The sequence below is a fragment of the Sphingobacterium sp. UBA5639 genome (assembly GCF_002421245.1).
Lineage (GTDB): Bacteria > Bacteroidota > Bacteroidia > Sphingobacteriales > Sphingobacteriaceae > Sphingobacterium > Sphingobacterium multivorum.
This window is the reverse complement of sequence record NZ_DIJR01000022.1, coordinates 1-57,671: the sequence shown is the minus strand read 5'-3', so window position 1 is coordinate 57,671 and position 57,671 is coordinate 1. Positions and strand designations below refer to the sequence as shown.

The window sequence follows — 57,671 nt, the reverse complement described above, 5'->3', positions numbered from 1 at the left end:
TGAAACACTGGCAACTGCAAATGCGAGAGCTTCGCTTTCGATAATTGGCCGCAACATCATCCTTTTTTTCTCACTAAGTTGTTTGGAGTCGTTAAGGAGATCGTGGTAATAGTCTGTTGGGAAAATCACTGCTGCAGCGAAAACGGGCCCTGCCAGACAGCCCCTTCCAGCTTCGTCACAACCGGCTTCAATCCACTGTTCCTGATAATATGATAATAGCATATGCGATTCTTAAAATAGCCGAAATTACAAATAAATTTGGAGTTATTTATTGTAACTTCTGTGTGAATATTGGCCATTTACATTAATTAACACTAATAATGTCTTCTTTTGTAAAGATTTAGAGCACTAGACTATTTAATATGATGGAATAATTTTCATTAGCAAAATAAGAAGTTGTTCCGGTCTGGGCCATATTGTTTCAATATTAAACTTGGGCAATAGTTTCGGTGTCAAAGATTTAACAATTATAGAAATATAAAAATACATATTATGAGAGGCTTTATGCTTTTGTTGTTTAGTATGCTGATGGGATGGACTGTTTATGGCCAGACGAATAGCGTACAGGGAATCTTGAAAGATGACAAGAATCGAATTGTTGCCGGGGCGACGGTTAAGCTGACGTCAAAGTTGGATTCTATGACTACAGGATCCAATATGGCGGGGATTTTTATCTTTGATAAGATCAAATCCGATACCTTTAAAATTACCGTTTCAAACTTAGGCTTCGAGCGCTTTGAAAAGGAATTTAGTATTCCTAAAGGCGAGTCAAAATATATAATTCCAAGTTTAACTTTACAACAGAATTCACAGATGCTGCAGGAAGTTGTGGTTGATGGAGTCCCTACTGTCGTTGTTAAAAGTGATACCCTGGAATATACCATGAAAGATCTAAAGCTCCGCGATGGCGCCGTTGCGGAAGACGCGTTGAAAAAGTTACAGGGAGTCGAAGTGGATAAAGATGGTAACGTTACAGCACAAGGTGAATCCGTAAAGCGGGTTCGTATTAATGGTAAGGACTTTTTCGGTGGAGATGTAAAGACAGCTACCCAAAATTTACCTGCAAATATTATCCAAAAGATGCAGGTCATCGATGATTATGGTGATATGGCCAATGTCACTGGCAATAAAAACGGTGATTCGGAAAAGGTGTTGAATATTCAGATAGATCCCAAATACAATACTGGGCATATGACTACCCTACGGGCTGGCGTGGGAACAGAAGATCGCTATCAGGCTACCGGTATGTGGATGGGGATGCGTGAAGGTGAACAAATTTCGGTGCTGGGGAATTTGAACAATACCAATGCCCCCTTATTCGATTTTAGTACTGTAGGTGGTGGCGCCCGCCGTGGCCAGGGTGGTGGCGGCCGCCGAGGTGGTGGTATGTTTGGTGGCTCGGACGGTTTGACAAAAATTGGTTCCATAGGACTGAATTACCGCAAAGACTTTAATGATAAACTGACTGTTTACGGTAGCTATAGTTTTAGCCATAGCAACAATACAACACTATCCCAACGTTTTCAGGAAAATACACTGCCTAATATAATGCAGACGGACAGTGTGACATCCAATTCGAACACGGTTGGTGATAGCCATCGTTTCGAAGCAAATGTCGAATGGAAGCCTACAACGAAAGATTATATCAAAATATCGCCTCAGTTTGGCTACGACAAGAGCGATGCAACGACAGTTACGAATTCGCTCACGTATCGTAGTAGTGTATTTAATAATTCTCAGGCGCAAGATATTGTTGCCAATTCCACTGCACCGAGATTTGGGATTAGCGGTTTATACAATCATAAATTTAATGATAAAGGAAGGAATGTTTTTGTAAACATGAACTTCAATAATGCAAAAACAACGAAAGATCAGAATGCCATTCTGGATAGGTTGTTGGCCGATCCCAACAATGCAAATGCTCCCTTAGATTCGATCTATGAGAAGACGATTCTGGAAGCTAATAATAAAAGTTGGAATGGAGGAGCCTCGGTGAATTATACTGAACCTGTTTCCAAGAAAGGAAAAGTAGAGTTTACCTATGATTTCAACAAAAATAAGTATGATAATTCGAACAAACAGCAAGGATTTGACCGCGATGGAAACCTTATAGCAGAAGACCCGAAGTTGAATTTTGATTATAATTACGATTATTCCTTCACAACACATAAAATAGGGGCAAACTATTTGTATAGTGGCGATAAAATAACCTATTCCATTGGAGCAGCAGCTCAACCTTCCCAATTAAGAGGAGATGCGATCAGTTCAGGCTTAGTCGTTCCAATTCATCGCAACAATATGAACTGGATGCCTATTGCACGTTTTGAGTATAAATTTTCGAGACAGTCCAATATCTCTGTCAATTATTCGGGAACACCGAATGAGCCTTCAGTAACGCAGATCTTGCCCTTTGATATGAGTACAAATCGGACCAGTATCGTAATCGGTAACGCCAATCTGAATCCGGAATTTAGCCATCAATTGAATGTACGGTTCCGTAAAAATGATTTTCAAAAAGGAAATAACTTCTTTGCGTTCGTTAATGCCGGTTTGACTAACAACAAGATTGTGAGCTTGAGCAAAAGCTATTTTGATGATTTAATGGACTATCAAACTGGACAAACAAATTCTACGTTAGTATCCGAAACTCGCTACTTGAATGAAACAAGCGATAAACCATTTAATGTGAGTTCTTTTTATCATTACGGAAAGTCATTGAAAGAAAAAACATATAATATTATGTTAATGGGCGGGGTGTCCTACAACAAAAATATTGGATATGTTTCCACGGAGAAAGATGATAACATCGGTCAAAAGAACGTTGCCCGGAATATTGTATTAAATCAAGGTTTGATGTTTAGATACAACCCTTCGGAGAATTTGGAAATCAATCCGGGAGTACGCTACCAATTTAATCATACGGAGAATTCATTGACAAATCGTACGACGAATGTTTCTTCTTGGACACCCACATTGATTGGCTCTGTTAACATCACAAAAACTACAATTTTCGGAGCGGATCTATCGAAGCAATTCAATAGTGGTTATGGAGCCGGTATCAATGCAAACCCGTTTGTCATCAATACGTACCTTGAGCAGAAGTTCTTGAGTCAACAACGTGGTACAGTACGTTTACAAGCATTTGACTTATTGAATCAGCAAACGAATGTTTCCCGGACAGTGAGCGAATCTATGATTACAGATAGCCGTACCAACCGTTTGGGACGATATTTTATGATTTTGTTTACCTACAAGTTCCAAAAATTCGCTATGGGGAACCCTGAAGGCGAGAACAGATTCCCAGGCGGAATGAGACCACCGCGTATGTAATTTGAATAATCTTATTGCTATAGGATATAAAAACGGTCATAGTGATTTCGCTATGACCGTTTTGCGTTTAAAAATGCCTAGTTTTGTGATCACTTCATGTGCCCTATGATTTGAAGATTGAGCAAAGTGGCGAAAGAATGTACGATTGTATATTTTTTTGGAGGAGATAGTCAAGGCTAACGGGCACACAAAATAGATAGACTAAAGAAGTTACAGCAAGTTTATACTGCATGGAATACGAAATTATTAGACTTTCAAACGGAATACGCGTAGTATTTCAATATCAGAATTTACCGGTTACACATGTCTGCATGGTCATCAATGCGGGGTCTCGGGATGAGTCTGCTGGAAAATATGGTGTAGCCCATTTTATTGAGCATCTTTTATTCAAACGAACAGAAAGACGCTCTACACAACAGATTATAAATCATTTGGAATCCGTTGGCGGAGATTTGAATGCTTATACAACGAAGGAATATACCTGTGTACATGCCTCTATTCTTCAGCCTTATTTAAGTCGTGCCTTAGATCTTTTTGAAGATATCTTTTTTCATTCCACTTTTCCCGATATAGAATTGGATAAAGAAAAATCTGTCATTGTAGATGAAATGGCGTCTTACCTGGATAGCCCAGAAGAGTCTATTGTAGACGATTTTGAGGATCTGGTTTTTCAGGGGTCGGGTTTAGGACACAATATTTTGGGACTGGAAGATCAGCTTCTCGCACTACAAAAGGGCGATATCGTAGACTTTATGCAGGCAAACTATGATACAAATGAAATGGTTATTGGTATCACAGGTAATTATACGCTAAAAGAAGTTGAGCGATTGTTGCACAAGATCTTTGGTGGTGTTCCAGCAAATACAATTATGCGGATGAGAAACGATGTCAATCCAATTATTGAACAGCATCTTGCAGTTGCAAAACCAATTAATCAGGTTCATTACATGCTTGGATCTTTGGCTTACGGTTATCGTGATGAGCGTAAGACAGGGCTGTTGCTTTTGAACAATATGCTTGGCGGCATGGGAATGGGTTCTATTCTGAATCTTTCTATTCGGGAGAAATATGGAATAGCCTATACCATTGAATCTAATTATACTATTTTTTCGGATACAGGGTTATTTAGTATTTACCTCGGTACCGATGAAGAAAAAGTTGAAAAAGCTAAAAAACTCGTCTTTAAAGAACTAGCGAAGCTAACCGAGCAACCGCTATCCGAAACTGCAGTAAAAAAGGCGAAGCAGAAATTTATTGGTCAGATTGCTTTGACCGAAGAGAACCGTATGAGTATGATTATCTCTGCCGCGAAAAACGTGATGGACTATGATCGTGTCATCTTATTGGACGAAGTAATTGAAAAAATTCAGGACTTGACTAATACAGGGCTGCTGGAAATAGCGCAAGATGTATTTGACCCGAAGAAGATGTTGTCGCTAAGTTTTGTTCCCGAAGACTGAATTTAAGGATCGATAGATCCTTCTGAGGAAATGAACAATATGAGATCGAACGGCCGAAGATGGGAATATAGCTGGCTGAAATGAATTTATATTGCATATAAAAAGCAATTTATCTAAGTTTGCGCTTACGGGAATTCGTTCTCATCAACCATTGACTGCAGAAAGCAGATTCAATACCTATTGTAGCAGACAAATAAACGAATAAAAAATATAAGGGATGAAAACAGCATATGTATTTCCTGGTCAAGGGGCCCAATTTGTTGGAATGGGGCAAGACCTGTATAATTTAAATGATGAAACGAAAGCTTTGTTCGAACAGGCTAACGATATTTTAGGATTTCGCATCACGGATGTCATGTTTTCCGGTACAGACGAGGAGTTGAAACAAACCAACGTAACCCAGCCGGCTATTTTCTTGCATTCGGTCATTTTGGCAAAAGCATTGGGAGAGTCTTTTCAACCGGACATGGTTGCAGGTCACTCATTGGGTGAGTTTTCGGCTTTGGTAGCAGCGGGCGCACTGAGCTTTGAAGATGGCTTGAAATTGGTTGCACAACGCGCCAACGCGATGCAAAAAGCATGTGAGCTTCAGCCTTCAACGATGGCTGCGATATTAGGTCTGGAAGATGCTATAGTGGAAGAGATCTGTGCTAAAGTTGATGACGTTGTGGTGGCAGCGAATTATAACTGTCCCGGACAATTGGTGATTTCGGGATCTATTGAAGGTGTGGATAAAGCTTGTGCTTTGCTGACCGAGGCCGGTGCTAAGCGCGCATTAAAGCTAAATGTTGGTGGAGCATTTCACTCACCATTGATGGAATCTGCCAAAGTCGAATTGCAGGCGGCTATCGAAGCTGTAGACATTTTGTCGCCTAGCTGTCCGATTTATCAAAATATAGATGCCAAACCACAGACAGATCCAGCGGTTATCAAGGAAAATCTTATTGCGCAATTAACTGGCGCTGTACGGTGGACGCAGACAGTACAAAATATGTTGGCCGATGGTGCAACAGCTTTTGTAGAAGTCGGTCCAGGAAATGTATTGCAGGGATTGGTCAAGAAGGTTGACCGTCAGGTGCAGACTTCTGCGGCTTCAGTGACCGCGTAACAAAATATTCAGTATAAAAAAAGGAATTATTTTGCTGTGCCCTCAAAAAGTGTCCAACTTTTTGAGGGCATTTTTTATGAACGAAAAATCGGAATCACATCAAGAATTACCTGTCCATCCCTGAAAAATGTTTACAAAAGGTCTAATACGGTTCTTACTTTACCTCAAGAATTAACCTGTAAAAATGGATAAGACATAGCGATCAGTTTCGGAGATTACTCGGTGCTTATTCGGTACTTGTTCGGAGCTCGTTCGGTACTTCTTCGGTTGCAAGCGAAGAAACACCGAACGAGCTCCGATCGATATCCGTTTTTTAACCGAGAGAATGCAGAATCAACTATGAGCGTAAAAACTATTTATCCTTAAACATGCTGTAATGATCTTTCATGACCTGCAGCACGAAGTCGTTGGGAGTCATTTTTTCAGGATGTTTGACTTCCATAACCGCCTCAAGACGCTGGACCAAAGCTGTTAAAATGCCCACATCTCTTCTATCAAAAGCTGTTTGGTAGATCTCTTTGACCGAATTAGCATCCTTGTCGCTCAATTTGATAACCTGTGGAAATAGAATTGGATGATTGTCGAAAGTCTCTTCGTAAATTGTGTCGCTCAATTTTAATGTAGGTTTGAGGCTGATAACGGAAGTTTCTGCGGCAATATCTCCAATGCGTTGCCCATTTTTGGATAAAACGATCGAGGTAATGGCGACACCACCCATCGTCATCCAAATATCTACAATAGATAGACTCCATCTGGACAAGTATTGATAAAAGTTGGCTCGCGAACCGTCAAGTTTAACGACCTTTATTTTCATGATTTTCTTACCTACTGTCTGACCACCAAAGGCGGTTTCGGTAATCAATGTGTAAAAAAACGCGGGTAGAGTCAATGCCATCATAACGCCATAAAAAAGATAGGGATCTCCTGCGTTCATGTTTATGCTGTCCAAGAGAAAGAAGCAAAAAAAATAATAACAGACTATAATAAAATAATCTATTGCAAAAGCGATCATTCTTGAACCAAGACTGGCAAGATTATATTCGATTTTTACATTTTGTGCTGTATTTATCTCAAGCTTATTCATATGTAAATTATTTGAGTTTAATAGCAATATAGAATTTCTAGGTCATTTTAGCTCCAATTTGTGCTTTTCAATCATGGATATTTCCTATATTTGGTTCAGCCAGTTAAAAAAATTAATGAGAGAAGCATCCTTTGTAGAACGAAATAAAGAAAAATGGACGTTAATTGAAAATAATTTATCAATTAATATGCAGGTTGATCCAGATGAACTGGCCTCAAATTACATTGAGCTCACTAATGATCTGGCTTATGCACAAACTTTTTATCCTGAAAGTAAGGTAAAGGCTTACCTGAATGAACTGGCAGTGACCGTGCATCAGAAAATCTATAAAGATCAGAAAGCTTCCAATGATAAGTTTAAATCTTTTATCAATGAAGAGATACCGCAGGCGATCTGGTCAATCCGTAGACCTTTGTTGTACTCCTTCTTAATTTTTGTTTTGGCTTCAGTCATTGGTTTTGTATCGTCTGTATACGATATGGATTTTATTCGGCTTATTTTAGGTGACTACTATGTCGATTCGACGATAGAAAGTATAAAAGCAGGAGATCCTGCTGCAGTATATGGGAAGGGGAGCAACTTTGGATCAGCGATTTGGATTACGATTAATAATGTGCGGGTTGCTTTTATGGCCTTTGCTGCCGGACTATTTTTCAGTGTAGGGACAGGTTATGTGCTGTTTAGCAATGGTATTATGCTTGGTGCATTTCACCATATGTTTTTCCAGTATGGCGTTATGGGGAAAGCCATGTCGGCGATTTGGATTCATGGCACTATTGAGATTTCGGTAATTATTGTGGCAGGAGGATGCGGATTGGCCATCGGTAATAGCATTCTATTTCCCAAATCGTTTACACGTTTGACATCGTTTGTCCGTACAGCAAAGATTGCAATGAAAGTTCTCGTCAGCACGATTCCTTTTTTTATTATAGCCGGAACATTGGAAGGTTTTGTAACACGGTATTATAATATGTCAATTTGGTTATGTTTAATAATTATCGTTTTATCCGTACTGGCTATCCTTTATTTTTATGTTATTAATCCTTATCGACTAGCAAAACGATTTCAATGGAAATAGATTTTGAGTTTCAAAAAGAACGGAAGGTGGGGGACTTTATCCAAAGTTTCATAGATCTTTTTAAATTGATCTATAAGCACTTTGTTTCTACTATTTTTGGTTTATCTGCGGTTCCCCTAGCAGCGATTGCTTTAGTTTACTATTTTCTTTCTACAAAAATCACTTTTTCGGCCAACAGCGATTCTTTTGAGGATATCGATGCTTTTACTTGGGCTGGATTACTCATTTTGGCATTGATCGCTTTGGGATTGTACGTTTATGGTATTTCCATTGAGTATTTTATGCTACTCAAAGAACGTAAAAGCACAGGATTTTCAGGATCGGAAGTATTCAGCAATTTCAGATCTAACCTCGGTAAATACTTTATGTTTTTGATTGCCATGATATTGGCTTTAATCGTTGTCTTTATCCCACTGGCAATCGTAGCTGTGATTTGTGCATTTATCCCTTTTATTGGAAGTTTTGCCATTGGTATATTGGGCTCGATGGTTGGGATATGGTTGTTTTGCTCTTTTCTATTTTATCGGGAAGGTTATTCGGATCTGGGAAGCTGTTTTACAGATGCCTATGTCATGCTGAGCAAAAAATTGATTCAATACGGTATCGCAACCTACATTGTGAACTTTATTTTTCAAATGGCTGTCATGATGATTTCTATTGTACCATTGATTATCATGGGGCTTTTGTCATTTAACTTCCTTGGAATAGATGCCGCTTTCTTTGACTCATCCTGGGGAAAACTCCTGATGACATTTGGGGGCTTATTTATCACACTATTTACGCTCTTTCTTTATATGTCCGGCGTTTTGGCCAATGGTATTATTTATGAAACAGCCAAGGATCTCAAATTTGGAGAACGTATTTATGGCATGATCGAAAAGATAGGAGGAAAAGATGAATAAACTCTTGTCTTTTTTCTGCATTGCCTGTTTGTCGATTATGTACGCCTGTGATCCCAAGCCAAGGGACACGGACTCCAACAGCGATAGGATTGATTCACTTAATGTGCAAATAGATTCAACCTTGGTGAGAGCAGATTCTGTCCGCATTGATTCTGCAGTAAAGGCTCCTAATGGCCAACAGGGAAAAGACGAAATTGACCTGTGGGATCCAACATTATTTGATTCGATTCCAAAATATACCGAAGAACGTTCGTTTAAAATGGATCCTTATCAGGATATCATCAAACGTTACGAGACAGACGATTTTGTTTATTCTGAAAATATTAAAGATCGGGTGGGCGTATTGCAACGCATCCTTGCCCGGCTCGCCGATTGGATCGGGAGTATCATGCCGGATAATCCTTATAAATTTCGAGAAGAGTTTGGCTATGTATTTGCCTTCTTAGCTGTCATCGCATTAGCGTTTATTCTTTATAAAGTGCTCTACAACAGAAAACAATATTTTATTAAGCATAGTGAAGAGGAGAGTGAACTGGACGTTTTAGCGTATGTGGAGCGAAACCTGATGAATAGCAACCTGGAGCCTTATATTCAGGAGGCTATCGCCCAAAGGAATTATGCATTGGGTATCCGGTACTTACAGCTATTGAATATTCAGAAACTAGCGCAATCCGATCATATCAAATGGAAGCTGAGCAAAACGAACGCTGAATTTACACAAGAGATTCAAAACGAGGAGCTCCGTCGTGGATTTGCGGAATGTACAAGAATATTTGATTATGTCTGGTTTGGTCAATTTGAATTAACAGAGGACAATTTTAATCAATATCAGCAATTGTTTCACCAGTATCAAAAACAAATTAAATGAAGGGATCGGTAAAATTTGGATTGATATTATTGACTGTTGTGTTAGTGTTAATAGCCCTTATCGATGCAACAAGTAAGAAACCTATTATCTGGGATCGGACTTTTGATGCAAAAGATAAAAATCCTTTTGGCGCTTATGTGCTACGTCAAGAACTAAAGCATATCACTGATCAAAAGAACACAACGATTGAGCGACCATTGTATGAATATTTGGACAGTACAAAGAAAACCGACGCTAACTTATTTTTTTATACCTCCTATTTTTCGATGGGTGAAGCAGCGGAAGATAAATTACTGGATTATGTAAACCGGGGTGGGAAAGCAATGATTGTAGCCGAGGATATTGATCCTTACCTGTTGGATTCCCTCGGGTTGAAAACAGATAACTTCTATGGTTTTAAAAAAGGTGTGAATATAAAAAGCCAGCTGCGTGTGCGCTTGATGAACGATAACAATAAAATTCATTATAGTAAATCAGATCTTGGCGAAGTATTCAAAAAACTTCCTAAACATGCGACCATTTTGGGCGCGATTACCTATAAGGAATTTATGTTACCGAACTTCATAGCCGTTCAATTTGGTAAAGGGACATTCTATCTGCACCTGACCCCTGATTTATTTGGAAACTATTACTTGCTGAATTCCGCTTCGCAATATGCCTATGTTGCTAAGTCGTTATCTTATCTAAATGATAAGCCGATCGCTTGGTATGATTTTAAAGCGAATCTGGAGCAATATCGGACACCTTTGCGTGTATTGCTTATGAATGATGGTCTTAGGCAAGCTTGGTATGTTTTGTTGGCGGGGCTAGTTCTTTTGCTTGTATTTCGAAGTAGACGAGAGCAGCGAGCCGTGGCGGTCGTGAGCCCAGAACCGAATCTCTCGAAGGACTTTTGTGGAACCATTGCTACTTTATATTATGAAAATGGCGCACCAGGTAATATGGTCGCAAAAAAAATAGATTACTTCCTGCACGATCTTCGGATGCGGTTTCATTTGGACACGCTGATGTTGCGGGAAGAGGAGTTCAGTGAGGAGCTGGCTGAGCGGACTGGAGTTCCGCTCCTAGAGACGCAGTCTTTAATGAGGCTGATTGTTCATATGCAAGATGCTAAACAACATGATGTGGCTGATCTTAAGATGATTAATGATACAATAGAAGAGTTTAAACATAAAGCAAAAATGATATGAGTGACTTCGATAAATATATATCTTTTGAAAACCGAATAGATGTCTCGGTTTTATTCGATAAAATGGCGCAGGTAAAGTCGGAGGTGAAAAAAGTCATCGTTGGGCAGGATCAATTGATTGACATGCTCTTAATCTCGATCTTGGCCTCAGGGCATTCTTTGATCGAGGGCTTACCCGGGGTGGGGAAAACATTATCCGCAAAATTGATTGCCAAAACGATTCACAGTGAATTTAAGCGGATTCAATTTACACCGGATTTAATGCCGTCGGATGTAACCGGTTCGTCGATACTCGATTTGAAAAGTAATGAGTTTGAATTTCGTAGGGGCCCCATTTTTGCAAATATTGTTTTAATCGATGAAATCAATCGTGCTCCCGCAAAGACCCAGGCAGCACTTTTTGAAAGCATGGCGGAGCAACAGGTGTCGGTAGATGGAACAACCTATCAATTGCCAGGGCCGTTTGTTGTTTTTGCGACGCAAAATCCCATCGAACACGAAGGTACTTATCGATTGCCGGAAGCTCAGCTCGACCGTTTCTTGTTTAAGATCAATGTGAACTATCCTGAACTTGAACAGGAATTGGAAATATTGAAGGAGCATCATGCTCAAAAAGCACAGAATAAAGAGGATCAGGTTCAGGCTGTCGTTTCGGCCACAGAAATTTTAGAGTTCCAGAAATTGATCAAGTCTATTTTTGTGCACGAGGAGTTGCTAACTTACATTGCTCAAGTCATTATAAAAACACGAACTAATCCAAGTTTGACACTAGGTGCCTCACCGCGGGCTTCTATTGCTTTGTTGGAATCAGCAAAGGCTTCAGCTGCGTTAACAGGCCGCGACTTTGTTACTCCTGAGGATATTCGGAGGGTAGCATCTGCCGTACTGGGGCACCGTGTCATGTTGACTCCAGAAAGGGAAATGGAAGGATTTACCACCGCTTATGTCATCGATCAAATCATAAATTCTGTAGAAATTCCAAGATAATGAAGAAACTAAAACAGCTTTTTCTAACAAATCAATTCTTCTACTCCCTATTGGGGGTAGCGACACTCTTTACATTTTCTTTTTTCGTTAAAGGATTGTTGATTGTGGCCTGGATTGTCTTTTGGATCTGGTTGGCTGTTTTGGCTTTTGATTTTATTGTCTTATTTTCAGGGAAGGGCAGAATTGAGATCACAAGGATATATCCTGAAAAATTATCCAATGGAGATGAAAACCCGATGAAGCTTATGGTGAGCTCTTTTTATCCATTTGCAACAAAAGTAGATGTTTTAGAGGAGTTTCCGGTGCAGCTCCAAATTCGGGACAAGGATTTTGCAGCCAGTTTACCCGCTTTTCAACGCTCTGAAATTTCATTTTCCTTGCGGCCTACACAAAGGGGAATTTATCAGTTTGGTCGTTGTATGGCTTTGGTTAGACGTTTTGGATTTTTCAAAAGAAGGTTTGTTACCAATCAAGAACAGGAAATCCCCTGTTATCCATCCTATATTCAACTACGAAAATATCAGCTTTTGGCAACAAGTAACCGATTGAATGAACTGGGGATAAAGCGTATTCGACGCATTGGTTCAGCCATGGAATTTGACCATGTCAGAGAGTATGTGCAGGGGGACGATTATAGGCACATGAACTGGAAGGCATCTGCAAAAGTAAAGAAGCTGATGGTCAATCAGTACGAAGAGGAGAAGTCTCAGCCGATCTATTCATTTATTGACTTAGGTCGGGCAATGCGTATGCCATTCAACGGTCTTACCTTATTGGACTACTCGATTAATGCTGCACTTGTTCTTTCCAATGCGACCATCTTAAAGCAGGATCGAGCCGGATTATTAACCTTTTCAAAAGATATCAATGCATTTATAGCTGCAGAGAAGAGGAATAATCAAATGCATAAGATTTCGGAAGCACTATACCAGGTGTCGACCAAATTTGAGGAGTCTGAATTTGGAAGATTATATAGTTATGCTAATGCACATATTAACAAGCGGTCGCTTATTTTTGTCTATACCAATTTTGAGACCTTAGATTCCTTAAGACGTCAGATAAATTATCTGTCTATGTTAAACAGGAGCCACATTATCGTTGTTGTTGTTTTTAAAAACGTAGAAATAGAGGATTTAGCGAAAAGTACGCCTAAAAAGACAATCGACATTTACAATCAGGTCATTGCTGAAAAGTTTATCTACGAGAAACAGCTTATCGTACAAGAACTGATTCGCAACGGCTTTCAGACAATCTATACAGCGCCCGAAAACCTGACCATCAATTCCATCAATAAATATTTGGAAATTAAGGCCCGTGGCCTTATTTAATGATGGAGGTATCTTTGACCATTACTTTTGTCCAGAGATGCTGATATTTTTCGATCGCTTTTAAATGGATTGGATGTGTCTCGTAGATGGTAATATCTTTAAGGTTTTTGAAAGTGACGATCAAGGTATAGTCGAAGCTGTTGTCTACGACAGGTCGCGGGTTTGTTTGAGCCGGAACGCCGTAATTAAGTGTTTTGATGACGTCGATCTTGCGCAGTTCCTCAAAAAATCCAACAAAATTCTTTTTTTCTTTTTCACTGAGCTCTTTTTTTAGCCAAAAATTCACAACGTGGACAATGGTGGTAGGTTGGATGTCTTCATCCGATTGAACGTTATTTGCCCATGTTGGGGCAGTTACGAGCACCATGGGTGCCAGAAGAAAATTGCGTCTTTTCATGATTGAAACGGTTTAGAACGCTTAAGATACAAAACCTGCGCGATTTCACCAATAGCCTGGGTATAAAAGTAGGTTCAAACTGTTTAAGAATAGGATGCTGAGAAGGCGCTGTGAAGGGATGGGGTATAAAGTTGAATAAAAAAGGGCAGTCCAACTTTGTACTGCCCCATTCTATTTTGATGGACATCTGGCTCTTATAAACCAAACGCTTCTTTTACTTTGTCGATATAATCTAGTTTTTCCCAAGTGAACAGTTCAACTTCGACTTGCTTTTTCTCGCCTGTTGAGCTTTCGAACTCCTTGGTTACTTTTCTTGGTGTTCTTCCCATGTGTCCATAGGCTGCAGTTTCTGAATAAATGGGATTTCTCAGCCCCAAACGGGTTTCAATTCCGTATGGCGTCATATCAAATAAATGTGCGATTTTTTCCGCAATCTGGCCATCTGTCAAATTTACCTTGCTCGTTCCATAGGTATTTACATAGATTCCCATCGGATCTTTTACACCTATTGCATAAGAAATCTGTACGAGGATTTCATCTGCAACACCTGCTGCTACCAAGTTTTTAGCAATATGGCGCGTTGCATATGCAGCGGAACGGTCTACCTTAGATGGATCTTTTCCTGAGAAAGCCCCACCACCATGTGCACCGCGGCCACCGTAGGTATCGACAATGATCTTGCGACCGGTAAGCCCTGTATCTCCGTGTGGTCCACCGATAACAAATTTTCCAGTTGGATTGATATGAAACTTAATTTCATCGTTAAATAACAACTGAAGTTCTGGTTTCAATTGCGCTTTAACACGTGGAATTAAGATCGTTTTAATATCGTGTGTAATTTTATCCAACATGACTTGTTCAGTAGCGAAGTCGTCATGTTGTGTAGAGATTACGATTGCTTCAATTCTTTTCGGCTTGTGATCATCACTATACTCAAGTGTCACCTGAGATTTTGCGTCCGGGCGCAAATACTTGATTTCGTTATTTTCGCGACGCAGCTCGGCCAATTCATAAAGCAGGCGATGCGATAAGTCCAATGCCAAAGGCATAAAATTTTCGGTTTCGTTGTTGGCATAACCGAACATGATACCTTGGTCGCCCGCACCCTGTTCTTGTCTTGTCTTGCGGTCTACCCCCTGGTTAATATCAGCAGATTGCTCGTGAATAGCCGAAAGGACGCCACAAGAGTTTGCCTCGAACATATACTCAGATTTGGTATAGCCAATCTTTTGGATCACCGAACGGGCTATTTTTTGGACATCAAGGTATATGTTTGATTTAACCTCGCCGGCAAGAACTACTTGCCCAGTCGTTACTAGCGTTTCAATAGCGACGCGAGAATCCTCGTCCCATGCTAAAAAATTGTCTATTAATGCATCTGAAATTTGATCCGCAATTTTGTCTGGATGCCCTTCAGAAACAGATTCTGACGTAAATAAATAAGCCATGCTTTACGTAATTTTTAATATTGGATTTGCGCTAGAATGAAATAACAGCAAAGTGATAAGAGCCGTGATAGCGAGGGGTTTTTAGCACTTTTTTACTGTGGTTGCAATCTCCTTGTCGTTGCTTGTAACGCAACAGCACGCAAATCAGTCCACATTCTATTTTTTGTGCGACAAAGCTACGATACTTTGTGGATTATTTAAAATCAAATTTATATTTTAACTTTTAAAAGTATGGGGAAGTGCGGTAATTCGTATAAAGATTACATTATTTTAAGAAATTGGTAATTTCCGCTATCTTTGGATATGTCAGAACGTAAACAAATATTGTTTGTTATTAATCCTATTTCGGGAGGGAAAAATAAAACTTCCTTTAAAAAACAGGTGCTGGATGTGCTTGATCTGCAGAAGTTTGATCCTACTTTCCAACAAACAGCGAGACCGAACCATGCTTATGAAATTGGGCTGAAAGCGATCAAAGAAGGCTATGATGCAGTCATCGCTGTCGGTGGTGATGGGACGATCAATGAATTGGGATCCGCTTTGGTCGGATCTGGAATTCCATTGGGGATTATTCCTGAAGGCTCTGGCAACGGCCTGGCGCTCTACTTGGGAGTTCCAATGAATGAGGCTGCAGCTATCCGTCGGATTAATCGTTTTGAATCAATAGAAGTGGATTGTGGAGTAATTAATGATAGACGCTTTTTTAATATCGCTGGCTTGGGTTTTGATGCATCCGTAAGTGAAAATTTTGCTAATGAAAATATTCGTGGACCTTTGGGGTATATGAAGTCCGTTTTTAATGTGCTCAGTAAATACCAACCGGCACATTATAAATTGACAATTGATGGAAAGGTGTACGAAAGGCAGGCCTTTATGATCAGTGTGGCGAACTCTCCCCAATATGGTAATAATGCTTATATAGCACCGCAGGCTTCGGTTAACGATGGCATTTTAGATGTCTGTATCGTGCACAAGTTTCCACTTTATATTTTGCCAAAGATGATTTTCCATCTTTTTAATAAATCGGCGGATCAATCCAGTTATGTCGAGATTATTCCGGGGAAGAATATACAGATTGAGATTGATAAGGTGTCCCCGGTTCATGTGGATGGGGAGCCGATTGAACTTGGCGATAAATTGGATATTTCCATTATGCCAAAAGCGTTAAAGATAATTTGTTAAGATCATGAGTAAAAATAAGAAACAGTCCTATGAGGGCGTTGTATATTCGACAGATGACAGCTTCAGCTATCAGCTGGCCGATTTTTTTCAGGAAGCAGATACGTTACCTGTAAATCAGCAAAACTTAAAGGTGCAGCTTGATCGGAAAATGCGGAAGGGGAAAGTTGTTACGTTGGTCACGGGCTTTGTTGGAAAAGTGGACGACTTGGAGAACTTAGGTAAATTGTTGAAAACGAAGTGCGGAGTTGGTGGAACAGTGAAGGATGGGGAGATCATCATTCAGGGCGAGTTTAAACAAAAGATCTATGATTTGTTACTTAAAGAGGGGTATCGCGTAAAATTAGTTGGTGGTTAAACAAGTATATCCAGCAGAATAGTGGTAAATCTAATGAATTGTCTATTAGGCAAGTATGCTTTAAATGTAGGATGTCTGATTGTTCAAAAACATGAGTAATCACTTACTTTTTGTCGTTTAAAATCCTGGATTTTCTTGCATATCAAAAAAAAAATGGCTTTCATTGTAAAATAATTATTGCGAATAAGCGATTTAGCATAGAGTAGCAATGATTATATAACGGGAACTGCTGAGAAAAATAACACGGATTAATGGTGTATTCAGTTTTAAAAACAAATTTGATTTTTTTTATATATTTAAGAGGAATATTTTAAATTTGACATTAAATATTAAATTTGCTTTGCAAAATTGGTTTCAAAAGCGAATAAAAGTGCATATAATTTAAACAACATTATATATTTAAACAACAGTAAAAAACTAAAAATTAGAAAAATGGCAAACGCACCTAAAACTGCTGCAAAACAAGAGAGCAACAACGGAGGATCTTTCTTTGCTCAAGCTGCAATCATCATCTGTTTCATCGTGGGTTTCTGTGTATGGAAATTTGTGATGGGTAATCCAACTAACTTCGTTGACAACAATCCTGAAAATGCTCCAAATCCAGGTAACTACTTAGGAATGGTTTACCATGCTGGGGCTATCGTACCTGTTTTGCTTGGTTTATTCTTGATGGTATGGGTTTTCTCAGTAGAACGTTTAATCGTTATTAACAAAGCATCTGGTACAGGAAACGTTGGAAACTTTGTGAGAAAAATCCAAACGTTGATTAATGGTGGAAACATCGACACAGCAATCGCTGAGTGTGACAAACAAAAAGGTTCAGTAGCAAACGTAGTTAAAGCTGGTTTATTGAAATACAAAGCAGTATCAGTAGATCCTAACGTTGACACTGAAAAAGCTACTATCGCAATTCAAAAAGAAATCGAAGAAACTACAGCATTAGAAATGCCAATGTTAGAGAAAAACTTGAACGTTATCGCTACATTAGTTTCTATCGGTACATTATGTGGTCTATTGGGTACGGTAACAGGTATGATCAAAGCCTTCTCGGCATTGGCAACAGGTGGTGCTCCAGATTCAGCTAAATTGGCAAACGGTATCTCTGAGGCCTTGATCAATACAGCAACTGGTATCGCGACTTCAACATTCGCTATCGTATTGTATAACATCTTTACTGCAAAAATCGATAAATTAACTTACTCTATCGACGAAGCTGGTTTCTCAATCGTACAAACATACGCTGCAAACCACAAATAAGAACTATGATGAAAATTTTTGATTTTATTTTATGGAAATCAAAAATCAAAAGCATCATAGGATAGAAGATTGAGTTTTAATTTAAAAAGAAGAATTTAAAATGGGTAAAGCAAAAGTAAAAAGAGCCAGTACGTCGATCGACATGACAGCGATGTGTGACGTATCGTTCTTACTGCTTACGTTCTTCGTCTTAACGGCGACTGCGCGCCAACCGGAAGCATTGACGGTGGATACCCCAGCGTCGACTACGAAAGATAAGTTACCTGATTCAAATGTGGGTATGATCACAATAGGCGATCAAGGTAAAGTTTTCTTCGGTACGACTGATCAACAGGTTCGCGTAAAAGCACTAGAAAGAATGTCAGCAAAGTATGGCGTTGGCTTTTCACAAGAAGATTATGATCGTTTCAAATTGATGGAAAACTTTGGTGTACCAATGTCTAAATTGAAAGGATTGTTGGCCCTGGATGGAAGTAAGCGTACAGAAAAAGGTTTGCAAACTGGTATCCCGGTTGATAGTACAGAGAATACTTCAAATGAATTGTATTACTGGGTTCAAAATGCCCGTCTTGCAGCTGAGGAAGTAAATAAGGAAAAAGAGGCATCAGATAAAAACTTCGTGCATCCAGGACCTTTAAAGATGGCTATCAAAGCAGATGCGAATGAAAAATATCCTTCGGTTAATTTAGTTATTGAAACGTTGCGGAATCAAAAGCAAAACAAATTTAGTTTCATAACAGGCATGCGTGCTGAGGAGAAATAATTGACGATTTAATAAGAACAAACAATGGCAGAATTAAATCAGGATAGTGGTAAAAAAGGCAAAGGCGGGAAAGTAAGATCCAAGAAGAATGGCGGTAAGGTCGACCTTACGGCGATGGTGGATTTGGCATTCTTGTTGATTACCTTCTTCATGTTGACCACGTCCTTAAATAAACCGCAAGCGATGGATGTGGCTATGCCAGACAAAAATAAAATTAAGGAACAACAAAGCGATGAATTGCTTACAGCAGATAATCGTTCCCTGACAATTTTATTGGGTTCTGACAATAAAGTCTCTTGGGTATATGGCCAAGTTGCTCGTCCGATCGAAGGTCCTACTGTCGCTGGTTACGGTGCAGATGGGATTCGTAAGGTACTGATGGAGAAAAAGGCATATGTACCTCGCGTTTCAGGCGGTAAAGACATGATCGTAATCATAAGACCTAGTGATAAATGTACACAACGTAATCTGGTTGACATTCTTGACGAGATGAAAATTGTAGACGTAAAACGCTATATGATCGGTAAGATTACTCCAGAGGAAGTGGAAGTGTTAAAACGTGACAATATCTATAATGATTAGTTATTAGATTGACACAAAAAACTAAAATAAGATGATAGGGTCAAAATTAGATATTTTTAAGAAAGAATGGCTTGACGTCGTTTTTCAGGGCCGCAATAAGGAGTACGGAGCTTATGAGCTTCGTAAGCTAGCGCCTAAAGCGACTAACAGGGGACTTCTTGTCGTTATCGGCATTGTAGTCATAGCCAGTTTCCTTAGTGTTTATGGAAGTAAGCTGTTCCCGAAGAAAGCCGTTGAGGCTCCTCCTGCAGTAACTGAAGTTACTTTGGAAGACCTTGAAGAAATCAAACCACCAGAGCCTGAAGAAGAGGAGCCGCTTCCACAAGAACCGGAAGAAAAACCTCAACAAGTGGCTATGGATGTACCGAAAGAAGATTTGGTTCGTTTCCCTGAACCTAAAGTAGCTCCTGCAAACAAAGTTGTGGAAGAAGTTGCTTCTCAGGAAGAGTTGAAAGATCCAAATAAAACTCCAGCGCGTATTACTTTGAAAGGTAGCCCGACTGGTACTTCTGTTGCACGTGGTGAATTTGGTTCGAAGAAACAAGATGGCGCAATCACTGGTGCTGCAAAAGGCGATCCAAATGGTAATGGAGATGAAATTCTTCCATTTAATGCCATCGAGGTTCAGCCAATGCCTGTAGGCGGTATGCAAGCATTTATGTCTTGGGTAGGTTCAAACTACGAGTATCCAGCTGCGGCAACTGAAAATGGTGTAAATGGTGTCGTTGAGGTATCTTTCGTTGTAGAAAAAGATGGTAGCTTAACAGACATCAATATCAAACGCGATTTGAAATATGGTACTGGTGATGCAGCCGTAAGGTTGCTTAAGAAAGCGAAGAAATGGAAACCTGGTATTCAAAATGGTCGTCCAGTTCGTGTAGCGTACACTTTACCAATTCGATTGAACCTTCAAAATTAGAATGACAAATTTTAATTCGAATAATAGTTCAAATTTTAGACAGAAATCGCCTCTGAAGCGGTTTCTGTCTATTTTGGGACTATTTATGTTTGGCTTTTATTTTGTTTTGGGCCTTTTGATTATATTCTGGGACAATTTTCCCATTGAGATTAATCCAACCTACAAAACAATCTTTGGTGTCGTATTGATCCTGTATTCTTTTATGCGATTTGTACGGCTTTGGCAAAATAATTTTTAATTAACTGCCCTCTTCTTTTTGGCTACAACCAATTCTCTCTTCAAAAATTAAACTATTTTTTAATTAAACTGTCTTATTTTATGATGTATCATATGAGAAAATATAAAATGGTTCTTGTGATGCTTGGCATCTGTATGGGCATTTTAGTTTCCTGCAAAAATAAAACAATGCAAGCGAAAGAGGGCGATGATATTTTAACAGGTAAGCTGCCCGTTATTGTGGATCAAACTTTGTTGCCTATTATCCAAGAATCTGCCGATGTGTTTGAGAGCTCTTATCCAAATTCGAGTTTGGAGCTTATTGCTCGTCCTGAAATTAAAGCGGTGAATGCATTGCTTGGCGATTCGGCCTATGTGGTTGTTTTGACGCGAAAGTTGACAAATGAAGAAGATAGCTATTTCAGAAAACGCGGTATTCAGCCAAAGATATTTCAAATTGCTTCGGATGCTGTTGTATTGATCAATAATCGTAACAGTGCTGATACTATAATGCCTCAAAAAGACGTTAAGTCTTTGTTGGAAGGTAACTTAGCAGGACAACGACTGATCTTTGACAATTCCAATTCAAGCACACTGCGCTATTTGAAAGATTATTTTAAATTGAACAAAATCGATCCGAAAGCTGTTTCTGCTTTGAAAGATAGTGAGGATGTCATGAAATATGTGAGCGAGAATGCGAATACGGTGGGCGTTATTGGTTATAATTGGTATTTAAAAGCTGTAGAAAAAAATTCGAATTTATTGGATAAAATTCGTACATTGAGCATCGAAAGTGTTGGTAAGGAGGGCGAAAAGGTCAGTTTTTATAGACCATCCCAATCGACTATCGCCGACGGCTTATATCCTTTTATAAGACCTGTCTACATTATGAACTATCAGCCGAATATGGGCTTAGGTTTAGGCTTCAGTGCCTTTTTGACAGGAGATCGTGGACAACGTATTGTATTGAAAGCTGGATTGGTTCCTGCTACAATGCCTGGACGAGAGATCATTATTAGAGATGAAAGTTATATTAAATAGATAATAAATAGTACAAAAATAGATTATGACAAACAGTAAATTATTATTTAGTCTTTTATTGGCGGGATCTGTGGGCACAGTAAGTGCACAAAGTTTGAAAGATGCTAGAGCAGCCATCGAGGCTGAAAATTATGGTAAAGCGAAAACTATCCTTCAACAGTTAGTGACTAAGCAACCTAAGAATGGAGATAATTATTTCTATTTGGGTCAAATTTATTTGGTAAACGACAGAGCAGATTCTGCCGCTGCGATTTTCAACCAAGGTTTGGCTGCTGATCCAAAGGCTACAATCAATAATGTAGGTTTGGGCTATGTTGACTTAATGAAAAAGGATAAAGCGAGCGCTGAATCTAAATTCGCTTTGGCAACCGCAAAATTAGGTAAAAAAGATTATGAACCATTATTGGAAATCGGTCGTGCATATATAAAAACGCCAGAACCCGATTATGCGAAAGCTCTGGAATACCTAACGCAAGCGAAAGAAAAAAACAAAAAAGATGTTGCAATTCCTATCGCATTAGGTGATGCATACCGTGGTTTAAAAGAAGGTTCATTGGCTTATACAAGCTATGGTGAAGCGACTGATATCGATCCAAATTCAGTACAAGCGAAAGTTGGACAGGCTGTGATCGTACGTGGTGCGCAGGCTTTTGATGAGGCTATCACACAGTTGGAAGCTATTGCGGCGGAAACTCCGGCATATGCACCTACTTACCGTGAGTTGGCTGAAACATATAACCAATGGTCTAGATTGCCGGGTACTTCTGACGAGAAATATGTCGAGTTAAATAAAAAAGGTGTTGAGCAATACAAAAAATACCTGGAAGTTGCGGGTGATAATTCATTGGAAGCTAAAATCCGTTATGCCGATTTCTTGGTTTACGCGCGTCAATACGACGATTTGAAGGTAGTTTCTGAAGAATTGGCGCAAAACCCTTCTGTAGATCCAAAAATCTATCGTTATTTGGGTTATATCGCTTTCCAAAAAGCAAAGGATTATCCGAAAGCATTGGAGTACTTAAACCAGATGTTTAGCAAAATGGAAAAAGATCGTGTAATTCCATTGGATTATATGTATCTAGGTATGTCTGAGATTGCTGCAAATAGCCCAAAACCAGCAGCTGCTGGTGCAGATAGTACAGCTACTGCGGCTCCGGTATTGACAGCAGAGAATACAGCGAATATTCAAAAGGGTATTGCCGATATTAAGAAAGCAATTGATTTAGACAAAGAATTGTTGGGCGAAACAGCTGAGTTGGCATTTGCTAAATACCAAGAGCAAGAATTGCAGACAGCAGCCTCTTTATTCGAGCTAGTTGCTTCTTATAAAGATAACAAAACATATTTGTTTGATGCAAACTACTATGCCGGAGAAGCCTATTACCAAATCGGTGCAAAGGAAGATGCTGCTAGTAAGAATGAAGAACAAGTAGTCGTTAATCAAGAATTGAGAGACAAAGCAATTGCCGATTTGCAAAAATCACAGACTTTCTTATCCGTTATTGAAACGACAGACAATAAAGAAGCACAGGATAAATATCTGATCAATGCGCTTTATTACAAGGCTTTTGCAGCTTTAACTGCGGACAATCTGGAGCAGCCTAAAGGTGATTTCGTAGCATCCTTCCAAAAATTGATTGAAACAATCAATCAACGTGGTGCGCAAGAGAAAAATAAAAATTATTTAATCGATGCGAATACCTATATCGGTCTTTACTATTATGTGAAGCAAGATCTTCCTAAAGCGAAGGAGAGCTTCCAGAAAGTATTGGCAATAGATCCAACGAATGAAGCTGTTAAAGGCTATTTACAAGGGATCAAATAGGCTTAAGTAAAATCATTCTAAATTAGGCGCAGATAGTAATATCTGCGCCTTTTTTGTTTTGTTTTTTACCTTGGAATCTCTATATTTAGAGACAGTTACCAATATAAATTGAATTGAGATGGAGCAAGCCAATAGTATGCCGATAGACTACTTGCCTATATTTATACAGCTTCTAGTTGCTGTAGGATTTGGAGTAAGTACCATAATTATTACACATCTTATCGGACCAAAGGTCCGCACGGAAAACAAGCTTGGAGCTTTTGAGTCGGGGATTGAAGTTGTCGGAAATGCCAGGCAGCCTTTCTCTATCAAGTATTTCTTGGTGGCTATCCTGTTTGTGATTTTTGATGTTGAAGTCATTTTCATGTACCCGTGGGCTGTAAACTTCCGGGAGATGGGATTACAAGGCTTGATCGAGATGTTTATTTTCATGGGACTGCTCTTGTTGGGCTTTATCTATGTGATCAAGAAAAAAGCATTGAGTTGGGATTAGATATTCCCGTGATGGTTGGCTCTTTGGGCCAGCAATACTTAAACCTATAAATCGACTTTTCATGAGTGATATAAAATTGGCAGAAGCTCCTCCGGGAGTAGAAGGCGCAGGTTTTTTTGCGACAAGTTTGGACAAAGCCATTGGCTTGGCCCGAGCTAACTCGTTATGGCCTTTGCCCTTCGCCACATCCTGCTGTGGTATCGAGTTTATGGCAACGATGGGCTCTACTTACGATTTGGCCAGATTTGGCGCTGAACGTCCTAGTTTCTCGCCCCGTCAGGCAGATATGCTTTTGGTGATGGGGACAATCGCTAAAAAAATGGCGCCTGTATTAAGACAAGTATATATACAGATGGCCGAGCCGCGCTGGGTAATCGCTGTAGGAGCTTGCGCATCGAGTGGTGGTATTTTCGATACGTATTCTGTTCTACAAGGAATAGACGAAATCATACCGGTTGATGTGTACGTGCCTGGTTGTCCTCCCCGCCCGGAAGCAATTTTGGATGGTGTATTGCGTCTGCAGGATATTGTAAAAAATGAATCATTGAACCGGAGAAATACGCCCGAATACAAAGCGCTGCTTGAGAAGTACGGAATACATACAAATAAATAGATGATGGAAAACAGTTTTTTATTGGATAAGCTCCAAGGAAATTTTCCGGGAAAGATTAACGAAATTCAAGATGCACACAGTCTATTGACCATTGTTGTTGATATGGAAGATGTGATTGATGTACTTCGTTTCTTAAAATCGAATAACGAATTGCAGTTTATTCATCTCACGGATATTACGGCGGTACATTATCCACATTTAGAAAAGGAGTTTGCTGTAGTTTACCATATTCAAAGTCTCGTTCATAATATCCGAATCCGCGTGAAGGTCTTTTTGCATGGACCAAATCCTGAGATTCCAACGGCAACAGTCGTTTGGAGAGGTGCAAATTGGATGGAACGTGAAACCTTCGATTTTTTTGGTGTCAATTTTATAGGACATCCCGATTTGAGAAGAATTTTGAATGTAGATGATATGGAGGTGTTTCCAATGCGTAAGGAATATCCTTTAGAGGATCCAAATCGCGTAGATAAGAAAGATTTGTATTTCGGCCGTTAATTTATACGATATGAGCGAATTTATAAGCAAGATAACAGCTAATCAGCCTGTCTTTGATGATAATGATCCACAGGATGAGTTGATTACCCTAAATATTGGTCCCACACATCCGGCTACGCACGGTGTATTTCAGAATGTCGTGCAAATCGATGGTGAACGGATTGTTAGCGGAGTTTCCACGATTGGCTATATTCACCGTGCATTTGAGAAAATTGCTGAACATCGGCCTTTTTATCAAATTACGCCTTTGACCGATCGTCTAAATTATTGCTCGTCTCCAATCAATAATATGGGCTGGCATATGACCGTTGAAAAACTACTCAAGATCGAGATTCCTAAGCGGGTGCAGTATATGCGTGTTATCGTCATGGAGCTTGCGCGTATTGCAGATCATATTATTTGTAATGGTATTTTGGGGGTAGATACGGGGGCTTTTTCGGGCTTTTTGTATGTGATGCAGGAGCGTGAATTTATCTACGAAATCTTTGAAGAAATCTGTGGCGCTCGCCTGACAACGAACATTGGTCGTATTGGAGGCTTCGAACGTGATTTCAATGCTATAGCCTTTGAGAAAATACGTGAATTTCTAAAACGCTATCCGCCGGTATTGCAAGAGTTTGAAGAGTTGTTTGTTCGTAACCGTATTTTTATTGAGCGGACTTCAGGCGTTGCTGCTGTAACAGCAGAAGATGCACTGGATTATAGCTGGTCTGGCCCTATTTTACGGGCGACAGGTGTAGATTACGATGTGCGGGTACAGAATCCTTATTGCTCATATGAAGAATTTGATTTCGACGTACCTGTTGGCACGACAGGCGATGTATATGACCGTTTCATGGTTCGAAATGCCGAAATGTGGCAATCACTTCGCATTATAGAGCAGGCATTAGCGAAAATTGAGAAAGAGCCTAAAGGTGTCTTCCATGCAGAGGTGCCTGATTTCTATTTACCACCGAAAGAGCAGGTGTATACCAATATGGAAGCTTTAATCTACCATTTTAAAATCGTCATGGGTGAGGTGGACACACCGAAAGCCGAAGTCTATCATGCGGTCGAAGGGGCAAATGGTGAACTTGGTTTTTATCTGATTCATGACGGTGGACGGTCACCTTATCGTCTTCACTTTAGAAGACCTTCTTTTGTCAATTATCAAATGTTCGCGCCAATGAGTGCAGGAATGCTGATTTCAGATGCCATTATAAATATGAGTAGTCTTAACGTTATAGCCGGAGAATTAGATGCTTAGTGTAAAACAACATAATGAAAATGTAACGTTTTCTCCAGAATTGTTAGCCAAGTTTGGAGAAGTGGTAAGTCGTTACCCCGAAGGAAAGCAAAAATCAGGCTTATTGCCCATTTTACATCTGGTTCAGGCGGAATATGGCTGGGTAAGCGCAGATGCGATGGATAAGGTTGCTGTTTACCTGAATATATTGCCTATTGAGGTGTATGAGGTGGCAACCTTCTATACCATGTTCCTGTTGCAACCTAAAGGAAAATATGTACTGGAGATTTGTCGTACCGGACCTTGTTGTTTGGTCGGTGCAGAGCGTATCATGGGGCATTTAGAGCAAAAGCTCGGCGTAAAGGAAGGTCAGGTCACCGCTGACGGGCTTTTCTCTTGGCGGGGTGTAGAATGTTTGGCCGCCTGTGGTTTTGGACCAGTCTTACAGATCGGCCCTGAATATACATTCTATGAGAATCTGACAGAAGATAAAGTCGACGAATTGATTGATAATTTAAAAGCTAAAACAGAATAATATGGCACGTAAACTTTTGTTGACTCATATCGATGTTCCTGGCATCAATACCTTTGAGGTCTATCGACAAAAAGGTGGTTATGTTGCTGTTGAAAAAGTAGTAAAGACAATGTCTCCTGAGGATGTTGTTGAAGAGGTTAAGAAGTCTGGATTACGTGGACGTGGGGGAGCTGGTTTTCCTACGGGCATGAAATGGTCCTTTTTGGCTAAACCTGAAGGGGTGCCACGCTATTTGGTCTGTAATGCCGACGAGTCTGAACCAGGAACATTCAAAGACCGTTATTTGATGACGCACATCCCACATGCGCTCATTGAGGGAATGATTGTATCCAGCTTCGCCTTAGGAGTTCATACATCGTATATCTATGTGCGTGGAGAGATGATGCCGCAAATAAGAATTCTGGAGCGGGCCATTGCTGAAGCCAAGGAAAAAGGTTTTTTGGGTAAAAATATTTTAGGCTCGGGCTATGATCTGGAGATTTATGTTCAACCGGGAGGTGGAGCGTATATCTGTGGTGAGGAAACAGCTTTATTAGAATCTTTAGAAGGTAAACGGGGTAATCCGCGTATTAAACCGCCTTTTCCAGCGATAGCAGGTTTATATAACTGCCCGACAGTGGTGAATAATGTGGAGTCTATTGCGACCACAGTGCCCATTATCAATTTGGGCGGTGAAGAATATGCTAAAATCGGCGTGGAGCGTAGTACCGGGACAAAATTAATTTCCGCTAGCGGAAATATTGTAAAACCAGGGGTCTATGAGATCGAACTCGGTCTGCCTGTGGAAGAGTTTATTTACTCGGATGAATATTGTGGTGGTATTGCCAATGGGAAACGAATGAAAGCTGTCGTAGCTGGAGGCTCTTCGGTTCCAATCCTACCCGCTAACTTGATCTTGAAAACTGCGGCAGGAAATAGCCGGTTGATGACTTATGAGTCATTGGCGGATGGTGGTTTCCAAACAGGGACAATGCTCGGGTCGGGTGGTTTCATCGTATTTGATGAGGATCAGTGCGTGGTGCGTAATACCTGGAATTTTGCGCGTTTTTATCATCATGAAAGCTGTGGGCAGTGCTCACCTTGTCGTGAAGGAACGGGTTGGATGGAGAAGGTGCTGCATAAGATCGAGAGTGGTCACGGCTCGATGTCAGACATTGATTTGCTGTGGGATGTGCAGCGAAAAATTGAAGGGAATACAATTTGTCCATTAGGGGATGCGGCAGCATGGCCTGTGGCAGCAGCAATAAGACATTTTAGGGATGAATTTGAATGGCATATTCTTCATCCGGAAGAGTCACAAACACGGAATTATGGACTGGCACATTATGCTGATCCTTTACAACCAATAGTATCATAATAGAAGCTGTAACGATAAATTAATTATATCATGGCAGAAGCGGAAGATGTAAAGTTTAAGGTCACCATCGATGGTATACCGGTAGAGGTTGCTCCTGGGACAAGCATATTAAATGCAGCGAGAAAGATCGGTGGAGATATAGTCCCTCCGGCAATGTGTTACTACTCCAAACTGGAGGGAAGTGGCGGTAAATGCCGTACCTGTTTGGTCAAAGTCTCCAAGGGATCTGAAAAAGATCCGAGGCCGATGCCAAAATTGGTGGCTTCTTGTCGTACGACGGTGATGGACGGTATGGAAGTACAAAATATTACTTCGCCAGAGGTGGTGGAAGCAAGAAAAGGTGTTGTTGAAATCTTATTGATCAATCATCCCTTGGATTGTCCAATCTGCGATCAGGCTGGTGAATGTAAATTGCAGGATCTTGGGTATGAACACGGCAGCGCTAATACACGCTACGAATTCGATCGTCGTACCTTCGAACGAATTGATCTGGGCGATAAGATCCAATTGCATATGAACCGTTGTATCCTATGTTACCGTTGTGTTTATGTCGCCAATCAGTTGACCGACCAACGTGTACATGGTATCCTAGGAAGAGGAGATCACGCCGAAATATCGACTTATATTGAGAATGTCATCAACAATGATTTCTCCGGAAATGTTATTGATGTTTGTCCTGTGGGAGCTTTGACGGATAAAACCTTCCGTTTCAAGAACAGGGTATGGTTTACAAAGCCTGTCGATGCACATCGCGATTGTCCGACATGTTCAGGTAAAGTAACCTTATGGTATAAGGGAGAAGAGGTCATTCGGGTAACTGCTCGAAAGGATGAGTTTGGTGAAGTGGAAGAATTTATCTGTAATACCTGCCGCTTTGATCAGAAAAAAACAAGCGATTGGATTTTGGAGGAACCAACAGAAATAGATCCACATTCTGTTATTTCTGCCAATCACTACGAGTTATTTAATCCGCCAAAAGTCATTAAAGAAAATCCAATATTGCAGGAACAAAATCGGGAACAGTTAGCTAGATCGGAAAAATTGAAATAATCACAAACATGGAGTGGTCTTTTGTCATAGAAAAATTAATACTGGTGTCTGTTATTTTTGTTGTCACCCTGGTGATTGCGATGTATTCGACACTTGCTGAGCGTAAAATTGCGGGTTTTATGCAGGATCGATATGGTCCTGACCGGGCTGGTCTATTTGGTATCTTGCAACCGCTTTGTGACGGTGGTAAATTCTTCTTTAAGGAGGAAATTATCCCAGCAGGGGCACACAAAGTTCTTTTTATCCTAGGGCCTACCATCGCTATTATAACGGCCTGTATTAGCTCGGCGGTTATCCCTTGGGGACAGGAATTGCAAATTGGGGGGCGGGTCGTTTCCTTGCAGGTGGCCGACGTTAATGTTGGTATATTGTATATGTTTGGTGTGATTGCATTAGGTGTATATGGTATTATGTTGGGCGGCTGGGCTTCCAATAATAAATTCTCGCTTATGGGGGCTATTCGTGCAGCATCACAGAGCATCAGTTATGAGATCGCCATGGGATTGTCAATTATCGCTTTATTGATGGTGACACAAAGTCTCTCCTTAAAGGAAATCGTTGCGCAGCAGTCGGGTTTTGTCAATTGGAATATCTGGGCGCAGCCGCTAGGGTTTATCATTTTTATGGTCTGTGCTTTTGCCGAATGTAATCGGGTTCCTTTCGATTTACCGGAATGTGAGACAGAGCTTGTCGGTGGTTACCATACGGAGTACTCCTCCATGAAATTGGGACTCTATATGTTTTCCGAATATATTAACATGTTCGTTTCCTCTGCATTGATGGCATCACTTTATTTTGGCGGTTATAATTTCCCCTTTATGAATGATCTGGGATTGTCGGCCAATATGATCACGATCATCGGGGTAGTAGTATTCTTCATTAAAATATTGCTGTTTATCTTTTTCTTTATGTGGGTCCGTTGGACTTTACCACGTTTCCGCTACGATCAATTGATGAATCTGGGCTGGAAGATGCTGATTCCATTGGCAATTGCCAATATTGTACTCACAGGTGTATTTACATTGATTAAAGATACTTATTTCTCATAAGAAAGGACTTTTTATGCAACTAACCAATCGTAAAAAAGTAATTGAACAAAAACCGATGACATTTTCGGAAAGAATATACTTTCCGGCTATTATCAAAGGTTTGCGCATTACATTAAGGCATTTTTTTAAGAAAATTCCAACCATTAAATATCCGGAGGAAATAAGACCTTATTCGAAAAACTTCAGGGGGCAGCACTCGCTCAAACGTGATGAGGAAGGGCGTGAGCGCTGTACAGCCTGTGGATTATGTGCTTTGTCCTGCCCGGCAGAGGCGATTACAATGACTGCCGCCGAGCGGAAAAAAGGTGAAGAGAATCTTTACCGCGAGGAAAAGTATGCGTCGGTATATGAAATCAATATGTTGCGTTGTATTTTCTGTGGTCTATGTGAAGAGGCCTGTCCTAAAGAAGCGATTTATCTGGATGGACCGCATGTGACAGCAGATTACCTACGTAAGGATTTTATCTATGGAAAAGATAAATTGGTAGAACCAACTTTTGATATTACCAAATTAAAGAGCTAAACCAGGAAATTATGACAGTATTTTATTTTGTAGCCTTCTTGTCTATTTTCTTTGCGCTGCTGACCATTTTTACAAAAAATCCTGTACACAGTGTACTGTATCTGGTCATTACGTTTTTTACGTTTACAATACATTATATTCTTTTGAATGCACAGTTTTTGGCTGTGGTGAATTTCATCGTATATATGGGAGCCATCATGGTGTTGTTTTTATTTGTACTGATGCTGCTCAACCTGAACAAGGATACCGAACCCATGAAATCCAATCTGGTTAAGTTTATGGGTGCTATCGCCGGTTGTTGCCTATTGGTGACTTTCTTCGGTGTATACCGCGTATTTGACATTTCTAATCCCTTAACTGTTGTTAATCCGGAAATAGGGTTGGTTAAGAATCTGGGTAAGGTGTTGTTTAACGAATTTTTGCTTCCTTTTGAGTTATCATCATTATTGTTATTGACAGCAATGATTGGAGCAATATTATTAGCTAAGAAAGAACCTAAACAAATCTAATGGAAACATTTGTTCAACAGTTGCAGGGGGTGCCAATAAATCATTATCTGATTTTTTGTGCGATTATTTTCGTTATTGGTGTTATCGGTGTTCTTATTCGCCGTAACGTCATTATTATTATGATGTCTATTGAATTGATGCTGAATGCGGTGAATCTTCTTTTAGCTGCTTTTTCAGTGCAGCATGGCGATTCGTCAGGACAGGTCTTCGTCTTCTTTATCATGGCATTGGCAGCGGCAGAAGTTGCTGTAGGCCTAGCGATTATTATTATGGTATATCGGAATACGAAGTCTGTGGATATCGATTCCTTAAATAAACTTCGTTGGTAGAACTTAGAAATAAATACGATGAGTGAATTAGTTTGGTTGATTCCCCTTTTGCCCTTAATCGGGTTTATTGTGAACGGATTGGGTAGGAATGCCTTCTCCAAAGGTATGATAGGTGCTGTTGGCAGCGCTGTAGTGCTTATTTCTTTTGTATGCAGCTGTATTCTTTTCTCCGAAGTCTACCAAGCGAGGCAAGCTGGACAAGCAGGTATTATAGAACAACATGTATTTGACTGGATTGCGGTGGGCAATCTCAAGATCGGTCTGTCCTTTTTGGTAGACCCACTAAGTGCCATCATGCTCCTGATCGTTACAGGGATTGGTTTCCTTATCCATGTCTATTCGATTGGTTATATGCATCATGATCATGGATTTGGTAAGTTCTTCGCCTATTTGAATCTCTTTATCTTTTTTATGTTGCTATTGGTATTGGGATCCAATTACCTGGTCATGTTCATCGGCTGGGAAGGTGTAGGGCTATGTTCTTATTTATTGATCGGCTTTTGGTATAAGAATAGTTCGTATGCGAATGCGGCAAAAAAAGCATTTGTGATGAATAGAATAGGTGATTTAGGTTTTCTACTTGCGGTATTTTTAATCCTTGGAACTTTTGGATCCTTAGAATTTTCAACTGTATTTCCTGCGGCCAAGAATTTTGCTGTTGGTGATATCACAGTCGTTAGCATTACCATTTTGTTGTTTATTGCTGCAACAGGTAAATCGGCGCAGATACCTTTGTTTACTTGGTTGCCAGATGCCATGGCTGGCCCAACCCCCGTCTCGGCCCTGATTCATGCGGCAACGATGGTTACGGCCGGTATCTATATGATTGCACGTTCCAATGTACTGTTTATCCTTTCACCGTTTACCTTGCAGCTCATTTCTGTGATCGCTATTTGTACAGCCCTATTGGCTGCTGCAATAGCATTGACACAAAATGATATTAAGAAAGTATTGGCTTATTCCACCGTTTCACAATTGGGCTATATGTTTCTTGGCCTTGGTGTCGGAGCATTTACGGGAGCGTTTTTCCATGTATTGACGCATGCCTTTTTCAAAGCCTTACTATTCCTGGGGGCGGGATCTGTTATACACGGTATGAGTGAAGAACAGGATATGCGAAAAATGGGAGGTTTGAAGAAAGCAATGCCTATTACTTATCTGACGATGTTGATGGGGACAATCGCGATTGCAGGAATTCCACCCTTCTCCGGCTTCTTTTCCAAAGACGAAATATTGGCAGGGGCATTTGCTGCGAGTCCAGTTTTATGGGGTTTAGGTTTTATTGGTGCATTAATGACGGCTTTCTATATGTTCAGGATGTTGTTTATGACCTTTTCTGGAACATTCCGTGGTACGGAAGAGCAAAAGCATCATTTGCATGAATCTCCAAAGAGTATGACAGTGCCACTCATTGTATTGGCTATACTTTCTGTGATCGGAGGAGTGATCAATTTACCAGCTGTTTTGGGTGGTAACCATTGGCTTGAGGATTTCCTGACGCCAGTGTTTTCAGAGGGAAAAGCGATAATGCCTGCAACTCATCATTTGGAACATAGTACGGAATATTTACTCATGGGCATTTCTGTTGTTGGAGTATTGATTATGGTTGCTTTGGCTTTTCATAAATACGTTAAACGACAACAGCTACAGGAAGAGGGCGAAGGTACGCGTGGTTTCTTGCGCAATCTTTCTTACCATAAGTTTTACGTGGATGAGCTCTATGATAGCATCATTGTACGTCCCATCAATTGGCTCTCGGCTTTCTTCGGAAATGTCGTGGATCAACGTGGTATTGACGGTGTTGTTAATGGGGCCGGTAAGGCAACATTTGATACGGGAAAGGTATTGCGTTTGCTCCAGAATGGTAATGTTGGTTTTTATTTATTGATGATGGTAATTGGGGTGATTGCCATTTTCATCTATGGATTGTTGAGTCTTTAATTTTGGTGTAATCGATGGATAACTTGTTTTTACTTATTTTATTGCCGTTAATAAGCGCATTGATTCTAACGTTCTTAAAGACCAATGCTGCAAAGTCTATTGCCTTGATTTTATCATTACTGTCTTTGGCTTTGACTATTCCGTTCCTCTGTACTTTCGACGCAAATGGCGGAATGCAATTTGAACAAAATTGGCTATGGATTTCTTCGTTGCATATTCATTTTCATATCGGCGTTGATGGAATTAGCTTGCCGTTGATCTTATTGACAAATGGATTGATGCCTTTAATCATTGCTACTACCTTTAAGAAGGAGTATAAAGGAAACTTTTATGCATTAATGGCTTTTATGCAAGCGGGCTTATTGCTCGTATTTATGGCCCTGGATGCTTTTACTTTTTATGTGGGTTGGGAGATTGCCTTGATACCGATTTATTTTATTTGCGCGCTTTGGGGTGAAGGAGATCGTATTCGCGTAAATTTGAAATTTTTTATTTATACTTTTTTGGGTAGCCTTTTGATGTTGATCGGTATTCTTTATCTCTATCAACAAGTGCCCAACCGTGATTTTGAATGGACCTCATTTATTGCCTTAGATTTGGGAGAAAATACGCAGCGGTGGTTATTTTGGGCATTTTTTGTCGCTTTCGCCATCAAAATACCAATTTTTCCTTTTCATACTTGGCAACCCAATACGTATACAAACGCACCTGCAGCGGGCACGATGTTGTTGGCAGGTATCATGCTCAAAATGGGGGTTTACGGTTTAATGCGTTGGCTATTGCCTATCGCACCAACTGGTGTTGCGCTGTATGGGCATTTTGCAATGATCTTATGCGTTATTGGGATCGTTTATGCTTCCATTATCGCAATTAAACAGGACGATGTGAAGCGATTGATCGCGTATTCGTCAATAGCCCACGTTGGCTTAATTAGTGCCGGTGTCTTCACATGGAATACGAATGGCCTGAGTGGAGCAACTATTCAAATGTTAAATCACGGTATTTCTGTGATCGGGCTTTTTTATGTGTTGGATATTATACAGCAGCGCACACAGACGCGTAGTCTCACAGCGCTTGGCGGAATAGCAAGCAAGGCGCCTCGTTTGGCCATCTTCTTTATGATTATTTGTATGGGGGCAGTGGGTTTACCATTAACGAATGGATTCATTGGTGAGTTTTTATTATTGAAAGGCGTTTTTCAGTATGGATTTTGGTTTGCTGTTTTCGCGGGTTTAACCTTAATTCTGGGCGCAGTTTATATCCTTAGGCTTTACCAAGGAACGATGTTGGGGGAAACGACCGAAAAAACTGTACAATTTGAAGATGTAAAAGGAACGGAACTTATTGTATTGACAGTCGTCTCCGTCTTGATCCTTTATATTGGTATATTCCCTAATTTCCTATTGAACCTTTCTGCAGGTTCCGTGGAAGTTTTAAGTACATTTTTAGGCAGATAATAGATATATTTAATTGTATGGGTGCAATAATTACACTTTCGATATTAGCATTAGTCGTCCTTTATCTTGGTTTATTCAAGATGAAATCTATGCTACTGCCTGTTTCTATTCTTGGCTTCTTGGTCGCTATTGGTTTTTTATGGAATGATTGGACTTCGACCAGTGGACCGCTCTATAGTGGGATGGTTCATTTTGATCATTTTGCTATTGCCTTCTCAATCTTATGTATCGCAGTTACCTTGTGCATTTTTGTTATCTCAAAGGGATATTTTGATGAGGAGGGACAAATTGCGGAATATTATTCCTTATTAATTTTCTCCCTCACAGGTGCTGTTCTTGTGAATAGTTATCATAATTTTTCAATGCTTTTTTTAGGTATTGAAATTATGTCTGTAGCGCTTTACATTTTGGTGGGTATACGTAAAAGAGACAAAGCATCAAATGAAGCTGCATTGAAGTACTTTTTGATGGGGGCTTTCTCTACGGGCTTTCTATTGTTTGGTATTGCCCTTTTGTACGGTGCCACAGGATCATTTGATTTAAGTGAAATCAAAGACTATGTTGTCAATAACCCGCAGGCAATTTCACCGTTGTTTTATGGGGGTATATTGCTTCTCATTGTAGGACTGACGTTCAAAGTGGGCGCTGTTCCCTTTCATTTTTGGACACCAGATGTTTATGATGGGGCTCCGATATTGATTACGAGTTATATGAGCACCGTGGTTAAAGTTGCTTCTTTTGCTGGATTGTTACGTTTATTCAGTTATAGTCTATTGCCTTTACAAGATTTTTGGACGCCGGTTTTCTTAGTGATCGCCATTCTCACCTTATTTGTTGGAAATATTTCTGCATTAATGCAGTCTTCCTTCAAACGTATGCTTGCTTATTCGAGCGTTTCGCATGCCGGGTATATGTTATTTGCGATTGTAGCAGTTGGGGCTACCTCGGCTAATAGTATCTTTGCTTATGGCCTTGCCTACTCTCTAGCCACCATTGTTGCTTTTACAGGATTGATCCTAGTCAAGAAAACGACCGGTTCTGAACATTTTGAAGCTTTCAATGGCTTGGGCAAGAGAAATCCTTTGCTCGCATTTGCCATCACGATAGCAATGCTTTCTCTTGCGGGTATACCACTGACAGCTGGATTTATCGGTAAGTTTATGATGTTTTCTTCTGTTATGGAAAATTATCATATTGTTTTGCTTGTATTGGCTGTAATCAATGCAGGAATTGCCGTGTATTACTACTTGAAAGTTGTTGTTGCGATGTACTTTAGAGACAGTGACGAATCCTGTGTCAATGTACAGTGGAATTATTCATTTGTATTATTCCTTGCCGTAGCGCTTACAATCTTAATTGGGGTATATCCAGACTGCCTTTTAAAATTAATATAAAGTTTCTGTTAAAATACTTGTTGTTTATTAGAGCATGGCGATTTCGCTGTGCTTTTTTTATTTTTATTGGTATAACTCTTGCATACAAATTGTATATTGTAAAAAAGAAATCCTATCAAATTGCAGATGGCGTTTAAAGTGTGTGTTAAATCTTTTTCGATTCGTGTTTTAAGTGTGTTACTATTCTTCTGTATGGGTGGAAAAGTAATTGCACAGGACTTTATTCGTGGAAAGGTCATTGATGCACAAACAGGCAAGGGTATTTCAAGGGTTTCAATTAACTGGCTTGATGGAGATAGCGGTGGTAGCAGCGATACCCTTGGGTTTTTTAAGATTCTGGATATCAAGAAATACAGACAGCTTGTCTTTGGAGCGGTGGGGTATGAGCGGCGTACGGTGGATGTTCGTCGTTTACAGGATTCAATGCTGACCGTGCACTTAATTGCCTCAAATAACACATTAGAGGAGGTCGTGGTCAATCGAAAAAACAAAAAAACCAAAGATCCTGCTATAGCACTGATTGAACAGGTTATTGCACATCGACCACAAAATCATTACACCCGCATACCTGAAATTCGTTTTGATGAGTATGAAAAGACGCAGTTTGGTTTTGTCAATCCTGAAGATAAAGCGAAGAAATTTCCGAAACCATTCCGATTCCTCTTTGAAAATATAGATTCTACCGCTTTTCGGGGGCAAACCATTGCACCCTTTTATTTGGAAGAAAACTATGCAAATGTCTATTCATCCCATAATCCAGATCGTAGTAAGAAGATTGTCATCAGCCACAACCAGACCGAATTAAATCCACGCTTTTTTAACAATGACAATTGGCAGACGCGGTTTCAAACGATACTCCGTGATGTTGATCTCTATGATAATACAATTCAGATCACAAACAAAGGAGTCTTGAGCCCAATTGCTGCAGGTGCTACAGCGTTTTATAGGTACAAAATTCAAGATACGGTCAAGATCGAAGGCAAGGATTATATTGAGCTCCATTTTCAAGGTAAATCGGCTATTGATCTGCTCTTCTACGGTGATCTTCTGATCTCAGATGATACAAGGTATGCTGTTCATCGCGCGACTTTGAATATCGGACGTTCTGCAAATATCAATTGGATCAATGACGTGCAAATAGATCTCAGCTATAGTGAATTTAAAAATGGTAGCATGCTCCCTGTTCGTGCAGATCTAAAAATGTTATTTGGTGGGAGCAAGTCAGATGTATTGTATGGACGCAGGGAAACCCAATACTTGGGACATCGCACAGATTCTATTTCGAATGAGAATTTTGTTGGTGTACCAGTTGAAAAGAGGTATCTCCTCCAGTCCGCACCGCAGGTGCCCATTGTAGGGGTTAGACCAACTCCGTTAAGCCATGCTGAATTAGGAGCCTATCAAAAGGTTGATTCGGTACAGAATATGCGTTCTTTTAATCAGTTGGTCGCATTGGGTTATTTGTTAGCAAAGGGATATTATAATGCCGGGAAAGTTGAATTTGGTCCACTGGAATATCTTTATAGCCGCAATAATTACGAGGGGAATCGTGTGCGCCTGAGTGGTCGGACGACGCGTTTATTTTCGGAAAAAGCCTACATTGAAGGATACACAGCCTATGGCGATAAGGACAAAGAGCTAAAGTACTACCTGAGTACGGCATTTACTTTAAATGGAGAACGTATTGTTCAGTTTCCGGCAAATTATTTACGCTTTACAGTACAGCATGACGTCATGGAACCGGGGCGAGGTTTGGGTTTTTTAAAAGGGGATGGTTTCTTCCGTTCTTTTGGGAAAAACAGGCCTAATAAATGGCAATTTAATGATATCTATCGTATCGATCATCTGATCGAATTTGGGAACCATGTTAGCGTAGGAACGGCGTTTACGCATACCCGCAGACAACCGCGCGCTGACTTGTTTTATATTAATAGCCTACCTTTACCTGATACTGTCCGACAAGTCAATACAAATGACCTACAGCTGATTTTACGTTGGGCTCCGAATGAAGAATTTACTTATCATAATCTCGACAGAGGAACCGTAGAAAACAAATATCCCATTTTTACCCTGCAATATAATAAAGGACTGAAAGGATTTTGGGGCGCAGACTATAGTTATGATGCATTACGCTTTAGCATTTTCAAACGACTATTTTTATCCCCAGCGGGGCAGGCGGATTTTGAGTTTTCAGGAGGAAGAATTTGGGGGAAACATCTGCCTTATACCTTACTGGAACTCCCTGATGTCAATAGAGATAAGCAGGGACCGTTGGTGAATTTTGACTTGATGGCTACCTCGGAATTTGTTTCAGACCAGTTTTTGAAACTGACCTATTACCACAACTGGAATGGTTTCTTTTTCAATAGAATTCCGTTGTTCAGGCGGTTAAAATGGCGTGAAGTGACGGGATTTAAGGCTTTTTATGGAAAGTTAAGCGATGCCAACAACCCCTTTGTAACGCCCGAAAATATTCAGTTTGAAGCGGACAAAAATGGTATTATCCAAACAAAAGCAGTGCGTAACAAACCGTATGTAGAAGGGCTAGTGGGGGTGGATAATATCTTTAAATTGATTAGATTAGAGTATAAAAAGAGATTAAGCTATAGTGGTGGTGAAGGCATACCTTCTGATACCTTTACAGCATCCTTACATTTTAATTTTTAGCAATTATGGTCCAATATTCAAATTTAAATTATGTGATTAAAGATAGCATCGGCTATGTTATCATTAATCGCGAACCCCAGCTGAATGCGTTGAATCAGGAAACCCTTGACGAATTGCAAGATATCTTCATGCATTTCAATGCCGATGACCACGTAAGAGGTATTATCCTGACAGGCGCTGGGCTTAAAGCATTCGCTGCAGGGGCAGACATTAAGGAATTTATGGATTTATCTGTAATTCAAGCACGGTGGCTCAGTGAACGAGGACATATTATTTTTTCGGACCTTATTGAAGGTTCTCCGAAGCCAGTTATTGCTGCAATAAATGGGTATGCTTTAGGCGGAGGGATGGAGATGGCTTTAGCCTGCCATATTCGTATAGCGTCTGACAATGCAAAAATGGGACTGCCGGAGGTTTCTTTGGGACTGATTCCGGGTTATGGTGGTACGCAGCGTTTACCCAAGTTGATCGGAAAAGGACAGGCTATGCAAATGATTTTAACGGGTGATATGATTGACGCGCAGCGAGCCTATGAACTAGGATTGGTCAATGAGGTGATCGCACAGGATAAACTAATTGCCCGTGCGGAGGAAATACTCCATAAGATATTTACGCGCTCTCGCGTTGCAGTGGCAAATGCTATTACTGCTATTAACGCTGCTGAAGATAAACAACAAAACGGGAGTAAGGTGGAAATGGATGCTTTCGGACATCTGTTCGGAACAGAAGATTTCAAAGAAGGTGTTTCCGCATTTTTAGCGAAAAGGATACCCAATTTTGAATAATACCGCAGCACTTCGCTAAATGCTATATTGCCGTGTATTGTCAGGTTTGAGTATCGATGAAGAGGTAAAATAAGACCAAGAAAGGAGGTTCGGATTGAGCGCCAATCGTTTTGAGGCATTGGTTAAGATGGCTCATGAATCTGAATCAGAAAGCTTTAACCGACATTATTTTTGATATTTTTTGCGATATTCCTGTGGCGACATTTTCATTTCCCGTGTAAACGCTTTTGAAAAATGAAAGGGGTCATAAAAATGGAGTTTGAATGCGATTTCTTTAATCTTAAGTAGGGTAAATTGCAGATAGGAGCAAGCCCTTTGCATACGGAGTTGATTGTAATACACCATGGGTGGGTAAGATGTTTTCTGCTTGAACAAGTTAATAAGATGTGACTTGGAATAGTTGAAATGTGCTGAAATATCATCCAAGTTGATATTGTTTTCCAGATTGTCTTTCATAAATATAATGATGTCCTGTATGATATTATCTACTTGAATTCGGTTACCTTCTCTAAACTGAGCCTGATATTGAATGGACGCTAAAAAATATTGAAAGCAAAAACTCGTATACTCCAAATTTTCTGGACTATACCCCATTTCCAGGTTTTTGTAGATGCTCTCGAAGAGCTGGATGCGGTTGGCATGTTTGTTTGAATCCGCGTCATCTATATGAATCACTTCGCCCATGATATGTTGAAAAAGAACTGCATCTGTGCCGTCGAAATGAATCCAATAGATGCTCCAGGGGTCATTTGATTTTGCTCCATAGCAATGAGCGCTATCTCTCGGGATAATGTATATATCGTTTCTTTTAAGGTTGTGCGTTGTTTCATCCTGTTTTATCCAACCGCTTCCATCTTCGCAATAAATCAGAATATATTCCTTACATCCTTCTTGACGATCACGGTAGTGTTTTTTAGCATTGGGATAATAGCCGATATGTGTGATGTGTAATTTTGATGTGATGTTGTTGCCTGTCAGGTAATTGCATACGGCATAGGGAAGGACAATCGCCTCTTCTCCTTTGAATCCTTCAGCGATGACATCTTGGTTTTGTTTCATAGATCGAGCTTATTTTTGGTTATTCGTATAAAAATAGTAATATTTTACATGTTTATCGTGTTCACTTACATGATTCTCCCCAAGTATTCCATTAATTTTACCTAAGTAAATCTAAATATGTAAACTCTTATGCAAAAGACTGCGACGACCTATCTGCTATTGATCACTTTTGTGGCTGCTATCGGTGGATTTCTATTTGGGTATGATTGGGTAGTTATTGGTGGTGCAAAGCCATTTTACGAGGCTTATTTTCATTTGGAGTCCGATCCTGCATTGCAGGGCTGGGCCATGTCTTCGGCGATTGTGGGAAGCTTCGTTGGTGTACTACTCTCGGGGGGATTGGCCGATCGCTATGGCAGAAAACCGCTGATTTATACTGCTGCAATTTTATTTATAATGTCTGCAGTGGGAACCGGTATGGCGTCCGAACTGGACACTTTTATTATCTATCGGATTTTGGGCGGGATAGGTATTGGTGTAGCCTCCAATTTGGCACCGATGTATATTGCTGAGATCGCCCCCGCAGAAAGTCGAGGGAAATTTGTATCGATCAATCAGTTGACCATTGTACTGGGCATCCTTGCAGCACAAGTGGTCAATTGGCTCATTGCAAAGCCGGTTTTAGCCGGAGAATCTATGCTAGAAACCTGGAATGCGCAAGAGGGGTGGAGATGGATGTTTTGGGCAGGAGCGATCCCGGCGGTTATTTTTTTATTTCTACTTTTCCTGATTCCTGAAAGTCCGCGCTGGTTATATACAAAAGGGAAGCACGAACAGGCAAAACGTGTGTTTTTACGCATGGGTGGAGAGGAGTATGCAGCAGAAAATATACGTTCTATTGCCGAGGCGGCTGAACTAAGTCAGGCTAAATCCCGAAAGAGAAATTTATTTCAGGGGAAGCTGCTACGGTTGTTGTTGCTAGGAAGCTTTATTGCGGTTTTTCAGCAATGGTGTGGGATTAATGTTATTTTTAATTATGCCCAGGAAATCTTTACAGCTGCTGGATATACGGTTTCGGGGATGCTTTTCAATATTATTATCACTGGCGTGATCAATGTCATTTTTACATTCATTGGCATGTATCTGGTTGATAGAATTGGTCGTCGCGCATTGATGCTTTTCGGATCAGCAGGCCTTTTTGTGATTTATATTGCCTTAGGAGCATGTTATTATTTCAATTGCAGCGGCATTTTTGTGCTTCTCCTTGTACTGGCCGGAATTGCGGTATATGCGATGACCTTGGCTCCTGTAACTTGGGTAATTATCGCCGAAATATTCCCTACCGCTGTAAGGGCGCAGGCCATGGCGATTGCAACATCGTTATTATGGATTGCATGTTTTGTGCTCACCTATACGTTTCCTTTACTGAATCAAAACCTGGGAGCAGCTGGTACATTCTGGCTGTATGGTGGAGTCTGTTTTATCGGTTGTCTGTTTCTATGGAGCCGATTGAAAGAGACCAAAGGAAAAAGCTTAGAAGAAATTGAACAGGAACTGGAAGGATAATTGGCACCCGGATAATCAACTGAATCAACTCGACCTATATAAACCTATTAGCGTATTAAGAAAATGACAGAATTGACTCGTTACCTCATAAAATCAACAGTGGATCAAAAAGGGATCGTAAAAGCATGGGAGGAGCAAGTTGCTATTCCAACATACGAGATTGGAACGATGGAGAAGAATCCCATATTTGCAGAAAAACGCGTATATCAAGGTAGCTCAGGGGTAGTATATCCCTATCCAATCATAGAGAAAATTAGCGATCAGAAGCGAAACAAGATCTATCAGGCGCTATTTCTTTAAAATGAATATATCAAGGTGATGATTCTTCCAGCCTTAGGTGGGCGGGTTCATATGGCTTATGATAAAGTCAGAGAACGGCATTTTGTATACTATAACGAAGTGATCAAGCCGGCTCTGGTAGGGCTTACTGGCCCTTGGATTTCGGGAGGGATTGAATTTAATTGGCCACAGCATCATCGACCGACTACTTTTATGCCAACAGAGCATTTAATCGAACACAATAGCGACGGAAGCATTACGGTTTGGTGCAACGAAATCGAACGTATGTTTCGGATGAAGGCCATGCAGGGATTTACTTTGCATCCCGATAAAGCATATCTAGAAATTAAGGTTCAGGTATATAATCGGACAGCATTGCCACAAACCTTTCTGTGGTGGGCCAATCCGGCTGTTGTTGTGAATGATGACTATTTTTCCGTCTTCCCTCCCGATGTCAATGCCGTTTTTGATCATGGAAAGCGAGAGGTTTCCTCTTTTCCGATTGCTACGGGGACCTACTACAAGTACGACTACTCAGCTGGTGTTGATATAGCACAATACAAGAATATTCCTGTTCCGACATCCTATATGGCCATTCAATCGAAATACAATTTCGTTGGCGGCTATGAGGCCGGTGAGACCAATGCGGGGATGTTGCATGTGGCCGATCATCACATTTCACCCGGGAAAAAACAGTGGACCTGGGGAAATGGTGATTTTGGTGTCGCCTGGGATAGAAATTTGACCGATGAAAATGGACCGTACATTGAATTGATGGCCGGTGTATATACCGATAACCAGCCTGATTTTGCTTGGTTACAACCTTATGAAGTGAAATCCTGGTCTCAGTATTTTATGCCTTACGCAGAAGTCGGACAGGTGAAAAATGCAACAAAAGGTGTGGTGCTCAATATGGAGGTTAGGGAGCAGACCGCTCGCATTGTCTTATATACAACGGGGACGTATGAAGGTATACGTATTTTGTTACGCAATACGGCAGGTAAAATCTATTTGGACGAACAAACGGACTGTTCTCCTCGGAATATTTATACCCAACGTGTTGCTGGGTTGGACAGTGTACCAGCCGAACTCCTATTGACTGTGTACGATAAAAATAACCATGAAATATTGTTCTACCAGCAAGAGGAGGCAAAGGATGCTAAAGACATACCCAAACCAGCACAGGCAGCATTGCTACCCGAAGATATTTGCTCTATCGAAGAATTGTTTTTGACGGGACAGCATTTGGAACAGTACCGACATGCAACTTATAATCCATTGGATTATTATAAGGAAGCGCTGCGACGTGAACCGAACGATATCCGATGTAATAATGCAATGGGTGTTTTCTTGTTGCGAAGCGGTAAGATAAAGGAGTCTATTCCTTATTTTGAGACCGCTATCGCACGCGCTACGGAGCGTAATCCCAATCCTTATGATGGAGAACCTTATTACAACCTAGGTGTAGCTCTGCAACTATCTGGGGATTTGAATGGAGCTTATTCAGCTTTCTACAAAGCAACATGGAATGCAGCCTGGAAGGACTCTGGCTATTTTGGTTTGGCACAAATTGATGCAAAGAGAGGCGATTGGAAAGCTGCTTTGGAAAAAATAGATCACTCATTGAGCCGAAACTGGTATCACCACAAAGGACGACAGCTGAAGGCCTCTATTTTAAGAAAACTTGGGGTAAAAGATGCCGCTTTAGCATTTATTCAGGAATCAATGGAATTGGATCCCTTTAATATGGGCTGTCGATTCGAATGGTACCTGTTAAATAAAGAAGAATCCATTTTTTCTCCTATTCTCGATTTAGCGCGTGTAAATATTCATAGTGTGATTGAGTACGCATTGGATTTTGCGCATGCCAGTCTGTATGAAGAAGCATCGTTACTGCTGGAAAAAACCATTGAAGACGTAAGCTTAGTATACCCTATGGTATATTATACACTAGGTTATTTTGCGACCCAGTTAGGCTTGCGCGACAGGGCAAAGAGTTACTGTGATCAGGCCATGACTATGGATCCTACCTATTGTTTTCCAAATCGTTTGGAAGAGATTGCAATTCTCCGACATGCCATCGGTTTAAATAGTGCTGACGCAAAAGCCTCGTATTATTTGGGCAATCTTTGGTATGGAAAAAGACAGCATCAGGATGCGGCAGACTGTTGGGAGCATGCGATCCAATTGGATGGAGAGTTTCCTACCGTTTTTCGCAATTTGGCTTTAGCTTATTATAATCGGATAGGTAAGAAGAAGGAAGCCGTGACTTTATTGGAGCAGGCATTTTCATTGGATGAAACTGATGCACGTTTACTCATGGAGCTTCATCAGCTTTACAAAAAGGAGGGCCGTCCTTACAAAGAGAGGTTGGCGTTACTCGATCGATATCCAAATTTGGTGACGCTTAGAGATGATCTATTCTTGGAGCGGATCACCCTGTTTAATCTGTTGGGCGAATACGAGCGCGCGAAAACGTTGCTTGCTTCCCGGCAGTTTAAGCCCTGGGAAGGAGGAGAAGGTAAGGTCTCTCGTCAATACACGATATGTCAGCTGGAATTGGCCAAAAAATCGATATTGCAAAATGAACCGCAGCAGGCGCTTTCCTTGCTAGAGGCAATTGATTATTATCCACATAATCTTGGTGAAGGTAAGCTGATTACCATGGAGCAAAACGACATTCACTATTATAAAGGGCTTGTCTATCGTTTATTGGGTCGGGAAGAAGAAGCTAAGGTTTATTTCTATAAAGCAACAGAAGGTGCTGATGAACCCCAGCAAGCCCTTTTCTATAATGATCCACAACCAGATAAGATATTCTATCAAGGTTTAGCCTGGCATGAGCTTGGTGATCCAGGGCGAGCTGAGCAACGTTTTCAATGTTTAATAGATCATGGAAAGTTATTTATTGACAAGCCCTTTAAAATAGATTATTTTGCAGTTTCCTTACCTGATATGGATATTTGGGAGGAAAATCTGGATGATAAGAATAAAATACATTGTCTGTATGTCATGGGATTGGGGTATTTGGGGAATGGGGATCGTGCTCTGGCAATGGATTATTTTGCACAAGTTCGGCAGTTGGATCCCAATCACCAGGGGAGCCAGGCTATCATGCATTCTTTCTTAGGTGAAACTTCTTTAAAGAATTAATTTCGTATGTATCGCTATATCATAGTATTCGTCATTCTATTTCAAAGTTACATGGTCTCGGCAGATGGACTAAATCGGCTTGACCTTGCAGGTGAGTGGAAAGTTCGGCTTGATCCCGAAGATGTCGGTATCGAGCAGGGCTGGGCTGGTAAATCGTTCGAAACATCGATCAAATTACCAGGAACAACAGATGATGCGGGTTTAGGAACCTTAAATACGTTGACACCTGCTCTTGCCAAACCTCAGCTTTCGCATTTAACGCGAGCACATCGTTATGTTGGGGCAGCATGGTATACGCGGGAACTTTCAATTCCGGCAGGTTGGGCTGGTAAGGAGATGATCTTAACCCTCGAGCGTGTTCTTTGGGAGTCCATGGTTTGGATCGACGGGGTAGCAGTGGTACAAAAGCAACGTAGCCTTGTCAGTCCGCATGAGTTTGACCTAAGCTCACTTCTGAAAACTGGGAAGAAACATCGGTTGACAATCCGCGTAGATAACAGAAAGAAGCTTCCAATCAGCGTTGATGATATGGCGCATGCTTATACCGATCACACCCAAATTATCTGGAATGGTATTCTTGGAAAGATTGCTATTCAGGCCTATGATGCGGTGCGTCTGAAGTCGGTGTACGCTAGCCCTAAACTAGCGAAGAAGGAAATCAATCTGCAGATCAATCTCCGTAATAAACTAGCAAAAGGCATTGTCGGTAAACTGAAAATAGCGGTAAAAGACAATAGGGGTTCCCTACCACCGGTTGAAAAAACTATTCAGCTCTCGCCAGGGGATTCAACGATCAACCTAAGCTACCTTCTTGGGGATAGACTGAAACTTTGGAGCGAATTTTCGCCGCATTTGTATGACATCGGTCTGGAATTGGAAGCTGCAGATGCCGTATCAACGTTGTGTACCTCAATAGGTATGCGTGAGCTTTCTACTGATGGGACAATCCTAAAAGTCAATGGTGAGCCTTTATTTTTGAGAGGAACATTGGAATGCAGTATTTTCCCGTTAACGGGACATCCGCCAATGGATAAGGCCGGTTGGCGGAAAGTCTTTCTGACAGCGCGCGAATGGGGACTAAATCATCTCCGGTTTCATTCATGGTGTCCTCCGGAGGCGGCCTTTGCTGTTGCCGACGAATTGGGATTCTATCTTCAAATTGAGTTGCCAATCTGGGAGAATAATATTGGTAAAGATGAAGGAGTGATGAGTTTTCTCTATGAAGAGGCCGATCGAATAATGCAGACTTACGGAAATCATCCGTCCTTTTGTTTTTGGAGTATGGGTAATGAGTTGAGTGGTGATTTCAATGCGCTGAATACTTTGGTAAAACACCTAAAGCAGAAAGACAGACGGCATCTTTATACGGCAACTTCTTTTACATTCCAGCAAGGGCATGGTGTGAAGGAAGAACCTTATGATGATTATCTGATTACCCAGTGGACAGCTAAGGGCTGGGTACGGGGACAAGGTGTATTTAATAGCGAAGCACCCACATTAAATAAAAATTACAGCAATTCTTTGGAAGGAATTTCGATTCCGGTCGTGACGCATGAAATTGGACAATATGCTGTCTATCCAAATCTCGCCGAAATCAAAAAATATAAAGGTGTTTTAAAACCGCTAAACTTCATTTCTGTAGCAGAAGATCTGAAACAAAAGGGATTATTACATAAGGCCAAAGCATATACGATGTCTTCAGGAAAATTGGCTGCTATTCTATATAAGGAGGAGATGGAAAGAGCGTTGAAGACACCTGGTATCAGCGGGTATCAGCTCCTTGATCTTCACGATTTCCCTGGTCAGGGAACGGCGCTGGTAGGCTTATTAGATGCTTTTTGGGACAGTAAAGATATACTTCCTGCGGCAGAATTTCGACAATTTAGCGCTCCAGTAGTGCCTTTGCTCCAGTTTGCGAAAGCTGTATATACCAACAATGAAACGTTCGAAGCTTCTATCGATGTGAGTAATTACGGCCAAGAGGTTTTGAAGAATCAGGGGATTAGCTGGTTCCTGAAGGATGGGGGGAAAATAATCGAACAAGGACATTTCCAGTCGACCATTGGAAAGGGACATCAAGGGCATGTGGGGCATTTAGAAGTGCCATTACAAGCAATTGGACAGGCGAAGAAATTGACGATTCAACTTAAACTGGAAGGTACATCCTATGAAAATCATTGGAATATTTGGGTATACCCTCAACAGCTCGCTGTTGATTTTGGGGACGTGAGTTATACGCGCGATCTGGCGGAAGCGATGCGCTTGCTGAAAGATGGGAAAAAGGTGCTTTTAAATCCCGATTGGAAGAAAATAAACGGTATTGAAGGGAAGTTCGTTCCTGTTTTTTGGAGCCCCGTACATTTTCCAAAACAGGCCGGTACCATGGGATTGCTTTGTGACCCTAAACACCCTGTATTTGCCGATTTCCCAACAGATAATCACACAGACTGGCAATGGTGGGATCTCCAAATTAAATCGACTACGCTAATTACGGATGAGATCAAAGGCGGAAATGCAATTGTAGAGCTCATTGACAACTTTGCTAATAATAGGAGATTAGCATCTCTTTTTGAAGGGACAGTCGGAGCGGGCAAACTGATGATTGCTTCGTTTGATCTGGAGGCAGATCTAGCCAACAGACCCGTTGCAAGACAGCTGTTGGGCTCTATCTTAACGTATATGAACAGTACAAAGTTTAGGCCTAAAGTGATCGAAAATCCAGCTATACTATCGCAGGTATTACGCTACAAAGAAGCACAGGAAAAATCCGAACCTAAAGCGATCTATTAACGATAAGATCGCTTTGGAAAAATTTAATATGCTTGATTAATATGTAGAAATAATTGTTAACTTGGCCTTGTAATCTAATTGTTACCTGAAAAGCACAATGACCAATAAACTGAAGATTGGGAGCTTTAGTTATGAGAAAAGAAAATGATGAAGCCAATTTGATCCAAGCGCTCTCTATAGGGAAGCAGGCTGTTTTACCAAAACTTTACGAACGATATGCAGACCGCATTTTCGATGTATCTTTTCACTTGCTTAAAGATACAGGTTGGAGCGAGGATGTTGTGCAGGAAGTTTTCGTGAAACTGTGGACCAATAGAGAAACTATAAAACAGGATGTGGATCTCTGGCCGTTCCTCTATGTATTGACTAAAAGAGAGTGTCTCAATAAACTAAGAAGCATCAAACGTTCTCATTCGGCCTTTGAGCTTCTATATTACCATATTGAACATCATTCGGATAGGGCCGATGGTTTAATAGAACGAAAGGAACTTGCCGATGAAATAGAAAATTACCTTGCTCAACTTCCTGAACAACAAAAACTTGTTTTTACATTAAGCCGAATTGAAGGAATACCCCACAATCAAATCGCAGCGGAACTCAATCTTTCTAAGAACACAGTAAAAAACCATCTTGCGAGAGCATCGAAACATTTAAAACAAGTCCGTTCTGGACGAAATCGGCTATTATCCTTATTTTTCTATTTTTTTTGAAAAGGATTTCATGGATTGATGGAATCCTCCCAACTGCTTATCGATATGCTAAACAGTTGGACTGAAGTTCCATTGGAAATTTTATACCTATAACAATTTCATAAGGATCTAAAAAAAAATAAAAAAAATATCTCTTCCTGTAGTCCTTTTCTGTTTTTGCGGTGTACTGAAATAAATACTTAGAAAGTACGAACCAATTTGACCATGCAAGAAGAAAGACTACGCTATTTGCTAACCCATTATTTTAGGAATACAATCTCTCGTTCGGAATTGAAAGAGATGCTCGATCAATTAGATCAGCTGGAAGAAGCTGAGTTCTCCGATCTTTTTGAACGTATGGGCGAAAGAGTTCCTGAACGCTCGGAGCTATTTAACAGGGATCAGGTTTTAAATCAGATCTCAAGTCGAATAGGCGGACATCATAAAGAGATAGGAGATGGAAGAAAATCAAAGCTGCGCTACATCAAATGGGGGGGGATTGCTGCCGCAATTGTTGTCTTTTGTTTTTCAATTCTGTTTCTGGTCCAACAAAGCGCGAAGGAAGGAACTTCTCAACAAGCCGTCTCACCAAGGGAAATCGCCTTGCCAGAAAACTGTGCGCCTATACTTAAACTTTCCAATGGTGACCAATATTCAATTTCAGAAGATCATCCTGAAACCTTGGATAAAAACGGTCTGAGCATCATTAAAGCAACAGATGGTACAGTGGTATATCAAGTTAAAAATAATGTCGAGGGCAAATCTGAGATGAGAACTTTCCTGAGTCCAAAAGGTAGCGCATTGACCGTGAAGTTGGTTGATGGCACACAGGTTCAACTAAACTCGGGCGCGAGCTTGACCTATCCAACACATTTTGATGAACATACCCGAACGGTATTCTTGGATGGTGAAGCTTATTTTGATGTCACTCATGACAATAGAAAACCATTTATTGTTCAGACGAAACAAACCCAGGTCAAAGTGTTGGGAACACAATTCAATATTGCCTCTGATCTCAGCAAAACTAAAATCCTGACCACTTTAATCAAAGGTAAGGTTGCTGTAAGTGCGGGGCATAATCAGCAGATTTTAAGCCCTGGAATGCAAGCACAAACCAATCTGCATACGAAACAAATTTCCGTACAGGAAGCCGACCTAAAAGAGGTTCTCGCTTGGCGGGATGGCTTCTTCCGCTTTACAGAAGATAATATCGAGACTGTCTTGCAAAAAGTGGGCGAATGGTATGATATCAAAGAAGTGAAGGTGAATTCATCGTCCACCGATAAATTTACGGGGATGATAAAGCGGACCAAAAAGCTCTCGGATTTACTCCGGCAGCTGGAAAAAATATCCAATTATAAATTTAAAATTCAGGATGGGAGGGTCCTTGTTATGTAACAATGAGACTTTGAGCTAAAAGTAATCGGAAGTGCTCGCAACACTCCCGATCGTAGTTTAGCAATTAAATAAACCTAATTGAGTTATAAACCATTTAACACCAAACCTATACAAATGTATAAAAGGAATAGCAAAAGTTGCTTTTTTACACAAAAATTCTTTGTAAAAGCATTTATCAGGATGAAAGTATGCATACTAATCCTCATCATCTCCATGGTGCATGTTCATGCATCTAGCTTTGGTCAACAAGTGACATTGGATATAAAAAATGGACGTTTGGTGGACGTCCTGGATGAGATTCAAAAACAAACGGGGTACGAGTTTTTGTACAATAACAGTTTGATTAATAAACAGAAAAGAGTGACTATTAAAGCAAATCACAAAAACTTTAAAGAGGTCCTACAAGAGTTTCTGTCGGAAAGAAACCTGACTTACGAATTGAATCTGAACACGGTATTGATTATGGCCAAAGTGGGTTCTCCGCAAGTTGCTTCCAGCACCGCGGTGTTCTTGCAGCGGCGTAGAATAACAGGAGTTGTGTCTGATACGAAGGGAGCGCCATTGGAAAGTGTCACGGTTTCGGTTAAGGGGACAACTATTGGAACGAAGACCGATGCGCAGGGGCAATTTGCCTTGGAAATTGAAGATCAGCATAAGGTGCTGCAGTTTTCGCTCGTAGGATTTCAGTCGTTTGAGCGGAATATTAGTGCGTCAAATCAGCTGAAGATCACTTTGGAGCCTGCGGTAAGCGATCTGGAGGAAGCTGTAGTTGTTGCTTATGGAAAGCAACGTAAAATTAGCGTAGTGGGTGCAATTAGTAGCGTTTCCCCGCAACAATTAAAAACTCCCGTTGCTAAGATCAGCAGCGCATTGGCGGGACAGATGGCGGGCGTTGTTACGGTTCAAGGTTCGGGAGAGCCCGGCTCTGCAACGTCATTTTGGATACGTGGGGTGAGCAGTTTTGCGGGGGGGACCGGTCCACTGGTATTGGTGGATGGGATCGAACGTCCCATGGACCTCGTAGACCCCGAGGATGTCGAGTCATTCTCTGTCTTGAAAGATGCAACTGCCACAGCCGTGTATGGCGTAAGGGGAGCAAATGGTATTGTGATCATTACAACAAAAAGGGGAAAGAAAAGTGTTAAACCGAGTATCAATGCACGTGTTGAGCGCGGTATGTTGGAACCTGTTGTCCTACCGAAATTGGCAAATGCTGCTCAATGGTTAGATTATTATAACGATATCAATTTTGAAGCTTCTGGAAAAGCCCCATTGACACAAGAAGAGATAAATAAATATGTGAATAAAGTAGATCCAGATGTCTATCCAAATGTGGATTGGATGCAAGAGATCTTTAAAAAGAGAACATCAAATGAACGTTTGAATGTAAATGTGACTGGAGGAGGAGATTTTATTAAATATTACGTTTCGGGTTCTTATATGAAAGAGAATGGGATCTTTCAGCCTCGAAAAACATCGAATTATGATCCATCTGTGAATTTCGACCGGATTAATTTTAGATCGAATGTTGATATTAGACTGTCTCGATCGACTGAAGTAAACCTAAACCTCTCCAATCAATACGAAACAAAAAACCTATTAGGTGTAAATTTGGGTGATATGTATGATATTATGCTCCACACCACACCAGTGGCAACACCTACCCAGTTTTCAAATGGCGCCTATGCACAGCCACAAGGAGGACAAAATCCCTATTATTCGCTCAATACTACTGGATTCTCGAAGGATTTCTGGAATAATGCGCAGTCGTTGATTGGTATCACTCAAGATTTTTCGGAGTTGATAACTCCCGGTTTAAAAGCGAATGTTAAATTTTCCTGGGATGCAAAGAACTCTTCGACATTAGACAAAAGAAAGGCACCAACCACCTATTATGTTGACAAAACAAAACCGCGGGACAGCGAAGGGAATCTTATTTTAAAAGATAACGGTAATGGCAGCGATTATCTTGCTTTAGCCGACTATCATTCGGGAGAGCGTGCGACTAATTTTGAAAGTTCCCTGATGTATGACCAGTTGTTTGGAAACAAGCATCGCGTCGGAGGACTATTTTTATTCTCCATGCGCGAGCGGACAAATAACTTTCCAGAACGGGATTATATCGCAGCATTCCCCTATCGTAATACGGGGATTGCTTCACGTTTGACCTATTCCTACCAGGACCGCTATTTTATCGAAGGTAACTTTGGCTACAATGGATCTGAGAACTTTGCGCCAAAGAAACGTTTTGGTTTCTTTCCTTCCCTGGCTATGGGCTATGTTATTAGTAATGAAGCGTTCTTTAAGTCGCTATTGCCTGTCGTTAACTTTCTGAAAATTCGGGGATCAATTGGTCGGATTGGTAGCGATAAAATCGGTGGTTCACGTCGATTTGCTTACAATTCAGAAATGAAGCTCGATGGTGGCTATTCTTTCGGCATTGGTGGCAAAAATTATCTTCAGGGTATAGCAACCGGTTATCCAGGGAATCCACTGGTTGCCTGGGAAAGTGCATTAAAGCGTAATATCGGGCTTGAGTTAAGCATTTTCAACAAATTGACCATACAGGCCGATTATTTTGCGGAGAAACGTGATGGAATTTACATTCTTCAGGAAAGTGTGCCTTCCATCGTGGGAATTAATGTAAAACCCTATGTTAATATTGGACAGATGCAAAATAAAGGGGCCGAAGGATCCTTGGAATTTAATCATCGCCAGGGAGAAGTCGGCATACAGGTCCGGGGTAATCTAACTTACAATCGAAATAAAAAATTATTTGATGACAAGCCGATTCCAAGATGGGCATATCAGTCTGAAATAGGACAACGCTGGGGACAACAGCGCGGATTAATTGCTTTGGGGCTGTTTGAGTCAGAAGAGGAAATCGCGCATAGCCCGATTCAACGCTATGGCGATGTGATACGTCCCGGTGATGTAAAATATCGGGACATCAATGGAGACGGCGAAATTACAGAAGAAGACAAAGTAGCGATAGGTGATACAGATATGCCGCAATGGAATTATGGATTTGGCGCCAGTGTATCTTGGAAAGGATTTGATCTATCGGCTTTTTTCCATGGCGTTGGACAAATATCCCGGATTATAGCGGGAGGACCTCTATATGGTCAGACTGGCAACATCTGGGGCTATGGACAGATCTATTCGGATGTCGCTGATCACCGCTGGAGTGCAGACAACCCTAATCCAAATGCAACTTATCCACGGCTCTCATTTAATATTGCCAATAACTCTCAGGCTTCCACTTTATGGCAACGCGATATGAGCTTTATCCGTTTGAAGAATCTAGAATTGGGCTATACGTTGCCAAAGCAGCTCACGGAAAAATGGAAAATGTCAATCGTGCGTATTTATGCACAAGGCGTAAATGTGTTCACATTCAGTAAGTTCAAGTTGTGGGATCCTGAACTGGAAACAGTTTCAGGAAGCAGCTATCCCCAAATGCGTGTATTTAATGTTGGTTTAAGTGTAACACTTTAATCTGAAAGATAATAATGAAAAAGTATATATACTCGATTTCCTGCCTATTACTGGTATTTTCCCTCGGGGCATGTAGCAAATATCTCGACGTGGATCTAGAAAATCAAATGACTTTAGAAGAGGTTTTTAATAAACGGAAAACCACGGAACAGTATCTGGCTCAGGTGTATGGCTATTTGCCTATAGAACATGATATGTTCAATGGTGAAGGCGGAAATGTTCCGCTGAGTGATGAAGCCTTATTTTCATGGGTAGCCTGGGTTCCATGGCTTAACTTTGCGAATGGGGCATGGGGCGTGACAACCCAGGATTATACAACTTGGGAACAGAATTATAAAGGGATTAATCAGGCAACCATTTTCATTGAAAATATTGATAGAAATGTGGAATTGAGTGCTGCTACTAAAGATATTATGAAAGCCGAAGCCCGTTTTTTAAGAGCCTATTTTTATTATCTGCTTTTAAAAAGATATGGACCTGTATTTGTATGGGGCGATCGTGCTCCCGATAGTAAAATTGATCCAACAACAGTAGATCGTATGTCTTTGCAGACAAATGTGGATTTCATAGTTTCTGAATTTGATAAAGCAAGTGCCGTATTGCCACAGGAAATAACTGATCAAGCCTGGTATGGTCGATTGACAAAAGGGGCTGTGATGGCCGCAAAATCTGAATTACTGCTGTATATGGCTAGGCCGCTATTTAACGGAGCGAAACTTTATATAGGGATAAGGAATAAAAGCGGTGAATTCTTATTTCCACAAACCGCAGATCCCAATAAATGGGAGCTTGCGGCCAAATCTGCCAAAGCGTTGATTGACCTGAATGTGTATGCACTTTACCAAGATAACAAAGAGACGAACTCTTTTCGACGTGCAATTAAATCCTACATGGGTATTTATTTTGATAAGTGGAATTCGGAAATTATTTGGGGAAGATGGTCTGATGACGGCTTCAATTATAACGTCCGTACAGCTCCACCGCGAGTTGTGACGATGGGCTGGGGCGGTTATGCACCTTCGCTAAAACTGGTCGACAGCTATCCGATGGCAAGTTCAGGACGCTACCCGATTACAGGTTACAGTAGTAATGGACAGCCTATAATTGATGAAAAATCAGGATACCAAGAAACGGGATTTACAGATAACTATGTACATCCGTTAGACAATTTTGCCTCCTTTAAGGCGCACAACAGTTGTGTCGGAAGGGATGCACGTTTCTACGCATCCATTTTGGCAAATGGAATGTATTGGACCAATCCAAAACCTCAACCCAGACAGGTGACATTCTTTGACGGCGGAACATCTTCGTATACGAAAACAGGGGACTGCGTAAAGTCAGGTTACTTGTGGCGGAGAATGAGTGATCCAACAAATGACATCGAAGCAGGTAACTGGGGGCAGTTTGCATGGCCATATTATCGTCTGGCTGAGATCTATCTAAACTACGCGGAGGCTTGCAATGAAAAACCTGCTCGTGATGAAGTGGAGGCGTTAAAATATATCAACCTGGTACGTAAACGGAGCGGCTTGAACGACTTGGAAGTTGCTTATCCAGAGGTTCGGGGAAATAAAGAACTCCTGCGGGTATTGCTGCGAAAAGAAAGAATGGTCGAATTGGCATTTGAAGGCCATCGTTACCCCGATCTGAGAACCTGGATGATTGCAGAGGAAGAAATGAATGAGCCCTATTATACCCGTAATGTTGCCGCAACTTCTTATGAATCCTCTTGGGAACGGACCAAAGATGTTTTTCCTGGAAAGCGAAGTTTTCAGGCCAAACATTATTTCTTCCCGATACAGCAAAAGCAACTGAGCGAGATGATCAACATTACACAGAACTATGGATGGTAGTACTTATTAAATAATACTGAAAACGATGAGAAATTATATATCCTATTGTGTTCTCCTGTTGACACTTTTCCTGATGAATGGATGTCAAAAGGATGATCGAATGAACAACATGGTCGACGACACCATTTATTTCAGAGATTTCAAAGAGAATAAAATAACGGTATTTGACTGGGGAAAATTTGATTATAATGTAACTGTTGTTAAGGCTGGAATTGGACAACAGGGAGCAAAGATAAACTTCAAGATTGACGAAGCGTACCTAGCAGCCTATAACGCGCAGCAAGGGACAAATTATAAGCTGCTTCCTGCTGACTGCTATAAAATTGCAAATACAACACTAGCCTTTGAAAAAAAGGATTATCTGCAGGATATTGCAGTTGCTTTTGATACTGAGCGCATAAAAGTGCTGCAAGGAAAATATAAGGAATTATATGTGCTTCCGTGCCGCATTGAAGCAGAGGGAGGGGTGTTACATGCGCTGAAACCTGAAATGGCAACGACATTGTTGATTCCTAACGTTAAAGACCCATTTTTGGAATTCACTTCACCGGGTCTGCAGCTTGATCAGATCAAACTGAGCCCCACAGGAGCTGAACAGGTCGTAGGAAAAGCGACATTGGTCACCAATTATCCCAATCAATGGAATCTTGACTATGAAATTGAAGTGGATCCCGTGATTTTGGACAATTACAACGGAACGGTATCAGACGATAAGAAGTTGAAATTACTACCAAAAGCGGCCTATCAGCTTTTACCCGCACCTTATAAAATTGCTGAAAAGGAGAATAAAACGAGTTTTTCATACACTATTCTGAAAAAAGGACTTATTGATGGAACAACCAATTTATTTGGGGAGTATGCGTTGCCTTTACGGATTAAGTCTGTTTCAAAAAATGGTATTAACCCCGATGCTTCGACAATATTGGTTCCAGTGTCCTTTCAACCGCCAGATATCCCCCGTAGTGGCTGGAAAGTAATTGCGGCTTCTTCCGAATGGATTGGCGGTGGTGAAAAGGAAAATATATTGGACGGTAATCCCGATACCTACTGGCATAATGTCTGGATGGGAGGAGAACCCCCATTACCGCATTATGTCATAATAGATTTTGGAAAGGAATATAATGTGATGATGATTGAATTAACAAGAAGGTTATGGAATAATGACTTAAAAGTCGTTGAGTTCTCGACTAGTAATGACAATAAAACATATGTTCCAATAGGGAAGATTGATTTCGGAACAAACAGTCCCAAATCGACTTTGGCCGTGAATGTTCCGACGACAAAGGCCCGTTATTTAAAATGTACGGTAACAGCAAGTAATCGTCCGCCTTCATCTGCTATAGCAGAAGTATATGTCAAAGGATTATAAAATACATCCGAAATTAGCTATAATACAACATCAAGTATAGTCTAATATACAATTTGGTAGATCTGAAAGTCACTCCATTTTCCGGAGTGACTTTTTTGCTTGAAGTGCGACGGTGCTTAATTGCGTAAACCGGAAGTTTCTACTTTCCTTATGCTGGTTTGCTGTTTAGCGAAGCTGAGCTGACGTTCTTCGCACAGGGGATGCGACTTGGAAATTTTGAAGAGAAAGGCCACTAGATTAGGCTGTATCCTTTTGAAGAGGATAACACTGGATATGTACTACGTTTTTCAGGAGGCTAGGGAACAATAAACGGATCATACCGAAAGTTTGGGG

The 57,671-nt window shown here is 40.7% G+C and carries 47 protein-coding genes (1 of these 47 running past the window's edge); 42 read left to right on the top strand and 5 right to left on the bottom strand.

Annotated elements, in window-relative coordinates:
- Nucleotides 1–222 carry the 5' portion of a ribonuclease HII gene (locus B4Z90_RS13570; RefSeq protein ID WP_286802505.1) on the bottom strand. 375 nt of this gene lie to the left of the window's left edge, so the window shows 222 of its 597 coding nt (coding positions 1–222); it begins with the start codon at nt 220–222; its stop codon lies beyond the left edge, outside the window.
- Between the two features lie 270 nt (nt 223–492).
- Between B4Z90_RS13570 and B4Z90_RS13565 the strand changes: the two genes are divergently transcribed.
- The 3 genes from B4Z90_RS13565 (at nt 493) to fabD (ending at nt 5,898) form a co-directional block, all read left to right on the top strand.
- Nucleotides 493–3,330 carry an outer membrane beta-barrel protein gene (locus tag B4Z90_RS13565; protein ID WP_286802504.1) on the top strand — a complete coding sequence of 946 codons (2,838 nt, stop codon included), beginning with the start codon at nt 493–495 and terminating at the stop codon, nt 3,328–3,330.
- Nucleotides 3,331–3,560: 230 nt separating this feature from the next.
- Nucleotides 3,561–4,790: a M16 family metallopeptidase gene (locus B4Z90_RS13560; RefSeq protein ID WP_070560942.1), complete on the top strand. Its 1,230-nt coding sequence runs from the start codon at nt 3,561–3,563 to the stop codon at nt 4,788–4,790.
- A gap of 217 nt (nt 4,791–5,007) precedes the next feature.
- A complete protein-coding gene (fabD, locus tag B4Z90_RS13555) occupies nt 5,008–5,898 on the top strand; it encodes an ACP S-malonyltransferase (RefSeq protein ID WP_070560944.1) in 891 nt (296 codons plus the stop codon).
- Nucleotides 5,899–6,250: 352 nt separating this feature from the next.
- Here fabD and B4Z90_RS13550 read toward each other — a convergent pair whose 3' ends face one another.
- Nucleotides 6,251–6,982 (bottom strand): RDD family protein, encoded by a 732-nt coding sequence (locus tag B4Z90_RS13550; protein ID WP_115046318.1) that lies wholly within the window; start codon nt 6,980–6,982, stop codon nt 6,251–6,253.
- A 115-nt stretch (nt 6,983–7,097) separates the two neighbouring features.
- Here B4Z90_RS13550 and B4Z90_RS13545 point away from each other — a divergent pair, with 115 nt between their 5' ends.
- From B4Z90_RS13545 to B4Z90_RS13520, 6 genes are read left to right on the top strand one after another with little or no spacing between them, the layout of a single operon-like run.
- Nucleotides 7,098–8,060, top strand: a complete 963-nt coding sequence (locus B4Z90_RS13545) for a stage II sporulation protein M (RefSeq protein ID WP_286802503.1) — start codon at nt 7,098–7,100, stop codon at nt 8,058–8,060.
- Nucleotides 8,051–8,962, top strand: coding sequence for a hypothetical protein (locus tag B4Z90_RS13540; RefSeq protein WP_070560946.1), 912 nt, complete (start codon nt 8,051–8,053; stop codon nt 8,960–8,962). Before B4Z90_RS13545 ends, B4Z90_RS13540 begins: the two co-directional genes overlap by 10 nt.
- Nucleotides 8,955–9,830 carry a DUF4129 domain-containing protein gene (locus B4Z90_RS13535; RefSeq protein ID WP_286802502.1) on the top strand — a complete coding sequence of 292 codons (876 nt, stop codon included), beginning with the start codon at nt 8,955–8,957 and terminating at the stop codon, nt 9,828–9,830. The genes B4Z90_RS13540 and B4Z90_RS13535 overlap by 8 nt, the downstream gene beginning before the upstream one ends.
- Entirely contained in the window at nt 9,827–11,020 is a 1,194-nt protein-coding gene (locus tag B4Z90_RS13530; RefSeq protein ID WP_286802500.1) for a DUF4350 domain-containing protein, read from the top strand. Before B4Z90_RS13535 ends, B4Z90_RS13530 begins: the two co-directional genes overlap by 4 nt.
- Nucleotides 11,017–12,006: an AAA family ATPase gene (locus tag B4Z90_RS13525; RefSeq protein WP_286802498.1), complete on the top strand. Its 990-nt coding sequence runs from the start codon at nt 11,017–11,019 to the stop codon at nt 12,004–12,006. Before B4Z90_RS13530 ends, B4Z90_RS13525 begins: the two co-directional genes overlap by 4 nt.
- Nucleotides 12,006–13,334, top strand: coding sequence for a DUF58 domain-containing protein (locus tag B4Z90_RS13520; RefSeq protein WP_070560953.1), 1,329 nt, complete (start codon nt 12,006–12,008; stop codon nt 13,332–13,334). Before B4Z90_RS13525 ends, B4Z90_RS13520 begins: the two co-directional genes overlap by 1 nt.
- Here the strand turns inward: B4Z90_RS13520 and B4Z90_RS13515 are convergent.
- Both B4Z90_RS13515 and metK read right to left on the bottom strand, forming a co-directional pair.
- Nucleotides 13,327–13,731 carry a Dabb family protein gene (locus B4Z90_RS13515; RefSeq protein ID WP_286802497.1) on the bottom strand — a complete coding sequence of 135 codons (405 nt, stop codon included), beginning with the start codon at nt 13,729–13,731 and terminating at the stop codon, nt 13,327–13,329. The genes B4Z90_RS13520 and B4Z90_RS13515 overlap by 8 nt on opposite strands.
- A 194-nt stretch (nt 13,732–13,925) precedes the next feature.
- Nucleotides 13,926–15,179: a methionine adenosyltransferase gene (metK, locus tag B4Z90_RS13510; protein ID WP_286769239.1), complete on the bottom strand. Its 1,254-nt coding sequence runs from the start codon at nt 15,177–15,179 to the stop codon at nt 13,926–13,928.
- Nucleotides 15,180–15,482: 303 nt separating this feature from the next.
- On the opposite strand from metK, the gene B4Z90_RS13505 reads away from it, so the two are divergent.
- The 24 genes from B4Z90_RS13505 (at nt 15,483) to B4Z90_RS13390 (ending at nt 39,744) form a co-directional block, all read left to right on the top strand.
- Complete coding sequence (locus tag B4Z90_RS13505) at nt 15,483–16,361, top strand: diacylglycerol/lipid kinase family protein (protein WP_286734148.1); 879 nt, start codon at nt 15,483–15,485, stop codon at nt 16,359–16,361.
- A gap of 4 nt (nt 16,362–16,365) precedes the next feature.
- Entirely contained in the window at nt 16,366–16,716 is a 351-nt protein-coding gene (locus B4Z90_RS13500) for a translation initiation factor (protein WP_070560961.1), read from the top strand.
- Between the two features lie 432 nt (nt 16,717–17,148).
- Nucleotides 17,149–17,973, top strand: a complete 825-nt coding sequence (locus B4Z90_RS13495) for a MotA/TolQ/ExbB proton channel family protein (protein WP_046673067.1) — start codon at nt 17,149–17,151, stop codon at nt 17,971–17,973.
- Nucleotides 17,974–18,073: 100 nt separating this feature from the next.
- Complete coding sequence (locus B4Z90_RS13490) at nt 18,074–18,736, top strand: ExbD/TolR family protein (RefSeq protein ID WP_075990315.1); 663 nt, start codon at nt 18,074–18,076, stop codon at nt 18,734–18,736.
- A gap of 24 nt (nt 18,737–18,760) precedes the next feature.
- Complete coding sequence (locus tag B4Z90_RS13485) at nt 18,761–19,318, top strand: ExbD/TolR family protein (protein ID WP_286752824.1); 558 nt, start codon at nt 18,761–18,763, stop codon at nt 19,316–19,318.
- Nucleotides 19,319–19,349: 31 nt separating this feature from the next.
- Nucleotides 19,350–20,237, top strand: a complete 888-nt coding sequence (locus B4Z90_RS13480; RefSeq protein ID WP_088163319.1) for an energy transducer TonB — start codon at nt 19,350–19,352, stop codon at nt 20,235–20,237.
- 330 nt (nt 20,238–20,567) lie between these two features.
- Entirely contained in the window at nt 20,568–21,494 is a 927-nt protein-coding gene (locus B4Z90_RS13475; protein ID WP_286802495.1) for a PstS family phosphate ABC transporter substrate-binding protein, read from the top strand.
- 25 nt (nt 21,495–21,519) lie between these two features.
- The gene (locus B4Z90_RS13470) at nt 21,520–23,319 is read left to right on the top strand and encodes a tetratricopeptide repeat protein (RefSeq protein ID WP_286802494.1); all 1,800 of its coding nucleotides are present in this window, start codon (nt 21,520–21,522) and stop codon (nt 23,317–23,319) included.
- Nucleotides 23,320–23,437: 118 nt separating this feature from the next.
- The gene (locus B4Z90_RS13465; RefSeq protein ID WP_286802493.1) at nt 23,438–23,812 is read left to right on the top strand and encodes an NADH-quinone oxidoreductase subunit A; all 375 of its coding nucleotides are present in this window, start codon (nt 23,438–23,440) and stop codon (nt 23,810–23,812) included.
- Between the two features lie 61 nt (nt 23,813–23,873).
- On the top strand, nt 23,874–24,425 hold the full coding sequence (locus B4Z90_RS13460) for an NADH-quinone oxidoreductase subunit B (protein WP_070560969.1): 552 nt from the start codon (nt 23,874–23,876) through the stop codon (nt 24,423–24,425).
- Nucleotides 24,426–24,923: an NADH-quinone oxidoreductase subunit C gene (locus tag B4Z90_RS13455; protein ID WP_070560971.1), complete on the top strand. Its 498-nt coding sequence runs from the start codon at nt 24,426–24,428 to the stop codon at nt 24,921–24,923.
- A 10-nt stretch (nt 24,924–24,933) separates the two neighbouring features.
- A complete protein-coding gene (locus B4Z90_RS13450) occupies nt 24,934–26,169 on the top strand; it encodes an NADH-quinone oxidoreductase subunit D (protein WP_070560973.1) in 1,236 nt (411 codons plus the stop codon).
- Nucleotides 26,162–26,683, top strand: a complete 522-nt coding sequence (nuoE, locus tag B4Z90_RS13445; protein WP_070560974.1) for a complex I 24 kDa subunit family protein — start codon at nt 26,162–26,164, stop codon at nt 26,681–26,683. Before B4Z90_RS13450 ends, nuoE begins: the two co-directional genes overlap by 8 nt.
- 1 nt (nt 26,684) lies before the next feature.
- A complete protein-coding gene (nuoF, locus tag B4Z90_RS13440) occupies nt 26,685–28,040 on the top strand; it encodes an NADH-quinone oxidoreductase subunit NuoF (protein WP_286802492.1) in 1,356 nt (451 codons plus the stop codon).
- A gap of 30 nt (nt 28,041–28,070) precedes the next feature.
- Nucleotides 28,071–29,090 carry a 2Fe-2S iron-sulfur cluster-binding protein gene (locus B4Z90_RS13435; RefSeq protein WP_286802491.1) on the top strand — a complete coding sequence of 340 codons (1,020 nt, stop codon included), beginning with the start codon at nt 28,071–28,073 and terminating at the stop codon, nt 29,088–29,090.
- 8 nt (nt 29,091–29,098) lie between these two features.
- Nucleotides 29,099–30,139 (top strand): NADH-quinone oxidoreductase subunit NuoH, encoded by a 1,041-nt coding sequence (gene nuoH, locus B4Z90_RS13430; protein ID WP_070560980.1) that lies wholly within the window; start codon nt 29,099–29,101, stop codon nt 30,137–30,139.
- Between the two features lie 13 nt (nt 30,140–30,152).
- On the top strand, nt 30,153–30,662 hold the full coding sequence (locus B4Z90_RS13425; protein ID WP_070560982.1) for a NuoI/complex I 23 kDa subunit family protein: 510 nt from the start codon (nt 30,153–30,155) through the stop codon (nt 30,660–30,662).
- 11 nt (nt 30,663–30,673) lie between these two features.
- Entirely contained in the window at nt 30,674–31,171 is a 498-nt protein-coding gene (locus B4Z90_RS13420) for an NADH-quinone oxidoreductase subunit J (RefSeq protein WP_070560985.1), read from the top strand.
- The gene (gene nuoK / locus B4Z90_RS13415) at nt 31,171–31,500 is read left to right on the top strand and encodes an NADH-quinone oxidoreductase subunit NuoK (RefSeq protein WP_286802490.1); all 330 of its coding nucleotides are present in this window, start codon (nt 31,171–31,173) and stop codon (nt 31,498–31,500) included. The genes B4Z90_RS13420 and nuoK overlap by 1 nt, the downstream gene beginning before the upstream one ends.
- A gap of 18 nt (nt 31,501–31,518) precedes the next feature.
- Nucleotides 31,519–33,441: an NADH-quinone oxidoreductase subunit L gene (gene nuoL / locus B4Z90_RS13410; RefSeq protein WP_115046333.1), complete on the top strand. Its 1,923-nt coding sequence runs from the start codon at nt 31,519–31,521 to the stop codon at nt 33,439–33,441.
- 14 nt (nt 33,442–33,455) lie between these two features.
- Nucleotides 33,456–34,898 carry a complex I subunit 4 family protein gene (locus tag B4Z90_RS13405; protein ID WP_286767462.1) on the top strand — a complete coding sequence of 481 codons (1,443 nt, stop codon included), beginning with the start codon at nt 33,456–33,458 and terminating at the stop codon, nt 34,896–34,898.
- A gap of 17 nt (nt 34,899–34,915) precedes the next feature.
- Entirely contained in the window at nt 34,916–36,292 is a 1,377-nt protein-coding gene (locus B4Z90_RS13400; protein ID WP_201639981.1) for an NADH-quinone oxidoreductase subunit N, read from the top strand.
- 192 nt (nt 36,293–36,484) lie between these two features.
- Entirely contained in the window at nt 36,485–38,959 is a 2,475-nt protein-coding gene (locus B4Z90_RS13395; RefSeq protein WP_286767463.1) for a DUF5686 family protein, read from the top strand.
- 5 nt (nt 38,960–38,964) lie between these two features.
- A complete protein-coding gene (locus B4Z90_RS13390; protein WP_286767464.1) occupies nt 38,965–39,744 on the top strand; it encodes an enoyl-CoA hydratase/isomerase family protein in 780 nt (259 codons plus the stop codon).
- 165 nt (nt 39,745–39,909) lie between these two features.
- Here B4Z90_RS13390 and B4Z90_RS13385 read toward each other — a convergent pair whose 3' ends face one another.
- The gene (locus B4Z90_RS13385) at nt 39,910–40,803 is read right to left on the bottom strand and encodes an AraC family transcriptional regulator (protein WP_286802489.1); all 894 of its coding nucleotides are present in this window, start codon (nt 40,801–40,803) and stop codon (nt 39,910–39,912) included.
- Nucleotides 40,804–40,932: 129 nt separating this feature from the next.
- Here B4Z90_RS13385 and B4Z90_RS13380 point away from each other — a divergent pair, with 129 nt between their 5' ends.
- From B4Z90_RS13380 to B4Z90_RS13340, 9 genes are all read left to right on the top strand, one after another.
- Entirely contained in the window at nt 40,933–42,309 is a 1,377-nt protein-coding gene (locus tag B4Z90_RS13380; protein ID WP_286777057.1) for a sugar porter family MFS transporter, read from the top strand.
- 63 nt (nt 42,310–42,372) lie between these two features.
- Nucleotides 42,373–42,609: a hypothetical protein gene (locus B4Z90_RS13375; RefSeq protein WP_286777058.1), complete on the top strand. Its 237-nt coding sequence runs from the start codon at nt 42,373–42,375 to the stop codon at nt 42,607–42,609.
- 9 nt (nt 42,610–42,618) lie between these two features.
- The gene (locus B4Z90_RS13370) at nt 42,619–45,741 is read left to right on the top strand and encodes a DUF5107 domain-containing protein (protein WP_286802512.1); all 3,123 of its coding nucleotides are present in this window, start codon (nt 42,619–42,621) and stop codon (nt 45,739–45,741) included.
- 6 nt (nt 45,742–45,747) lie between these two features.
- Entirely contained in the window at nt 45,748–48,531 is a 2,784-nt protein-coding gene (locus B4Z90_RS13365; RefSeq protein ID WP_286777059.1) for a sugar-binding domain-containing protein, read from the top strand.
- A 131-nt stretch (nt 48,532–48,662) separates the two neighbouring features.
- Nucleotides 48,663–49,241, top strand: a complete 579-nt coding sequence (locus tag B4Z90_RS13360; protein ID WP_112375096.1) for an RNA polymerase sigma factor — start codon at nt 48,663–48,665, stop codon at nt 49,239–49,241.
- 204 nt (nt 49,242–49,445) lie between these two features.
- Nucleotides 49,446–50,618, top strand: a complete 1,173-nt coding sequence (locus B4Z90_RS13355; RefSeq protein ID WP_286709844.1) for a FecR family protein — start codon at nt 49,446–49,448, stop codon at nt 50,616–50,618.
- Nucleotides 50,619–50,798: 180 nt separating this feature from the next.
- A complete protein-coding gene (locus B4Z90_RS13350; protein WP_286802488.1) occupies nt 50,799–54,116 on the top strand; it encodes a TonB-dependent receptor in 3,318 nt (1,105 codons plus the stop codon).
- Nucleotides 54,117–54,130: 14 nt separating this feature from the next.
- Nucleotides 54,131–55,969, top strand: a complete 1,839-nt coding sequence (locus B4Z90_RS13345; protein WP_115046354.1) for a RagB/SusD family nutrient uptake outer membrane protein — start codon at nt 54,131–54,133, stop codon at nt 55,967–55,969.
- Between the two features lie 25 nt (nt 55,970–55,994).
- The gene (locus B4Z90_RS13340) at nt 55,995–57,338 is read left to right on the top strand and encodes a BT_3987 domain-containing protein (RefSeq protein ID WP_286709846.1); all 1,344 of its coding nucleotides are present in this window, start codon (nt 55,995–55,997) and stop codon (nt 57,336–57,338) included.
- Nucleotides 57,339–57,671 lie beyond the last annotated feature (333 nt).

Bases quoted from the DNA above. Each gene is read 5' to 3' on its own strand.
- B4Z90_RS13460 (WP_070560969.1), top strand. From the start codon at position 23,874: ATGAGTGATATAAAATTGGCAGAAGCTCCTCCGGGAGTAGAAGGCGCA.
- B4Z90_RS13355 (WP_286709844.1), top strand. From the start codon at position 49,446: ATGCAAGAAGAAAGACTACGCTATTTGCTAACCCATTATTTTAGGAAT.
- B4Z90_RS13470 (WP_286802494.1), top strand. From the start codon at position 21,520: ATGACAAACAGTAAATTATTATTTAGTCTTTTATTGGCGGGATCTGTG.
- B4Z90_RS13520 (WP_070560953.1), top strand. From the start codon at position 12,006: ATGAAGAAACTAAAACAGCTTTTTCTAACAAATCAATTCTTCTACTCC.
- B4Z90_RS13500 (WP_070560961.1), top strand. From the start codon at position 16,366: ATGAGTAAAAATAAGAAACAGTCCTATGAGGGCGTTGTATATTCGACA.
- nuoL (WP_115046333.1), top strand. From the start codon at position 31,519: ATGAGTGAATTAGTTTGGTTGATTCCCCTTTTGCCCTTAATCGGGTTT.
- B4Z90_RS13405 (WP_286767462.1), top strand. From the start codon at position 33,456: ATGGATAACTTGTTTTTACTTATTTTATTGCCGTTAATAAGCGCATTG.
- nuoE (WP_070560974.1), top strand. From the start codon at position 26,162: ATGCTTAGTGTAAAACAACATAATGAAAATGTAACGTTTTCTCCAGAA.
- B4Z90_RS13380 (WP_286777057.1), top strand. From the start codon at position 40,933: ATGCAAAAGACTGCGACGACCTATCTGCTATTGATCACTTTTGTGGCT.
- B4Z90_RS13550 (WP_115046318.1), bottom strand. From the start codon at position 6,982: ATGAATAAGCTTGAGATAAATACAGCACAAAATGTAAAAATCGAATAT.
- B4Z90_RS13465 (WP_286802493.1), top strand. From the start codon at position 23,438: ATGGAGCAAGCCAATAGTATGCCGATAGACTACTTGCCTATATTTATA.
- B4Z90_RS13540 (WP_070560946.1), top strand. From the start codon at position 8,051: ATGGAAATAGATTTTGAGTTTCAAAAAGAACGGAAGGTGGGGGACTTT.
- B4Z90_RS13350 (WP_286802488.1), top strand. From the start codon at position 50,799: ATGAAAGTATGCATACTAATCCTCATCATCTCCATGGTGCATGTTCAT.
- B4Z90_RS13485 (WP_286752824.1), top strand. From the start codon at position 18,761: ATGGCAGAATTAAATCAGGATAGTGGTAAAAAAGGCAAAGGCGGGAAA.
- B4Z90_RS13340 (WP_286709846.1), top strand. From the start codon at position 55,995: ATGAGAAATTATATATCCTATTGTGTTCTCCTGTTGACACTTTTCCTG.
- nuoK (WP_286802490.1), top strand. From the start codon at position 31,171: ATGGAAACATTTGTTCAACAGTTGCAGGGGGTGCCAATAAATCATTAT.
- B4Z90_RS13435 (WP_286802491.1), top strand. From the start codon at position 28,071: ATGGCAGAAGCGGAAGATGTAAAGTTTAAGGTCACCATCGATGGTATA.
- B4Z90_RS13390 (WP_286767464.1), top strand. From the start codon at position 38,965: ATGGTCCAATATTCAAATTTAAATTATGTGATTAAAGATAGCATCGGC.
- B4Z90_RS13495 (WP_046673067.1), top strand. From the start codon at position 17,149: ATGGCAAACGCACCTAAAACTGCTGCAAAACAAGAGAGCAACAACGGA.
- B4Z90_RS13450 (WP_070560973.1), top strand. From the start codon at position 24,934: ATGAGCGAATTTATAAGCAAGATAACAGCTAATCAGCCTGTCTTTGAT.
- B4Z90_RS13420 (WP_070560985.1), top strand. From the start codon at position 30,674: ATGACAGTATTTTATTTTGTAGCCTTCTTGTCTATTTTCTTTGCGCTG.
- B4Z90_RS13530 (WP_286802500.1), top strand. From the start codon at position 9,827: ATGAAGGGATCGGTAAAATTTGGATTGATATTATTGACTGTTGTGTTA.
- metK (WP_286769239.1), bottom strand. From the start codon at position 15,179: ATGGCTTATTTATTTACGTCAGAATCTGTTTCTGAAGGGCATCCAGAC.
- B4Z90_RS13505 (WP_286734148.1), top strand. From the start codon at position 15,483: ATGTCAGAACGTAAACAAATATTGTTTGTTATTAATCCTATTTCGGGA.
- B4Z90_RS13535 (WP_286802502.1), top strand. From the start codon at position 8,955: ATGAATAAACTCTTGTCTTTTTTCTGCATTGCCTGTTTGTCGATTATG.
- B4Z90_RS13515 (WP_286802497.1), bottom strand. From the start codon at position 13,731: ATGAAAAGACGCAATTTTCTTCTGGCACCCATGGTGCTCGTAACTGCC.
- B4Z90_RS13365 (WP_286777059.1), top strand. From the start codon at position 45,748: ATGTATCGCTATATCATAGTATTCGTCATTCTATTTCAAAGTTACATG.
- B4Z90_RS13385 (WP_286802489.1), bottom strand. From the start codon at position 40,803: ATGAAACAAAACCAAGATGTCATCGCTGAAGGATTCAAAGGAGAAGAG.
- B4Z90_RS13425 (WP_070560982.1), top strand. From the start codon at position 30,153: ATGCAACTAACCAATCGTAAAAAAGTAATTGAACAAAAACCGATGACA.
- B4Z90_RS13360 (WP_112375096.1), top strand. From the start codon at position 48,663: ATGAGAAAAGAAAATGATGAAGCCAATTTGATCCAAGCGCTCTCTATA.
- B4Z90_RS13395 (WP_286767463.1), top strand. From the start codon at position 36,485: ATGGGTGGAAAAGTAATTGCACAGGACTTTATTCGTGGAAAGGTCATT.
- nuoH (WP_070560980.1), top strand. From the start codon at position 29,099: ATGGAGTGGTCTTTTGTCATAGAAAAATTAATACTGGTGTCTGTTATT.
- B4Z90_RS13400 (WP_201639981.1), top strand. From the start codon at position 34,916: ATGGGTGCAATAATTACACTTTCGATATTAGCATTAGTCGTCCTTTAT.
- B4Z90_RS13525 (WP_286802498.1), top strand. From the start codon at position 11,017: ATGAGTGACTTCGATAAATATATATCTTTTGAAAACCGAATAGATGTC.
- B4Z90_RS13375 (WP_286777058.1), top strand. From the start codon at position 42,373: ATGACAGAATTGACTCGTTACCTCATAAAATCAACAGTGGATCAAAAA.
- B4Z90_RS13455 (WP_070560971.1), top strand. From the start codon at position 24,426: ATGATGGAAAACAGTTTTTTATTGGATAAGCTCCAAGGAAATTTTCCG.
- B4Z90_RS13545 (WP_286802503.1), top strand. From the start codon at position 7,098: ATGAGAGAAGCATCCTTTGTAGAACGAAATAAAGAAAAATGGACGTTA.
- B4Z90_RS13490 (WP_075990315.1), top strand. From the start codon at position 18,074: ATGGGTAAAGCAAAAGTAAAAAGAGCCAGTACGTCGATCGACATGACA.
- B4Z90_RS13345 (WP_115046354.1), top strand. From the start codon at position 54,131: ATGAAAAAGTATATATACTCGATTTCCTGCCTATTACTGGTATTTTCC.
- nuoF (WP_286802492.1), top strand. From the start codon at position 26,685: ATGGCACGTAAACTTTTGTTGACTCATATCGATGTTCCTGGCATCAAT.
- B4Z90_RS13475 (WP_286802495.1), top strand. From the start codon at position 20,568: ATGAGAAAATATAAAATGGTTCTTGTGATGCTTGGCATCTGTATGGGC.
- fabD (WP_070560944.1), top strand. From the start codon at position 5,008: ATGAAAACAGCATATGTATTTCCTGGTCAAGGGGCCCAATTTGTTGGA.
- B4Z90_RS13480 (WP_088163319.1), top strand. From the start codon at position 19,350: ATGATAGGGTCAAAATTAGATATTTTTAAGAAAGAATGGCTTGACGTC.
- B4Z90_RS13560 (WP_070560942.1), top strand. From the start codon at position 3,561: ATGGAATACGAAATTATTAGACTTTCAAACGGAATACGCGTAGTATTT.
- B4Z90_RS13565 (WP_286802504.1), top strand. From the start codon at position 493: ATGAGAGGCTTTATGCTTTTGTTGTTTAGTATGCTGATGGGATGGACT.